52 protein-coding genes and 1 tRNA gene (1 of these 53 running past the window's edge) are annotated in these 57671 nt (G+C 69.4%); 38 read left to right on the top strand and 15 right to left on the bottom strand.

The genetic code is table 11. The features are described from left to right. The 4 genes from E3T19_RS19140 to E3T19_RS17155 all read left to right on the top strand — a co-directional run. Positions 1-766 (top strand): pilus assembly protein TadB (locus tag E3T19_RS19140; RefSeq protein WP_166788915.1); only part of this gene is annotated, 766 nt, incomplete at its 5' end. Positions 767-1084: 318 nt separating this feature from the next. Continuing rightward, positions 1085-1285: a DUF4244 domain-containing protein gene (locus tag E3T19_RS17145; protein WP_370291635.1), complete on the top strand. Its 201-nt coding sequence runs from the start codon at positions 1085-1087 to the stop codon at positions 1283-1285. A gap of 70 nt (positions 1286-1355) precedes the next feature. After that, a complete protein-coding gene (locus E3T19_RS19225; RefSeq protein WP_241980333.1) occupies positions 1356-1667 on the top strand; it encodes a TadE family type IV pilus minor pilin in 312 nt (103 codons plus the stop codon). Continuing rightward, positions 1664-2026 (top strand): Rv3654c family TadE-like protein, encoded by a 363-nt coding sequence (locus tag E3T19_RS17155; protein ID WP_240632365.1) that lies wholly within the window; start codon positions 1664-1666, stop codon positions 2024-2026. The genes E3T19_RS19225 and E3T19_RS17155 overlap by 4 nt, the downstream gene beginning before the upstream one ends. Before the next feature lie 59 nt (positions 2027-2085). Here E3T19_RS17155 and E3T19_RS17160 read toward each other — a convergent pair whose 3' ends face one another. After that, positions 2086-2346: a hypothetical protein gene (locus E3T19_RS17160; protein WP_088455186.1), complete on the bottom strand. Its 261-nt coding sequence runs from the start codon at positions 2344-2346 to the stop codon at positions 2086-2088. Positions 2347-2607: 261 nt separating this feature from the next. Between E3T19_RS17160 and topA the strand changes: the two genes are divergently transcribed. The 9 genes from topA (at position 2608) to E3T19_RS17205 (ending at position 13469) form a co-directional block, all read left to right on the top strand. After that, positions 2608-5646: a type I DNA topoisomerase gene (gene topA, locus E3T19_RS17165; RefSeq protein WP_134409427.1), complete on the top strand. Its 3039-nt coding sequence runs from the start codon at positions 2608-2610 to the stop codon at positions 5644-5646. Positions 5647-5654: 8 nt separating this feature from the next. After that, the gene (tmk, locus tag E3T19_RS17170) at positions 5655-6275 is read left to right on the top strand and encodes a dTMP kinase (protein WP_088455188.1); all 621 of its coding nucleotides are present in this window, start codon (positions 5655-5657) and stop codon (positions 6273-6275) included. Between the two features lie 350 nt (positions 6276-6625). Continuing rightward, complete coding sequence (locus E3T19_RS17175; protein ID WP_134409428.1) at positions 6626-7870, top strand: DNA polymerase III subunit delta'; 1245 nt, start codon at positions 6626-6628, stop codon at positions 7868-7870. Between the two features lie 47 nt (positions 7871-7917). After that, positions 7918-9450, top strand: coding sequence for an alpha/beta hydrolase (locus tag E3T19_RS17180; protein WP_370294279.1), 1533 nt, complete (start codon positions 7918-7920; stop codon positions 9448-9450). A gap of 3 nt (positions 9451-9453) precedes the next feature. After that, positions 9454-10086, top strand: coding sequence for a TetR/AcrR family transcriptional regulator (locus tag E3T19_RS17185; RefSeq protein ID WP_088455190.1), 633 nt, complete (start codon positions 9454-9456; stop codon positions 10084-10086). 52 nt (positions 10087-10138) lie between these two features. Then, a tRNA-Thr gene (locus tag E3T19_RS17190) sits at positions 10139-10211 on the top strand. Between the two features lie 394 nt (positions 10212-10605). Next, on the top strand, positions 10606-11898 hold the full coding sequence (locus tag E3T19_RS17195; protein ID WP_134409429.1) for an alpha-amylase family glycosyl hydrolase: 1293 nt from the start codon (positions 10606-10608) through the stop codon (positions 11896-11898). A gap of 155 nt (positions 11899-12053) precedes the next feature. Then, positions 12054-12539, top strand: coding sequence for an aminoacyl-tRNA deacylase (locus tag E3T19_RS17200; RefSeq protein WP_088455194.1), 486 nt, complete (start codon positions 12054-12056; stop codon positions 12537-12539). A 102-nt stretch (positions 12540-12641) separates the two neighbouring features. Continuing rightward, on the top strand, positions 12642-13469 hold the full coding sequence (locus E3T19_RS17205) for an SGNH/GDSL hydrolase family protein (protein WP_134409430.1): 828 nt from the start codon (positions 12642-12644) through the stop codon (positions 13467-13469). Between the two features lie 9 nt (positions 13470-13478). On the opposite strand, the gene E3T19_RS17210 is transcribed toward E3T19_RS17205, so the two are convergent. Both E3T19_RS17210 and E3T19_RS17215 read right to left on the bottom strand, forming a co-directional pair. Next, complete coding sequence (locus tag E3T19_RS17210; RefSeq protein ID WP_134409431.1) at positions 13479-13733, bottom strand: hypothetical protein; 255 nt, start codon at positions 13731-13733, stop codon at positions 13479-13481. A gap of 53 nt (positions 13734-13786) precedes the next feature. Next, complete coding sequence (locus E3T19_RS17215; protein ID WP_088455197.1) at positions 13787-13957, bottom strand: multidrug transporter; 171 nt, start codon at positions 13955-13957, stop codon at positions 13787-13789. 60 nt (positions 13958-14017) lie between these two features. On the opposite strand from E3T19_RS17215, the gene E3T19_RS17220 reads away from it, so the two are divergent. The 8 genes from E3T19_RS17220 to E3T19_RS17255 all read left to right on the top strand — a co-directional run bounded on the left by E3T19_RS17220 (position 14018) and on the right by E3T19_RS17255 (position 21896). Continuing rightward, the gene (locus E3T19_RS17220; RefSeq protein ID WP_134409432.1) at positions 14018-15004 is read left to right on the top strand and encodes a Gfo/Idh/MocA family protein; all 987 of its coding nucleotides are present in this window, start codon (positions 14018-14020) and stop codon (positions 15002-15004) included. A gap of 1064 nt (positions 15005-16068) precedes the next feature. Beyond that, entirely contained in the window at positions 16069-17238 is a 1170-nt protein-coding gene (locus E3T19_RS17225) for a D-alanyl-D-alanine carboxypeptidase/D-alanyl-D-alanine-endopeptidase (protein WP_241980334.1), read from the top strand. A 28-nt stretch (positions 17239-17266) separates the two neighbouring features. Beyond that, complete coding sequence (locus E3T19_RS17230) at positions 17267-17863, top strand: isochorismatase family protein (RefSeq protein WP_088455200.1); 597 nt, start codon at positions 17267-17269, stop codon at positions 17861-17863. Positions 17864-18067: 204 nt separating this feature from the next. Beyond that, on the top strand, positions 18068-18898 hold the full coding sequence (locus tag E3T19_RS17235; RefSeq protein ID WP_134409433.1) for a DUF4397 domain-containing protein: 831 nt from the start codon (positions 18068-18070) through the stop codon (positions 18896-18898). 28 nt (positions 18899-18926) lie between these two features. Further along, positions 18927-19763: a class F sortase gene (locus E3T19_RS17240; protein WP_088455202.1), complete on the top strand. Its 837-nt coding sequence runs from the start codon at positions 18927-18929 to the stop codon at positions 19761-19763. Positions 19764-19916: 153 nt separating this feature from the next. After that, entirely contained in the window at positions 19917-20492 is a 576-nt protein-coding gene (locus E3T19_RS17245; protein ID WP_240632366.1) for an RNA polymerase sigma factor, read from the top strand. Next, complete coding sequence (locus E3T19_RS17250) at positions 20479-21345, top strand: anti-sigma factor domain-containing protein (RefSeq protein WP_134409434.1); 867 nt, start codon at positions 20479-20481, stop codon at positions 21343-21345. Before E3T19_RS17245 ends, E3T19_RS17250 begins: the two co-directional genes overlap by 14 nt. Positions 21346-21419: 74 nt before the next feature. Continuing rightward, complete coding sequence (locus E3T19_RS17255; protein ID WP_134409435.1) at positions 21420-21896, top strand: hypothetical protein; 477 nt, start codon at positions 21420-21422, stop codon at positions 21894-21896. A 17-nt stretch (positions 21897-21913) separates the two neighbouring features. Here the strand turns inward: E3T19_RS17255 and E3T19_RS17260 are convergent, their stop codons facing one another. After that, positions 21914-23143, bottom strand: coding sequence for an amidohydrolase family protein (locus E3T19_RS17260; protein ID WP_134409436.1), 1230 nt, complete (start codon positions 23141-23143; stop codon positions 21914-21916). A gap of 105 nt (positions 23144-23248) precedes the next feature. Between E3T19_RS17260 and E3T19_RS17265 the strand changes: the two genes are divergently transcribed. The 10 genes from E3T19_RS17265 (at position 23249) to E3T19_RS17310 (ending at position 33980) form a co-directional block, all read left to right on the top strand. Then, on the top strand, positions 23249-23698 hold the full coding sequence (locus tag E3T19_RS17265; protein ID WP_198414929.1) for a MarR family winged helix-turn-helix transcriptional regulator: 450 nt from the start codon (positions 23249-23251) through the stop codon (positions 23696-23698). 73 nt (positions 23699-23771) lie between these two features. After that, positions 23772-25253 (top strand): NAD-dependent succinate-semialdehyde dehydrogenase, encoded by a 1482-nt coding sequence (locus E3T19_RS17270; protein ID WP_134409437.1) that lies wholly within the window; start codon positions 23772-23774, stop codon positions 25251-25253. Between the two features lie 108 nt (positions 25254-25361). Then, on the top strand, positions 25362-26159 hold the full coding sequence (locus tag E3T19_RS17275) for an RNA methyltransferase (RefSeq protein ID WP_088455207.1): 798 nt from the start codon (positions 25362-25364) through the stop codon (positions 26157-26159). Between the two features lie 158 nt (positions 26160-26317). Next, entirely contained in the window at positions 26318-27586 is a 1269-nt protein-coding gene (locus E3T19_RS17280) for an ammonium transporter (RefSeq protein ID WP_088455208.1), read from the top strand. Between the two features lie 111 nt (positions 27587-27697). Then, positions 27698-28315 (top strand): hypothetical protein, encoded by a 618-nt coding sequence (locus tag E3T19_RS17285; protein ID WP_134409438.1) that lies wholly within the window; start codon positions 27698-27700, stop codon positions 28313-28315. 9 nt (positions 28316-28324) lie between these two features. Beyond that, positions 28325-29581 carry a thiolase family protein gene (locus E3T19_RS17290; protein WP_088455210.1) on the top strand — a complete coding sequence of 419 codons (1257 nt, stop codon included), beginning with the start codon at positions 28325-28327 and terminating at the stop codon, positions 29579-29581. Then, complete coding sequence (locus E3T19_RS17295) at positions 29581-30393, top strand: SDR family NAD(P)-dependent oxidoreductase (RefSeq protein ID WP_134409439.1); 813 nt, start codon at positions 29581-29583, stop codon at positions 30391-30393. Before E3T19_RS17290 ends, E3T19_RS17295 begins: the two co-directional genes overlap by 1 nt. 215 nt (positions 30394-30608) lie before the next feature. Continuing rightward, entirely contained in the window at positions 30609-31580 is a 972-nt protein-coding gene (locus E3T19_RS17300; protein WP_198414931.1) for a nucleoside hydrolase, read from the top strand. Between the two features lie 159 nt (positions 31581-31739). Beyond that, the gene (locus E3T19_RS17305) at positions 31740-33074 is read left to right on the top strand and encodes an APC family permease (RefSeq protein WP_134409440.1); all 1335 of its coding nucleotides are present in this window, start codon (positions 31740-31742) and stop codon (positions 33072-33074) included. 63 nt (positions 33075-33137) lie between these two features. Next, the gene (locus E3T19_RS17310) at positions 33138-33980 is read left to right on the top strand and encodes an alpha/beta hydrolase (RefSeq protein WP_134409441.1); all 843 of its coding nucleotides are present in this window, start codon (positions 33138-33140) and stop codon (positions 33978-33980) included. A gap of 1 nt (position 33981) precedes the next feature. On the opposite strand, the gene E3T19_RS17315 is transcribed toward E3T19_RS17310, so the two are convergent. The 4 genes from E3T19_RS17315 to E3T19_RS17330 all read right to left on the bottom strand — a co-directional run bounded on the left by E3T19_RS17315 (position 33982) and on the right by E3T19_RS17330 (position 39479). Further along, complete coding sequence (locus E3T19_RS17315; protein WP_134409442.1) at positions 33982-35079, bottom strand: AI-2E family transporter; 1098 nt, start codon at positions 35077-35079, stop codon at positions 33982-33984. A gap of 57 nt (positions 35080-35136) precedes the next feature. Then, positions 35137-35604 (bottom strand): GNAT family N-acetyltransferase, encoded by a 468-nt coding sequence (locus tag E3T19_RS17320; protein WP_134409443.1) that lies wholly within the window; start codon positions 35602-35604, stop codon positions 35137-35139. Between the two features lie 10 nt (positions 35605-35614). Beyond that, a complete protein-coding gene (locus tag E3T19_RS17325; protein WP_166788917.1) occupies positions 35615-37852 on the bottom strand; it encodes a bifunctional diguanylate cyclase/phosphodiesterase in 2238 nt (745 codons plus the stop codon). Positions 37853-38036: 184 nt separating this feature from the next. Continuing rightward, positions 38037-39479, bottom strand: coding sequence for a helix-turn-helix domain-containing protein (locus E3T19_RS17330; protein ID WP_103459312.1), 1443 nt, complete (start codon positions 39477-39479; stop codon positions 38037-38039). 148 nt (positions 39480-39627) lie between these two features. Here E3T19_RS17330 and E3T19_RS17335 point away from each other — a divergent pair, with 148 nt between their 5' ends. From E3T19_RS17335 to E3T19_RS17360, 6 genes are all read left to right on the top strand, one after another. Next, on the top strand, positions 39628-41514 hold the full coding sequence (locus E3T19_RS17335; RefSeq protein ID WP_134409445.1) for a phosphoenolpyruvate carboxykinase (GTP): 1887 nt from the start codon (positions 39628-39630) through the stop codon (positions 41512-41514). A gap of 131 nt (positions 41515-41645) precedes the next feature. After that, complete coding sequence (locus E3T19_RS17340; RefSeq protein WP_134409446.1) at positions 41646-42845, top strand: ROK family protein; 1200 nt, start codon at positions 41646-41648, stop codon at positions 42843-42845. Between the two features lie 131 nt (positions 42846-42976). Further along, the gene (locus E3T19_RS17345; RefSeq protein WP_088455223.1) at positions 42977-44338 is read left to right on the top strand and encodes an extracellular solute-binding protein; all 1362 of its coding nucleotides are present in this window, start codon (positions 42977-42979) and stop codon (positions 44336-44338) included. Positions 44339-44341: 3 nt separating this feature from the next. Further along, a complete protein-coding gene (locus E3T19_RS17350; protein WP_134409447.1) occupies positions 44342-45292 on the top strand; it encodes a carbohydrate ABC transporter permease in 951 nt (316 codons plus the stop codon). A 4-nt stretch (positions 45293-45296) separates the two neighbouring features. After that, entirely contained in the window at positions 45297-46154 is an 858-nt protein-coding gene (locus E3T19_RS17355) for a carbohydrate ABC transporter permease (protein ID WP_134409448.1), read from the top strand. 14 nt (positions 46155-46168) lie between these two features. After that, positions 46169-49240 carry a glycoside hydrolase family 38 C-terminal domain-containing protein gene (locus tag E3T19_RS17360; protein WP_134409449.1) on the top strand — a complete coding sequence of 1024 codons (3072 nt, stop codon included), beginning with the start codon at positions 46169-46171 and terminating at the stop codon, positions 49238-49240. Positions 49241-49340: 100 nt separating this feature from the next. Here the strand turns inward: E3T19_RS17360 and E3T19_RS17365 are convergent, their stop codons facing one another. The 4 genes from E3T19_RS17365 to E3T19_RS17380 all read right to left on the bottom strand — a co-directional run bounded on the left by E3T19_RS17365 (position 49341) and on the right by E3T19_RS17380 (position 54897). Beyond that, on the bottom strand, positions 49341-51284 hold the full coding sequence (locus E3T19_RS17365; RefSeq protein WP_134409454.1) for an ABC transporter ATP-binding protein: 1944 nt from the start codon (positions 51282-51284) through the stop codon (positions 49341-49343). Positions 51285-51404: 120 nt separating this feature from the next. Continuing rightward, positions 51405-51620: a hypothetical protein gene (locus tag E3T19_RS17370; RefSeq protein ID WP_088455228.1), complete on the bottom strand. Its 216-nt coding sequence runs from the start codon at positions 51618-51620 to the stop codon at positions 51405-51407. Positions 51621-51770: 150 nt separating this feature from the next. Further along, the gene (locus tag E3T19_RS17375; RefSeq protein ID WP_088455229.1) at positions 51771-53126 is read right to left on the bottom strand and encodes an MFS transporter; all 1356 of its coding nucleotides are present in this window, start codon (positions 53124-53126) and stop codon (positions 51771-51773) included. Between the two features lie 127 nt (positions 53127-53253). Continuing rightward, positions 53254-54897: a HAMP domain-containing sensor histidine kinase gene (locus E3T19_RS17380; protein WP_134409450.1), complete on the bottom strand. Its 1644-nt coding sequence runs from the start codon at positions 54895-54897 to the stop codon at positions 53254-53256. A 139-nt stretch (positions 54898-55036) separates the two neighbouring features. Here E3T19_RS17380 and E3T19_RS17385 point away from each other — a divergent pair, with 139 nt between their 5' ends. Beyond that, on the top strand, positions 55037-55405 hold the full coding sequence (locus E3T19_RS17385; RefSeq protein WP_088455231.1) for a response regulator transcription factor: 369 nt from the start codon (positions 55037-55039) through the stop codon (positions 55403-55405). A gap of 3 nt (positions 55406-55408) precedes the next feature. Here the strand turns inward: E3T19_RS17385 and ribH are convergent, their stop codons facing one another. The 3 genes in view from ribH to E3T19_RS17400 are tightly spaced (each overlapping or abutting the next) and all read right to left on the bottom strand, a layout consistent with a single transcriptional unit that may run on beyond the window. Further along, the gene (ribH, locus tag E3T19_RS17390) at positions 55409-55882 is read right to left on the bottom strand and encodes a 6,7-dimethyl-8-ribityllumazine synthase (RefSeq protein WP_088455232.1); all 474 of its coding nucleotides are present in this window, start codon (positions 55880-55882) and stop codon (positions 55409-55411) included. Continuing rightward, positions 55879-57141 (bottom strand): GTP cyclohydrolase II, encoded by a 1263-nt coding sequence (gene ribA / locus E3T19_RS17395; RefSeq protein ID WP_088455233.1) that lies wholly within the window; start codon positions 57139-57141, stop codon positions 55879-55881. Before ribA ends, ribH begins: the two co-directional genes overlap by 4 nt. After that, positions 57138-57671 carry the 3' portion of a riboflavin synthase gene (locus E3T19_RS17400; RefSeq protein ID WP_134409451.1) on the bottom strand. It continues 135 nt past the right edge of the window, so only the last 534 of its 669 coding nucleotides appear in the window; its start codon lies off the right edge, out of view — the gene reads right to left on this strand; the stop codon is at positions 57138-57140. Before E3T19_RS17400 ends, ribA begins: the two co-directional genes overlap by 4 nt.

Here is a 57671-nt window from a genome sequence, read left to right on the forward strand (position 1 = left end):
GGCCGACGCCATCGCGGACGCGGCCGCCGGGCTCCCTGACCAGCTGGGCGACGCGTGGCGGGCCCTCGCCGCCGCGTGGGATGTCGCCACCCGGGCCGGTGCGCCCCTGTCCGGATGCCTGCGCGACCTGGCCGCCGCGTTCCGGGAGCTCGGCCAGCTGCACCGCGACCTGACCGTGGCCCTCACCGGCCCGCGCGCCACGGCCCGGCTGGTGATGGTGCTGCCCCTGGTGGCGCTGTTGTTCGGCAGCCTGATGGGCTTCGACACGCTGCGCACCCTGTTCCTCACCGGCCCAGGGCTGGCCTGTCTCGCCGCGGGGTGCCTACTGATGGTCGGCGCCGCTCGCTGGAACCGGCACCTGGTTGCCGCAGCCGGCCGCCAGGGGCCCGCGCCGGGACTGGAGCTCGACCTCACCGCCATCGGCATGGCCGGTGGCGGGTCACTCGACCGGGCCCGCGCCAGCGCGCGGCGCAGCGCCGAACGGTTCGGCCTGCGCGCGACCGGTGCGACCGACTCCGCCGACGTGGTCATCGACCGAGTGCTCGACCTCTCGGCCCGAGCCGGGGTGCCGGCCGGTGAGCTGTTGCGCAGCGAGGCCGCGCAGGCCCGGCGGGATGCGCGCACTGCGGGCCACCAACGCGCCGAAACCCTTGCCGTGACCCTGATGATCCCGCTAGGGGTGTGTGTGCTCCCGGCGTTCATGCTTGTCGGTGTCGCCCCGCTGCTGCTCAGCGTGCTCGCCGCCACCCTCGGCAGCGTCGAGTGACGGTGCTCGGGTGCTCCCGCCCTGGTGAACTCGGGCGCTCCTCCACAGGCTGCCGTTTCGAACTTTTGTGCACCGATGGGCTTCCGTCGTTGGTGCGCCGGGTGTCGCCGCGACAGGCTGGCTGCACTCGCGCCGCTTGCACCGCGTCTTGTACGCGAAAGGAGATCCATCATGACCACCCTCAGCAGCCCGCCCGCCCCGCCGACAGAGCACCACCCGCAAGCCGAGGAGAGCACCGGAAGCGCGGCGGCCGCCGACCGTGCCGCCGCTCCGCTACGGCACAATCCCAGCGCGGGTACCGGAATACGCAACGCACTCGTGCGCACCCGCGCGGTGCGGTCCAACAGCATGCGCGCCCTCCTGCGGTTGCGTGACGATCGCGGGGCGGCCACCGCCGAGTACATCGTGGCTACCATGGCGGCCGTCGGGTTTGCCGGCTTGCTCATCGTCATCCTGCGCGGTGACGAGGTGCGCGGCATCCTCACCGAGCTGGTGCGCAGTGCGCTCACGGTGGGGTGACCGAGCCGCGGCAGGGCTGGCACACCGACTCCATCGGGACCGGGGCAGCGTCACGGCCGAGTTCGCGGCCGTGCTGCCCGCAGTGCTGGTAGTGCTGGCCTGCTGCCTGGGTGCCGTGCAGGTGGTCGGGCAACAGGTACGCATGACGGATGCCGCAGCCGACGTGGCCCGGCTGCTGGCCCGCGGCGACGGCGCGGGTCCGGCATCCGGGCTGCTGGCCGCGGTGGCGCCCGGCACCGCGCTCGCCGAGGAACGCCAGGGGGAGTTCGTCTGCGCCCGGCTCAGCGCGCCGAGCGCCTTCGCGCCGTTCGCCGCCGCGGGCCTCACTCTCGCCGCCCGGTCCTGCGCTCTCGCCAGCGACACCGCGAGCGACGACCCGTGACGCGCCCACCCATCCGCCGGCCTACCTCTGCCAGCGAGCGGGGATCCGGTTCGGTGCTCGCGGTCGCGCTGCTCGGCGCGCTCGTCACGATGACCGCCGTGCTCGTGCCGCTGCTGGCCTTGCTGCCGGTCAGTCAGTCCGTGCAGGGTGCGGCGGATGCGGCGGCGCTCGCCGCGGCCGACGTCGCCTCCGGCCTCATGCCGGGCGTGCCCTGTGCCACGGCGGCGCGGGCGGCGGAGCTGAACGGCGCCCGCCTGGTCACCTGCTCGGTGGACGGCCTGATCGCCACCGTGGCGGTGTCCCGCACGGTGGGCGCGTTCCCGATCGGTTCCCGGGCGCGGGCCGGCCCGGCGCCCTAGCGATGGTCAGGCCGGTGTTCGAGCTCGCCGCCAGAAGTGCAGCATCCCCGATCGCCGGGCTAAGTGGTCGCTGGGGGAGTGTCGAAGAGCGCCTCGAGGTAGCGGTAGTCCACGGCGGAGGGCTTGTCGGGATGCTCGGCGGAATCGAACTCGAGACCGGCGGCGCGGGCATAGAGGTACCGCTTGCCGGCTGCGTCGGCGGGTATCTCGATCCGCGGCCGGGGATCCCCGGATTCGAGGAACTCGGTGGTGACGGTTTTTCCTTCGAGGGGGCCGTCCGTCAGTTTCGCGGTGTACGTGCCCTGCGCTGCAGTAACCATGTCTCTATTGTGCGGCTGTGCTCCGCGGAGGCAACCCCTAATCCGCAAACCGAGGCTCACCGGCCGCGTGTCGGGCGATGCCGCCGCGAATTCCGCGAACACATGTGCACACTCGTTTCAGCCTTGCCCTGCGCCGTGAGCGAGCTACCGTGGAGTCAATTCGGGGCACTCCCGCGCCGTCACCGTCGGCGCGCACTCGATTCCTGTGTGTATGGTGTGGCTTGGTCGTTTCACAGACCGTTACCTATAAAGAGGAGTCTGGTGCCAGGCACTAAGAAGCTGGTCATTGTCGAGTCGCCGACCAAGATGAAGTCGATCGCCGCCTATCTGGGCGACGGATACGAGGTTTTGTCGTCGGTCGGGCACATCCGAGACCTGATCGAGCCCAAGAATCTGCCGCCGGAACTCAAGAAGGGCCCGCTCGGCAAGTTCTCCGTCGACGTCGACAACGGCTTCGAACCGTATTACGTGGTCTCCGACGCGAAGAAGAAAACCGTCAGTGACCTCAAGCGGGCGCTGAAGAACGCCGACGAACTCCTCCTCGCAACTGATGAGGACCGCGAAGGCGAGGCCATCGCGTGGCACCTCCTGCAGGTCTTGCAGCCTAAGGTCCCGGTCAAGCGGATGGTGTTCCACGAGATCACCAAGGACGCCATCATCGCGGCCACCCAGAACACCCGCGACCTCGACACCGCCCTCGTCGACGCGCAGGAGACCCGGCGCATCCTGGACCGCATCTACGGCTACGAGATCTCGCCCGTGCTCTGGCGCAAGGTGGGCCCCGGCCTGTCCGCCGGCCGCGTGCAGTCCGCCGCCACCCGCCTCGTCGTCGACCGCGAACGTGAACGCCTCGCGTTCGTGTCCGCCGGCTACTGGGACCTCATCGCCCAGCTCGTTCCCGGCGCCTCCGCCGAGAACGGCTTCCAGGCCAAGCTCGTGCGCCTCGGCGGCGAACGCATCGCCACCGGCAGCGACTTCGACGACACCGGCAAGCTCAAGCCCAAGGTCGTCGCGGCCACCCTCGACGAGGCATCCGCCCTCGCCCTGGCCGACGCCCTCAAGGTGCCCGGCGTGCCGATCACCGTCACCAAGGTCGCCTCCAAGCCCTACCGCCGCAGCCCCGCCGCGCCATTCACCACCTCGACCCTGCAGCAGGAGGCCGCGCGCAAGCTGCGCTTCACCGCCCGGCAGACCATGAGCGTGGCCCAGTCGCTGTACGAAAACGGGTACATCACCTATATGCGTACCGACTCGCCTTCGCTGTCGCAGCAGGCGATCACCGCCGCCCGCAAGCAGGCCGCGTCGCTGTACGGCGCCGAGACCGTGCCCGCGAACCCGCGCCTGTACAAGGGCAAGAGCAAGAACGCGCAGGAAGCCCACGAGGCCATCCGCCCGTCCGGCGACACCTTCCGCACCCCGTCCTCGCTGTCCAGCTCGCTGCGCGGCAACGACTTCAAGCTCTACGACCTGATCTGGAAGCGCACCGTCGCCAGCCAGATGGCGGATGCGACCGGTTCGACCGCGTCGGTGACCATCGCCGCGGGCCCCACCGGCCAGGCCGCGCACCCCGCCGCCTCCGAGGCGCTCGCCGAATTCGCCGCCAGCGGCACCGTCATCACCTTCCGCGGTTTCATGCTCGCGTACGAGGAGTCCAGGGACGAGGAGCGGAACGCCTCCACCGACCCCACCGAGTCGAAGCTGCCGCCGCTGGAAGAGGGCCAGACGCTGACCCTCGTCGAGGTGGAGGCCAAGGGCCACGAAACCACTCCGGCCGCCCGGTACACCGAGGCCAGCCTGGTGAAGAAGCTCGAAGAGCTCGGCATCGGCCGCCCCTCCACGTACGCGTCGATCATCTCCACCATCACCGACCGTGGTTACGTCACCCCGCGCGGGCAGGCTCTGATCCCGAACTGGATCGCCTTCTCCGTGGTGCGGCTGCTCGAGGAGTTCTTCACCGACCTGGTGGAATACGACTTCACCGCCGAAATGGAAGACGACCTCGACCGCATCGCCGGCGGCACCGCCGACCGGGTGGACTGGCTGACCAGCTTCTACTTCGGTTCGGAGAAGCACCGCGGCTTGCGCCAGGTCGTCGACAACCTCGGCGAGATCGACGCCCGCTCGATCAACTCGATCCACATCGTCGATGACATCACCCTGCGCATCGGCAAGTACGGCCCCTACCTCGAAGTCGCCGACCCCACCGCCGACCCGGATGCCACCCCCCGCCGGGTGAACATCCCGCCGGACCTGGCACCCGACGAGCTCACCCCTGCCAAGGCCCGTGAACTCGTGGATGCCCCGGTCGTCACCGACCGCGTCATCGGCGTGAACCCGGACAACGGCAAGGAGATCGTCGCCAAGGACGGCCGCTTCGGCCCGTACGTGACCGAGCTCGAGCCGCCGGCGGACACCGACGGTCCCGGCGAGTCCATCGACCCGCTTACCGGCGAGGTCACCTCGCTGGCCGACGCCGGAGCCCCGGCCGCCGCACCCGCTGCCGCCGCCAAGCCCAAGCGCAAGACCCCGGCCAAGAAGGCCGCCGCCGCGGTGAAGCCGCGCACGGCGTCGCTGTTCAAATCCATGGACCTGGCCACCGTCGACCTCGACACCGCGCTGGCGCTGCTGAACCTGCCGCGCGTGGTGGGCCTGGACCCCGAGACGCAGACCGAGATCCTCGCCCAGAACGGCAAGTTCGGTCCGTACCTCAAGAAGGGCGTCGACACCCGGTCGCTCACCAGCGAGGACCAGATCTTCGAGATCGACCTGGCCGGCGCCATCGAGTTGTACGCGCAGCCCAAGTACGGCGCCCGCCGTGCCTCCAGCGCGCTCAAGGACTTCGAAGAGCCCGACCCGGAGAGCGGCAAGGCCATCAAGATCAAGGACGGCCGGTTCGGCGCCTACGTGACGGATGGCATCACCAACGCCACCATCCCCAAGGCCGAGAGTGTTGACGAGGTCGACTACGAGCGCGCCGTGCAACTGCTCGCCGACAAGCGGGCCAAGGGCCCGGCGGTGAAGAAGTCGCCGGCGAAGAAAGCTCCCGCCAAGAAGCCGGCGGCCAAGAAGCCCGCCGCGAAGAAGGCCCCGGCCAAAAAAGCCGGCGCAGTGAAGGCCGGTGCGGTGACCAAGACCGCCGCAAAGCGGGCCCCGGTCAAGAAGACCGGCACGTCTGCGGCCACCCCCGGCGTGCGCGCCGAGCGCACCCCGGAGCAGAAGGCCGCCACCGCCGCGAAAGCCGCAGCCACCCGGGCGGCCAACGCGGCCGCGAAGGCAGCACAGGCGGCCGCGCAGTCGTGACGGATGCTGTGAAGCCCGGCCTGTTCATCACCCTCGAGGGTGGCGACGGGTCGGGCAAGAGCACCCAGGCGCAGTTGCTCGGCGAGTGGTTGCAGGCCCAGGGTCGCACCGTGGTGCGCACCCGCGAGCCCGGCGGCACCGAGGTGGGCGTCGCCATCCGCGAGATCGTGCTGCACCACCGCGGTGAGGTCTCGCCCCGCGCGGAGGCCCTGCTGTACGCCGCCGACCGGGCCCAGCACATCGGCACCCTGGTGCGCCCGGCGCTGGCCCGCGGCGAAATCGTCATCCAGGACCGCTACCTCGACTCCTCCGTCGCCTACCAGGGCGCCGGCCGGGTACTCGGCGGCACCGAGGTGCGCGACCTCTCGCTCTGGGCGGTCGAGGGCCTGCTGCCGCACCTCACCCTGCTGCTCGACCTCGACGAGACCGCCGCCCGCGGCCGCCTCGACGCCGCCGACAAGGTCTTCGACCGGCTCGAAGCCGAGAAGGGCGAGTTCCACGCCCGGGTGCGCGCCGCGTTCCTCGACCTCGCCGCCGCCGAGCCCGACCGTTTTCTGGTGCTGGATGCGTCGCTGCCGGTCGACGAACTCGCCGCGCTCATCCGCGCCCGCGTTGCCGCCCTGCTCTAGGGCGTCCCGCCGCACCCGCCCCGACTTGCCGCAAAACCCCCTTTCGCCCGCCAGGAGGGGGCATCTTGCGGCAAGTCGAGAGATTCAGCATCCGTGACTTGCGTGAAAAGTCCCTTGTGGCGGCGGCCAGGGGGCGTTTTGCGGCAAGTGGGCGGATGTGCGGTGCCGCGAGATGCCCGTTGACGCCCGTTGGAAGGCATCCAGGGGGCCTCAACTGGCAACTCGATGCGCTGCGCGCGCGTGAGATGCCAGTTGGTGCCGCTTCACGGGAAGCCAACGGGCTTCAACTGGCAACTCGGCGGGGGAGGCACCCGCACCCGGCTGTCACCGGCTCCGGGTAGCCTTGACGAATGGCAGTGTGGGACGACCTGACGGGTCAAGCAGATGCGATCGCCATCTTCCGTGCCGCCGCAGAGCGCCCGGGAGCGGTCGCCACACTCGAGCGCCCCGACGCCGACATCCATGCCGCCCAGTCGAGCGCTACCGCTACGGATGCCGCTACCGCGACGAGCGCCGCCGCCCGCAGCACCTCCTCCTCAATGACCCACGCGTGGCTGATCACCGGCCCGCCCGGCTCCGGCCGCTCCAACCTCGCCTTCGCCTTCGCGACCGCGCTGCTGAGCCCCGGCACGCCGCAGGGCGACGAGTCCACCCAGAAGCTTGTCGACGCGCGCACCCACCCCGACCTCACCGTGCTCAGCACCGAGGGCGTCATCATCAAGATGGATTCCGTGAAGGAAGCCGTGGCCCGCTCGCAGTACTCCCCGTCGGTAGGTCGCTACCGCGTGGTGGTCGTCGAAGACGCCGACCGCATGGTCGAGCGCACCTCCAACGTGCTGCTCAAGGCGCTCGAGGAGCCGCCGGAACGCACGGTGTGGATCCTCTGCGCCCCCAGCGAGGCCGACCTGCTGCCCACCATCCGCTCCCGGGTGCGCACCGTGCGTCTGCGGGTGCCGAGCATCGACGCGGTGGCCGAGCTGCTCATCCGTCGCACCGGCGTGGAGCCGGCCGTCGCCGAACGGGCCGCCCGTGAGGCGCAGAGCCACATCGGCATGGCCCTGCGGCTCGCCACCAACGCCGAGGCCCGCGCCCGCCGTGAGGAGACCCTCCGCGCCGCCCTCGGCCTCACGGGGGTGTCCACCGCGGTCAACGCCGCTGCCCGACTGCTCGCCATCGCCGGCGATGACGCCAAGGCGATCACCATCGAGCGGGATGCGGTCGAACGCGAGGGTGTGCTGCGCTCGCTCGGCGTGGAACCCGGCCAGTCGGTGCCGCCCGCGCTCCGCAGCCAGATCAAGAACCTCGAAGACGACCAGAAGCGCCGCGCCACCCGCAGCCTGCGCGACGGCATCGACCGCATCCTGGTGGACCTCACCTCGCTGTACCGCGACGTGATGATGATGCAGCTGGGCCGGGACAGCACCATCATCAACCTCGAGCTGCTGCCCGAACTGCGCCGCGCCGCCGGGGCCTGCCCGCCGGCGACCACCGTCGCGACGATGGATGCGATTGCCCTGGCCCGGCAGAGAATTGAAGCCAACGTGGCACCGGCGCTGGCCCTCGAGGCCATGCTGGTGTCGATGATCCGACGGTGACGGCAGTCGCCGCACATGCACAGGATTCACCAGAGAAGAGGAACCCAGTGACCCAGCGCACTCGCGTATTCACGACCATGGCGGCCGCGGTGGCAGTGACGCTCGGCCTGACCGGCTGCGTGACGTGGTTCATGCCCCAGCCCGCACCGTCGACCTCCACGCCCACCGGCGAAAAGGTCGATGCGCCGCTGGATCCGTTCTACAGCCAGGTGCTGCAGTGGTCCGACTGCGACAACGGCATGCAGTGCAGCACCGTGTCGGCTCCGCTGGACTGGGAAGACCCGGCCGGCGGCTCGGTCGACCTCGCCCTGGTGCGCCAACCCGCCACCGGTGACCGGCTCGGGTCGCTGCTGCTCAACCCCGGCGGACCCGGCGGTTCCGGCTATGAATTCGTCAAGGCATCCGTCGACTACGCAACCGATGCTGCCCTGCAGGAACGCTACGACATCGTCGGGTTCGACCCGCGCGGGGTCGGCATGTCCTCGGCCGTGGCCTGTTACGAACCGGCGCAGATGGACGAATACCTCTACGGGATCGCCGACGCCGAGCGCGGCAGCGACGCGTGGGTGCAGGAGCTGGAGGCCAGCGCCACCGACTTCGCCGCATCCTGCAGCGATGAGACCGGGGCCCTGCTCGGCCAGGTCGACACCCGCAGCGCCGCCCGCGACCTCGACCTGATGCGCTCGGTGCTCGGCGACGCCCAGCTCAACTACCTGGGCTTCTCCTACGGCACCTTCCTCGGTGCCACCTACGCCGAGCTGTACCCCGACAAGGTCGGCCGGCTCGTGCTCGACGGCGCCCTCGACCCGTCCACCAGCAACTTCGAGGTGACCAGCACCCAGGCGCTGGGCTTCGAGAACGCCCTGCGCGCCTACCTCACCGACTGCCTGGCGGGCTCGGCCTGCCCGTTCGACGGCACCGTCGACGACGCCATGGCCACCATCTCGGCGCTGCTGGCGTCGGTGGATGCCAGCCCGATCACCGCCACCGACGGCCGCCAGCTCGGCGCGAACGCTTTGCTCACCGCGATCATCTACCCGCTCTACCAGGCGACGGCGTGGACCAACCTCAGCGACATGTTCGAGGGCGTGCTGCAGGGCAGTGCCGACGGGGCCATGCAGTTCGCCGACGGCTACAACGGCCGCAACCCCGACGGCAGCTACCGCGACAACTCCACCGAGGCCTTCACGGCCATCAACTGCCTGGACTACGCCTACAACGACGACCTCACCTCCATGCGCGCCGAGGCCGCCCAGATCGAGCAGATCGCCCCCACAATCGGCAAGTACATGGCCTACGGCGACATCTCCTGCTCCAGCTGGCCGCACGCCTTCGCCGGGGAGCGCCAGGCCATCCACGCCACCGGCGCGGCCCCGATCCTCGTCGTGGGCACCACGAACGACCCGGCCACCCCCTACGTGTGGGCACAGAACCTCGCCGAGCAGCTCGACAGCGGGCAGCTCGTCACCTACGAGGGTGAGGGTCACACCGCGTACAACAAGTCCAACGCCTGCGTCAACGACACCGTCGACAGCTACCTGATCGACGGCATCGTGCCCGCGGCCGACCCGATGTGTTGACAGATGGGCGCTGCTGACGAACCAGGCCTGCGGGAACGGAAACGCCTGGCCACCCGCCGGGAGATCCAGCGTGCCGTGCTCACCCTATGCGCCCAGCGGAGCATCGACAAGGTGACCGTCGAGGAGATCAGCCGGGTCGCTGCCATCTCGCCGCGCACGTTTTTCAACTACTTCGCCTCCAAGGATTCCGCCCTGGTCGGCGACGAGCTGGAGTTGGCCTGCGACGAGGACATCGAGCGGTTCGTCGCCGGCGGACCCTCCGACGTGATGACCGACCTGGCCGGGCTGATCAGCCGGAGCCTGCAGAACACCGACGGCGACCGGGAGATCCACGAGCTGCGCCGCGCGGTGATGAAAGAGAACAGCTACCTCTTCACGATGCGGATGGCCACCCTGCGCAACTTCGAAGCCGGCCTGCAGCACATCGTCGAGCGCCGGCTCACCGCCGACGCCCCGCACCTCGCCGAGGACCCGGGGGCCCTCGCCCAGCGGGCGCTGCTGGTGACCCTGATCGCCATGGCTGCCACCCGGCATGCCTGGCGGTGCTGGGCCGAAGCGGATGACTGCACCCCGTTGTCGGCCTGGGTCGCCAAGTCCTTCCGTGAGCTGTACACCGTGACCTCCCCGATCGACTAAGCTTGGATGCTGTGTCGCCGCGCGTCTTTCTTCGGGAAGTATTCGGTCTCACGCCGCCTTAGCTCAGTTGGTAGAGCGATTCACTCGTAATGAATAGGTCATCAGTTCGATTCTGATAGGCGGCCCTCTCTTTCTCCGCAGCTCCCTCCCATCCGTTGGTCGCGCTTGTCGAGACCCCGCGACCCGGTCTGCGGAACGTCGGCGCACCCGCGACCGCTCACGGCGCCTCCTGTGGCGCGTCGCGCCCGCTATAGCGGGCGCGAGAGGCGGCAGGAGGTGCGGTGACGAGGGCGAGTGCTGGGCCGGCGCCAATCCCGCAGGCTCTCAACGCCCATGCTGCAATCTGGGTCAGATTGCACGGTCCAGTTCGGGGCCCAAGACCGGGCAGAGCGCGAGCCGGATGCTGCAATCGTGCCGGAGTGTTCGCCTAGGGGGTCGTTGTCGCGACCTGCACCACGCGCATCCAGACGATGGCGACCGGCACCGACCACCACGGTTCAACCGCGATAGGGTCGAGGCGTGCCGAACTGGACCGAACACGTGATCTGGTGGCACGTGTATCCGCTGGGCTTTGTCGGTGCCGACACCACCGGGCAAGACCGCTCGCCCACGCACCGGTTGCGGCAGATCGAGTCCTGGCTGGACTACCTGCTCGATCTCGGCGCGAACGGCCTGGCCCTCGGCCCTGTCTTCGCCTCCCGCACCCACGGCTACGACACCACCGACTACTTCGAGGTCGACCCGCGGCTCGGCGACACCGCAGACCTCGACCACCTCATCGCCGAGTGCCAGCGGCGCGGCATCCGGGTGATGCTCGACGGTGTGTTCAACCACGTCGGCCGGGATTTCACGCCGCTGGTCACCGCTCTGGCCGACCCGGCCGCGCCCGAGAACGCCCTGTTCCGCCGCACATCGGCCGGTGAGCTCGTGGCCTTCGAGGGGCACGACGCCCTGGTGACGCTCAACCACGACAACCCGGCCGTGACCGAGCTCGTCACCGACGTGATGGCGCACTGGCTCGACCGGGGGATCGACGCCTGGCGCCTCGATGCCGCATACGCGATGCCCGCCGCGTTCTGGGCCGGCGTGCTGCCGCGGGTGCGCGAGCGGCACCCCGACGTGTACGTGATGGGCGAAGTGCTGCACGGCGATTACGCCGGCTTCGTCGCCGCATCCGGGGTGGACACCGTCACCCAGTACGAACTCTGGCAGGCGATCTGGCACGCGCTGAACGAGCGCAACTTCTTCGAACTGGACTGGGCGCTCACCCGGCACACCGCGTGCCTCGGCGCATTTGTGCCGTACACCTTCATCGGCAACCACGACGTGACTCGGCTGGCCAGTCAGATCCAAGACGAACGCCACCACCCGCACGCCCTGGTGCTGCTGCTCACCCTCGGCGGCACCCCGGCGATCTACTACGGCGACGAGCGTGGGCTGCGCGCCGTGAAGGAGCAGCGCGCCGGCGGCGATGACGCCATCCGTCCCGCCTACCCGGCGAGCCCCGCCGACCTGCCGTCCGCCGATCAGGATCCCGTCGCCGCGGACACCTTCGTGCTGCACCAGGAGCTGATCGGGCTGCGGCGCCGGCACCCCTGGCTGCACACGGCCACGAGCCGGCCGCTCGCCCTGACCAACACGGGGTACGTGATCGAGGTGACCGACGGCATCCAACGCTTGGTGGTGGCGCTCAACCTCGGCGACGAGGCCCTGACCGTCGTCACGGATGCGGCCGAGCGGCTGGCCGGCGCGGCGGACTCCAGCCCGGCCGGCCACACAGTGCCGCCGCACGGTTGGGCGATCTTCGGCTGACCCGGTCTGCGCGTTCGCGGCGCACCGTAGTCCTGGTGGCGCGCCCTATTCCTCGTGGCGCGGCTTCTAACCCGCGCCGCGAGGAACGAGCCGAGCCGCGAGCATCCGTGGGCCGGGCGGCCTCGGCACCCCCACCCGCGTGGTTGACTTTGGTCATGGCTGACACAGGGCGCGAACGGGTCGAAACGGATGCGCGGGCGCGCGGACTCGACATCGACATCGTCGAGCGCCCCGCCGCCGACAGCCTCGAGAGCGCTGCCCGGCTGCTGGGGCTGGAGCCGGCCGGCATCGTCAAGTCGCTCGTGGTGAAGCGCCACGACGGGGATTACCTCTTCGTGCTGGTGCCCGGTGACCGGCAGATCAGCTGGGCCAAACTGCGCGCCCTGGTGGGCGTGAACAAGCTGTCGCTGCCGCACGAAGACCTCGCCCTGGCCGCGACCGGGTATTCGCGCGGCACCATCACTCCGCTGGGCAGCAGTACCGCCTGGCCGGTGTTCGCCGACGAGCGGATGCGCGGCGCCCGGGTGGCGATGGGCGCAGGGGAGCACGGCTACTCCGCGTTCGTCGACGCCGACGCGCTCATCGCCGCCTACGGGGCCACGGTGGCCGACATCACCGACGAGATCAAGCCCCGCACCTAGGGCCGCCCCACTCGCGAACTGTCAGAAAAGCCCCGAAAAACCGCCTCGGCTGGTGCTTTTCTCACGGTTCGTGGGCTTGCGGCGGGCTCCTAAGCTGGGTGCATGGCAGAACAGCGCACCCCGACGAGCCCGCCCGCCGCAGGGCGCCGTCGGCGCCTGGTGCTGATGGCCGCACTTCTGGTGCTCGTGATTGGCGGCATCGCCGCGGTGGTGGCAGCCGTGGTCGGCGCGGGCGCCGCATCCACCGCGTCACTGGTGCCCACCTTGCCCCCGGCGGCGCCATCGCCCACCGCATCCGCCCCGCCCACCGCGTCAGCTGCACCCACGGACTCGCCGACGTCACCGACCGACCCCGCCGTCGCCGTGTTCCTCGGCGATTCGTACACCCAGGGCTGGGGCGCCTCGAATCCGACCATGAAGTGGACGACCGTCGTGGCCTACGCCGCCGGTTGGACCGAGGTCAACGAGGGCCAGGGCGGCACCGGGTACGTCACCATGGCAGGGGTCGCCAGCTGCGGCCAGGACGACTGCCCCGCCTACCCGGACCGGGTGGCCGACATCGCCGCCCCCGCCCCCGACGTCGTCGTGATCGCCGGTGGCCAGAACGACCGGTGGGCGCTCGCCACGGACCCGGAGTTGGTGCAGGCCGCCGTCGACAGGACGTTCAGCCTTCTCCGGGAGGGCCTGCCGAACGCCCGGCTCATCGCGGTGGGGCCGTCGACCGCCGAGCCGGCCACGGCCATGATCACCGATCTGGATGGCTGGGTGCGCGCCGCCGCGGACCGGGTCGACGCCGAGTACGTGAGTCTGCTCGACCCCGTGGTCATCCAGAACGACATGGTGGTGTCCGACGGGGTGCACGTCAATGACGCCGGCCACCGGGCGATCGCGGACCGCGTGCTGGACACGGTTCTGACCCGCGCCGACTGACGGTGCCGGTCAGCGCGGCAGTCGGCGGTCCTTGACCAGCAGCACCACGAAGACGTAGACGCCCACCAGCTGCCAGAGCGCTCGGAAGACCAGGTCGGTCGGGGAATTGCGCACCGCGAACTCGGGCCGGACGGCCGGCTGCGGCAGCTGGATCGGAAGCGGGGTGTCGAAGCGGGGCTCGGCCCGCCGTGGCGGGGTAAGCATGCGAGGCACGTCCCGCTGCTGCGGGGTCGTGCGCCGGGCCAGAAGCAGATTCTCGCTCACAGGCGTCAGCGTATGCGGCCGCGATGACCGCTCGGCAAACGTCAGGTGACGGGTTACTCCTCGGTCTTGCCGGGCCGCACCGCGGCGGTGTCGGCCACGTCGATGCGCTTCACACCATCGGCCTGTTCGTCCACGGTCACCCGCGGCGCCGCATCCGCTTCGCTGGCCTTGGGGGCGGTGGTGAGCTGGTCGTGGCGTTTTTCGTCGAAGGTCATTTCACTCATGACCGGCACAATAACATGCCGTTCTGGTGTGCGGCCGAGTGGGTTCGCTAGGCTCGCACCATGACTGATGCACTCCGCTGGGGAATCCTGGCCACGGGCGGAATCGCCCACCAATTCGCCGGGGACCTCGTGAAGAACGGCTTCACCGTGCAGGCCGTCGGCTCTCGCAGCCAGGCATCCGCGGATGCCTTCGCCGCCGAATTCGGCATCCCCACCGCGCACCCCAGCTACGAGGCACTCGTGGCCGACCCCGAGGTCGACATCATCTACGTGTCGACCCCGCACCCGTTCCACGCGGCCAACGCCACCCTGGCGCTGGAGGCCGGCAAGCACGTCCTGATCGAGAAGCCGATCACCCTCAACGCTGCCGAGGCGCGCGCCGTGGTGGCCCTGGCCGAGAGCAAGAACCTGCTCGTGCTCGAGGCCATGTGGACCCGCTTCCTGCCGCACATGGTGCGCATCCGCGAGATTCTCGCCGCCGGCAGCCTCGGCGACGTGCGCTCCCTGATCGCCGACCACACCCAGGACCTGCCCGACGACCCCGCCCACCGCATCAACTCGTTGGCACTGGGCGGCGGCGCGCTGCTCGACCTCGGAATCTACCCGGTGTCGTTCGCTTCGGCGCTGTTCGGCCCGCCCGAGACCATCCTCGCCTCTGCCACCTTCAAGGCCACCGGGGTGGATGCCCAGATCGCCACGATCTTCCACTACCCGGACGGCCAGATCGCGTCGCTGCTCTCCGCGAGCGACACCAAGGGGCACAACACCGCCAGCATCCTCGGCACCGAGGGTCGCATCGACATCGACGAGGTCTGGTACTCGCCCACCTCGTTCCGCGTGTACAACAGCGCCAACGAGGTCGTCGAGGCGTACGAGACGCCCGCCATCACCGGCCGGGGCATGCACTTCCAGGCCGCCGAGGCCGAACGGCTTGTGGCGGCGGGCCTGATCGCCAGCGACCTGTTGACCACGAGCGAATCCGTACAGATCATGGAGACCCTCGACGCGATCCGCGCCCAGATCGGCCTGGTCTACCTCGGCGACTAAGGCTGGGGCGCGCAACCGATCTGTCCGGTGCTGTCGCGGCACACCTTCTTCCTCGTGGCACGTCTTGTTCTCGGCGGCGCACCTTAGACCCCGTGCCGCCGGGAATAACGCGCGCCGCCGGGAATAACGCGTGCCGCCGGGACTAACGCGTGCCGCCGGGACTAACGCGTGCCGCGAGGAGTAACGCGTGCCGCGAGGAGTTGCGCGTGCCGCGAGGGCGGGCATGGCCCGGCGGAGGTACGGCGCGGTCGGCGGTCCCGAGTTGCTGTCGCGGCATGCTTTCTTCCTCATGGCTGGTCTTGTTCACGGCGGCACACCGTAGATCCCGTGCCGCCGGGACTAACGCGTGCCGCCGGGACTAACGCGTGCCGCGAGGAGTAACCCGTGCCGCGAGCACTAACGCTTGCCGCGAGGCGGGGCGTAGACCTACGGAGGTAACGTGCGGTCGGATGGTTCGCGCTGCTGTCCTGGCGCACTTGTCTTTTCCACGGGCGCGCACCCAACCGCGCGCAGCAACCCGCGCCGTGATCAGCAACCCGCGCCGCGACCACGAACCCGTGCCGCGACCACGAACCCGTGCCGCGACCACGAACCCGTGCCGCGACCACGAACCCGTGCCGTGACCACGAACCCGTGCCGCGACCAGCAACCCGTGCCGTGACCACGAACCCGCGCCGCCAGGCCGCAACCAGCCAGCGCGGATGCGCCAGCCCGGACCCGGCGCTCTTGCCGGGCTCCCACCCCGGCTCGGTAACCTTCGTTAGTGGATACCCCCGAACCGTCCGTGCCTGAGCAGACCACGCGCACACCCCTGCGCCTGATCGTCGCCGCGGCCGTGGCCCTCGTGCTGCTCGGCGGCGGCGCCGTGTGGGCGGGCACGGCCAGCGGCAACGCCAAGCCGGTCGCCGTGGCCGCACCCGACGCATCCGCCACGCCCACCCCGACCCCCGCCCCGATCACCCCGGAGCTGCGGCCCGCCCCGACCCTCGCCACCGTCACCGCCCCGCTGCGCACCTGCTCGGTGGCCGACCTCGCCGCGGACGAGCGGCTGGGCGAGTTCCNCGGTGGCCGACCTCGCCGCGGACGAGCGGCTGGGCGAGTTCCAGGCCCAGGTGGTCAACGCCGAGACCGGCGAGATCCTCTTCGACCGGGGCGGCAGCACCGCATCCCGTGCGGCCAGCGTGCTCAAGGTGCTCACCTCCGCTGCCGCGCTGAGCGTGCTCGGCCCGGACTACCGCGCCACCACCACCGTGGTCGCCGGCAGCAAACCCGGCCAGGTGGTGCTCGTCGGCGGCGGCGACCTCACCCTCTCGAGCACCCCCAGCGGCGACGAGTCCTTCTACGCCGGCGCCGCGCACCTCGACGATCTCGCCGAACAGACCCGGGCGGCGATGGACGGCACCGCGATCACCTCCGTGCTGCTGGACTCCAGCTACTTCGGCGACCCGGCCTGGGAGCCCAGCTGGGACCGCAAGGAACAGACCCAGGGGTACATGCCCGAGATCACGGCCCTGCAGGTGGACGGCGACCGGGACAACCCGTACAACAGCACCTCCGCCCGCGGCGACGACCCGGTGGCGCGGGCCGGCGCCGCGTTCGCCGACGAGCTTGGCGGCGACCCCACCGTGAGTGTCGGCACCGCCCCGGCCGGCGCCGGCCAGCTCGCCGCCGTGCAGTCCCAACCGGTGTCCACCCTGATCCAGCAGTCCCTGATCGTCTCCGACAACGCGCTCGCCGAGATGCTCGCCCGCCTGGTGGCCGTGGAGAGCGGCACCGGCAACACCTTCGGCGCCATCCAGCCCGCCGTGCTCGCGGGACTGGCCGAGTACGGCATCGACACCACCGGCATCCGCGTCAGTGACGGCTCCGGGCTCAGTGACAACAACGCTGTGCCACCCGGCTACCTCACCAAGCTGTTCCAGAAGATCAACGCCCGCGAGGGCAGCCTCGGCGTGATCTTCGACGGTCTGCCCGTCGCCGGCGGCAGCTCAGGCTCGCTCTCCTACAGCGACCGGTTCAGCGGCGGCAACGCGGATGCCGATGGCGCCGTGTTCGCCAAGACCGGCTGGATCGACACCGGTTACACCCTCGCCGGCATCATCAAGGCCGGCGACGGCAGCACCCTCACCTTCGCCGTATACGCGCTGGGTGATGTGGGTGATAATGCGAAGCAGGCGATCGATACCATCACGACAGGGTTTTTCCGCTGCGGAAACAACCTCTCGAACACCTAAGTGACTTTCAACCGACAGGAGTGCATCCGTGACCCGCGCACTGATCATCATCGACGTTCAGAACGACTTCACCGAGGGCGGCGCCCTCGCGGTTGACGGCGGGGCCGCCGTGGCCGGGGCGATCAGCGCCCTGCTGGCGGCGCATCCGAACACCTACGGGCACATCTTCGCCTCCCGTGACTGGCACGACGCCGAAGGCGGCAACAACGGCCACTTCGCGGTGGATGCCGAACCCGACTTCGTGGACACCTGGCCGGCGCACTGTGTCGCCGACACCACCGGCGCGGAGTACCACGCGGCGCTGACGCTGCCGGAGTCGACGGTGCACATCCTCAAGGGGCAGGGCCAGCCGGGCTATTCGATCTTCGAGGGCGTCGACGGGTCGGGCGAGAAGTTCGGCGAGCTGCTCATCGCCGCCGGCGTGACACACGTGGACCTGGTCGGCCTGGCCACCGACTTCTGTGTGCGCGCCTCGGGGCTGGATGCCCTCGAGCACGGCCAGCAGGTGCGGGTGTTCACCGACCTCATCGCCGGAGTGGCACCGGAGTCCAGCGAGAAGGCCTTGGCCGAACTCGCGCACGCCGGTGCGGTGCTGGCTACCTCGGAGGTCGTCGAGCAGGCCTGACACGCGCGTCCGCATCTGCCGGCGACGTGCCGGACCGTGCCCCTTCGCGAGCGTCGAAGGGGCACTTTGCTGCAACTGGATGCGAGGCCCACTGCTTGAGAAATTTTCTCGGCAGGGTGCATCCGAATGAGGGAGTCCTCCGGAAGTAACGGGTAACGGGAAACCGACAGGTTCCCGCTCTCGTTCCACTGACTGGAGGAAACCATGCGCAAGACCATCACCGTCGGCATCGCAGCCGGCGCCCTTGTCGCCCTGGCGGGAATCGCCCCGGCGAACGCCGCAACCGACGTCGCCCAGCTCTCCGTGCTGCACGGGGTACCCGGCCTCACCGTCGACGTGTACGTGAACGACGCACTCACCCTGGATAACTTCGAACCCGGCGACATCGCCGGCCCGCTCGAACTGCCCGCGGGCACCTACACCGTGGCGATCACGGCATCGGATGCCGCGGACGCGAGTTCGCCGGCCATCGGTCCGGTCGACCTTTCGTTGGAGGCGGGCAAGAACTACACCGCCGCCGCGCACCTCGACGCGGCCGGGGCACCCACGGCGACCCTGTTCGCCAACGACATCAGCACCGTCGGCGCCGGCGAAGGCCGACTCACGGTGCGTCACGTCGCCGCGGCCCCCGCCGTGGACGTGCTCGCCGGCGGCACCGCGGTGATCACCAACCTGAGCAACCCCGATGAGTCCATGCTGACCCTGCCGGCCGGCACGGTGTCGGCCTCCGTGGCCGCGACCGGAACCACCGACCCGGTGATCGGCCCGGCCGACGTGAACGTGGCCGAGGGCACCAACACCATCGTGTACGCCTGGGGCAGCCTGACCGACAGCAACCTGGCGCTCGCGGTGCAGACCATCGACGGGCTGCACTCCAACCCTGACGGCGTTCCCGCTGGCAGCGCGGGCCTGGTGGCAACTAACCAGCCCGGGAACAGCTCCGGCCTGTGGTTCGGCGGCGCGGCCATCGCCCTGGTGCTGATGATCAGCGCGGCGGCGGTTTACGGCACCCGGCGCGCCGAGGCGCGGCAGTAACGGGTCGTTGACAAGGAAGGTGCGGGTCATGGTGGTGAGCCTGTTCGGGTGGCCCACTGTGACCCGCGCCGTGGTCGGTCCGGTCCTGGTGGGTGGGCTGATAATGGGCCTGCTCAGCGGATGCGCGGCCCCGGCCTCCGGGATCGGCGGCACTGATCCTGCCGCCGGTGGATTCGCCGTAACGGGCGACGTCGATGGGGTCGGCGGGGCGGGACGCCCGGCGACCGGTGGGTTCACCGGTCTGGGCGGTCCAGCCTCCGCCGGGCTTCCGGGGGGACTGCCGTGGGCCGGCCGCACCGGGCAGGAACCGTCAATCTCGGCTCCGGCCCGGGTGCCGTCGCCGGCTCCGATTCCGCCGCCGGCGGTACCGGATGTGCCGCGCCGGTCCGCGGACCTGGCCGGGCTGGCCGGCCCGGTCAGCGCTCCGGTACGGGTGCGGGTGCCCGCGTTGGGCATCGACATGCCGATCGAGGCCGTCGGCCTGGCCGAGGACGCGGCCATGGCCCTGCCGGCGAACCCCGCCGTCGCCGCCTGGTACCGGTACGGCGCCGGCCCCGCCAGCCCGGCCGGCGCCACCGTCGTCGCCGCGCACGTGGATTCCCTCGTCTACGACATCGGCCCGTTCGCCCTGCTGGCCGACGCTCCGGCGGGCACCGAGATCGTGTTGGAGACTGCCGACGGCGGCGCGCACCGGTACACAGTGGCATCCGTCGACAGCGTGGAAAAGCCGGCGGTACCGTGGGCGAGCGTGTTTGACAGGTCCGGTCAGCCGCGGCTCACACTGGTGACCTGCGGCGGCGAGTTCGACTACGACGCCCGACGGTACCTGTCCAACGTGATCGTGACGGCGGTGCCGGCGCCATGAACGTGAGTCGGACCCTACCGCCCGAACGGGGCGTGCGTACAGAGGCCGGGGGTGGTTATGCTGGTCGCACTCGCGGGCCGGTTCGATCGGGTCGTGAGTGCTGAGATGGACACCCGCACCACACGGTACCGATCCCGGAGGCAGCACGTTGACGTGAGCACCCCCTTTGCGAACAGCACCGACGATGATCGTGACCAGGCCCACCTGATCGCGGGGTTTCGCGCGGGCGACGAACACGCCCTCGCCGAGGCCTACGCGCGCTGGTCGTCGCTGGTGTACACCCTGGCGGTGCGCTCGCTCGGCGACACCGGTGAGGCCGAAGACGTGACGCAGAAGGTGTTCATCGCCGCGTGGCGCGGCCGGCACGGGTTCGACGAGGGTCGGGCGGCGTTGCCCGCCTGGATCGTGGGCATCGCCCGGCATACCATCGCCGACGCGCACGACGCCCGCGCCCGGCGGCGGCGCCTCGAACAGTCCCTCGTGGACGAGGCCGACCTGTACACGGTTGATGAGTCCGCCGACGTGGCCGAGCGGCTGCTGATCGGCGAGGAGCTCAACCGCCTCGAACCGGTGCCGCAACGTGTGATGCGACTCGCGTTCTACGAGGACCTCACCCACGTGCAGATCGCCGATAGCCTCGGATTGCCGCTCGGCACCGTGAAAAGTCATATCCGCCGCAGCCTTACCCGCTTGCGCACTCGATTGGAGGCGAACGATGACGCATCTTGACCGCGACACGCTCGCCCTCGTCGCGCTCGCCGAGCTCGACCTCACTCCCGCCGAACGCGAGCACCTGGCCGCCTGCCCGGGCTGCGTCGGCGAGCTGGATGCGCTGCGCCGCACCGTCTTGATCGGCCGCAGCGCCGGCAGCGTCGAGCTGGTCGAACCCGCGGATGCCGTCTGGGGCCGCATCCACTCGGCCCTCGGCTTCTCCGCCGCGGTGGCTGCGCCGCCGCGGCTGGCGGAGGTCGACCTCGCGGCGGCCGGTCTGGCCGGCGGGGACCTGGCCGGCGGGGACCTGACAAAGCACACGACCCCTGGTGTCGGACCTGCCGCGGGCGCCGCGAGCGGGACAGAGCGCCCTGGCGCCGAACCGGCAGGAGAGCCGGCGCCCGTTGTGCAGCTGGACCAGCACCGGCGCCGTCGCGTCTGGCTGCCCGTGGCCGCGGCGGCCTGCACGGTCGGCATCGTCGGCGGCATCGTGGGCGGGGTCTGGTGGCAGTCGACCCGCGAACCGGCCGCGGAGACCGTACTCGCCCAGGCGCAACTGGACGCGCTGCCCGGCTGGACGGCCAGCGGCAGTGCCTCGGTGGAGGAGTCCGCGGACGGGCGCCGCGAGGTCGTGGTGGACCTGGCCGACGATACCGGCAACGAGGGGCTGCGCGAGGTGTGGCTGCTCACCGCCGACGCCACCGGGCTGGTCAGTGTGGGGCTGCTCGACGGCGCGACCGGCCGGTTCAGCCTCCCGGCGGACCTTGACCTGGCCGAGTTCCCGGTGGTGGACGTCTCGGCCGAACCCGCCGACGGCAACCCGGCCCACTCGGGTGACTCGATAGTGCGCGGCACCCTGACCGGCCTGTAGCCCGCACCGCGACTGATGTCGCGCCACCCGGGCGGGGGATTGTGACCCGCACGCCGGGGGATCAGGATGGCGATATGGCGTCCCATCCCGCATCCGTTCGCCCCGCCGTGCCCGGCACCGACCGGCCCCGGCCACGTCGCCTGTGGTGGCTGGCGCTGCTGGTCATGGGCTGGTTCAACCTGTTGTCAGCGCTGGGCGGCGGGCTCGGCCTGATCGTAGGCAACGGGATGGGGATGCCGATGAGCTGGCTCGTCGGCACCCCGTTCGACTCCTACGTGATCCCTGGGTTCATCCTGCTGGTGGTCATCGGCGGCACGCAGGCGCTCGCCGTGCTCGGGCAGCACGGGCGGCAGCCCTGGTACACCGGCGCGGCCGGGGTCGCCGGCTTCGGCATGATCATCTGGATCTACGTGGAGGTCGCACTGCTGCCGGTGTATTCATTCCTGCACACGCTCTATTTCGTGTCGGGGACGTTGCAGCTGATTGCCCTCCTGCTTTGCCTGGGCATCCTGCCCTCCGACCGTCGCGTCGCCGCCGAGCCCCTGGAGTGACGCACCCGCCGTCGTGATCAGACGGCGGCTGTTCCGTTCCGCCACACCGAACGGATGGAGAGCGTGTCGGAGATGTTGGTTGTCGGGTCCCCGTCGACGAGCAACAGGTCGGCCCGCAGACCCTCGGCAATCCGGCCGCGGTCGCTGAGCCCGAAGCGTCGGGCAGGGGTGGATGTCGCAGCAGTGAGGGCCTGGGCGGGGGTCAGCCCGGCCTGCACGAGGAGCTGGAGTTCGTGGTGCACGCTGGCTCCGTGGGCGAGTCCGCCCAGGAACGGCACGGCAACGGATGCGTCGGTTCCCACGATCAGGTCGACATCGGCCTCGTGCAGGGCCTTCACCGACGCGAGCACGTCACCGAGCCGGCCCTGCGGGTAGCGGTCGAAGCTGGCCTGGATGGTGGTGAGCCATTCGGGGCTCAGCTTCGTGTGCACCCGGGGGTCCGCAGCGAATTCCGCGCCGCTGATGCCCATCATGGATGCGTTCAGGACCACACAGGCGACCACGAAAGCACCCGATTCGGCGATAGCATCGATGATCTCCGGGGTATGCGGGCGGTCCATGAACAGGTGCGCCAGCCCGTCAATGCCGGCGTCGATGGCCATCCGGGTGGCGTCGACGGTGAGCGCATGCGCAACGGTGAGCGCTCCCAGGCGATGTGCTTCCGCGACACCGGCGTCGAGGGTGGCCTGATCCAGGATGGGCAGTCCGGGGTGGCCCTCGACGCTGCCGTCGTCGACCATGAACTTGATGTAGTCCGACCCGCCGGCCAGCAGCTGTGGGATGAACGCGACGGCCTCGGCCGGCGTCGTGGAGAACGGCATCACGAAGGCCGGGGCTCCGTCGGCCGGCTCCGGGTCGTCGTCGTCGGTGGGGCGGTCACCCTTGGGGAAGAGCTCGCTGGGGTGGCCACCGGGGGGAGTGATCCCGAAGCCGGCCGAGCGCACATCCGCCAGCGTGTCGTCGGCGGAGATGTGCGCGCGATTGAACCTGGTCGACGTGCCCTGCATCTCCAGCTCGGTGGTCACGCCGAAGGCCAGAGCGAGCCTGAGCGAGTCCGGCGAGGTGTGCACGTGAGCGTCGATCAGGCCGGGGAGCAGGGTCGCGCCCGTCGCATCGACGATCTGTGCCCCGGCCGGGACGGGCCCGCCGACGCCGACGATTGTGGACCTGTCGATGATGACGGTCTGATTCTCGGTGGTGTTCTCACCGTCGAAAACGCGTGCATGGATGATGGCGGTGACGGACACGAGGTCTCCTTTGATGTTCTGCGGCAGCTCAAATGGATGCGCACTCACAAGTATGTGCACAACAGCATGGATATGCAAACACGCATGCAAGGCTAGACTCGGGGTGTGGATCCGAACAAAACCCCAGACGCTCTCCTCGATGACGTCGGTGCCGCGTTCTCGCGCCTGCGCCGCCGCACGAATCAAGCGCTGACCGACCACGGTATGACCAAGCGCGACCTCACCCGCAACCTCATCATCAACGTGGTCGACGAAGCAGACGGGGAGATGACTGTCGGTGCCGTCGCCGACCAGCTGAACGTGGATCCGTCGGTCGCGAGCCGCATGGTCACCGACTGCATTGATTCCGGCTACCTCCAGCGCGCCGCATCCGCTGCCGACGGGCGCCGGACCGTGCTGAGACTGGCGCCGGCAGGTGTCGAGCTCCGCGATCGTTTCAGCCGCCTGCAACGCGAGACCTTCGAACAGATCACCTCGGCCTGGACCGACGCCGATCGTCTCGAGTTCGCGCGGCTCCTGACCCGGTACGCCGACGACAGTGGTCGGCACGCCTGACAATCGCCGTCGATTCGGGGTCCGGCCGGGGCACCCGAGTAGATTGAGGTCGACGACTTCACAGGAGGCATTTGTGGCGCACGTAACCGAAGCAGAACTACTCCAGCACGTTCCCAACGAGCTGTTCATCAACGGGCAGTGGGTGCCCGCCGCCGACGGGAACACCCTTTCCGTGCACGATCCGTCCACGGGCAAGGTGATCAAGACCATCGCCGACGCCGGCGTCGCCGACGGTCTGGCCGCCCTCGACGCCGCCGTCGAAGCCCAGGAGGCCTGGGCCGCCACCCCGCCGCGGGTGCGCGGCGAGGTGCTGCGCCGCAGCTTCGAACTGCTGCAGGAACGCAAGCACGAGTTCGCGCTGCTGATGACCTTGGAGATGGGCAAGCCCCTCGCCGAGGCCTACGGAGAGGTCGGCTACGGCGGCGAGTTCCTGCGCTGGTTCAGCGAGGAAGCCGTGCGCATCACCGGCCGCTACGGCACCAACCCCGAGGGCACCGGGCGCATGATCGTGTCGCAGCACCCGGTCGGACCCAGTTTCCTGATCACCCCGTGGAACTTCCCGCTGGCTATGGCGACCCGCAAGATCGCGCCAGCGCTCGCGGCCGGCTGCACCGTCGTGATCAAGCCCGCCGAGCTCACCCCGCTCACCACGCTGTACCTGGTCAAGCTGTTCGAGGAGGTGGGCCTGCCCGCCGGTGTGGTGAACGTGCTCACCACCTCTACGTCGGCGGCCGTGTCCGCGCCCATCATCGCCGACCCCAGATTGCGGAAGCTGAGCTTCACCGGCTCCACGGGCGTCGGCCAGAAGCTCATCCAGCAGTCCGCGCAGAACGTGCTGCGCACCTCGATGGAGCTCGGCGGCAACGCCCCGTTCCTGGTCTTCGAGGACGCCGACATGGACCGCGCCGTCGAGGGCGCCCTGGCCGCGAAGTTCCGCAACGTGGGCCAGGCCTGCACCGCCGCCAACCGGTTCATCGTGCAGGCATCCGTCGCCGACGAGTTCGCCCGCCGGGTCACCGAGGCCGTCACCGACTTCACCGTGGGCCGCGGCACCGAGACCGGCGTCAAGATCGGCCCGCTGATCAACGCGGATGCCGTGGCCAAGGCCGACACCCTCGTGCAGGACGCCCTCGGCCGCGGCGCGACCCTACTCACCGGCGGGCGCGCCCTGGACCGGGCCGGCACCTTCTATGAGCCCACCGTGATCAGCGGGGTGAAGCCGGGCAGCGCCATCCTGCGCGAAGAGATCTTCGGACCGGTGCTCTCGATCGTGCCCTTCGACGACGAAGACGATGCCGTGCGCATCGCCAACGACACCGAATTCGGGTTGGTCAGCTACGTGTACACCCAGGATCTCGCCCGCGGGCAGCGCATGATCGAGCGGCTGCAGACGGGCATGATGGGGCTGAACATGGGCGTGGTCTCCAACGCGGCCGCCCCGTTCGGCGGGGTCAAGCAGTCCGGCCTCGGCCGGGAGGGCGGTTCGGAGGGCATCCACGAGTACCTCTCCACCAAATACACCCTCACCCCCGACCCCTTCGCCGACTACGACTAGACAAGATCTCGCGAAAGCGGTCACACGGTCACCTCAGCGGGCTGACGCAACCAGGTGACCGCTTTCGCGCACGGTTTTGGGAGGGGTGGGCGTCGGTAGGCTTTTGGGGTGCCGATAATCGAGATTCATGAGCTGAGCGACCCACGGTTGGCCGACTACACCCAGTCCACGGATGTGGCGCTCAAGAAGGCGCGCGGCACCGAACACGGCCTGTACATCGCCGAGTCCGCGCTGGTGCTCGAGCGGGCGCTGCGGGCGGGGCACCGGCCGCGGTCGGTGCTCACCCTGGCGAACACCCTCGACGAGGCCCGGGCTCTCGTCGGCGACGACGTGCCGGTGTTCGTGGGCGCGGGGGAGCTGCTCACGGAGCTCACCGGTTACGTGCTGCACCGTGGCCTGATCGCCGCGATGCACCGGCCCGTGTTGCCGGACCCGGCGGCGCTGCTGTCGGATGCCCGGCGCATCCTGATTCTGGAGAACGTCACCGACCCCACCAACGTCGGTGCCATCTTCCGCTCCGCCGGCGCGATCGGCGCCGACGCGATCCTGGTCACCCCGCGCTGCTCCGACCCGTTCTACCGTCGGGCCATCCGGGTGTCGATGGGTACCGTGCTGCAGGTGCCGTGGACCCGGGTGGGTGACTGGCCCAGCACCCGGCGGCTGCTCACCGAGCACGGCTTCCACGTCGCCGCCCTGGCGCTCACCCCGGATGCGGTGAGCCTGCGCGACTTCCACGGCGACCAGCACGCCAGGCTGGCGTTGCTGCTCGGCGCGGAGGGGGAGGGGCTCACCGACGAGGCGCTCGCCGCGGCGGACGCCGTGGTGCAGATCCCGATGAAACACGGCATCGACTCCCTTAACGTGGCGGCGGCCAGCGCCGTCGCGATGTGGGCACTTTCCAGCTGACTCTCGTCGACCTCTGAGCCTCACGTCATCTGTTGTTTACACAGGGGCGCTCTCTGCAACGTGTTCGAAACAGAGCTTTGCCGAGGGTGTAACACAGCCCTGTCAGGGTATGTCTTACCCGACGCGAGCCGCTGCGTCCGTGCAGAGAGGTTTTTCCAATGGATCAAGGCAATACAGCTTTCTTGCTGATTTCCGCAGCGTTCGTCCTGCTCATGACCCCAGGACTCGCGTTCTTCTACGGGGGGCTGGTCAAGGCCAAGAGCGTCATCAGCATGATGATGATGAGCTTCGGTGCCCTCGGGCTGATCGGCGTGCTCTGGGTCATCTACGGCTACGCGATCGCGTTCCCGGCATCCGAAGGCACCGTCGCGCCGTGGGCGATCGACTGGTCCAACATCGGCCTGACCGCCGCGCTGGAAACCCCTGAGGGCGCGATGTACCCGCCGCTGGCCTTCGTCGCGTTCCAGGCCACCTTCGCCATCATCACGGTCGCGCTGATCTCCGGCGCCATCGCCGACCGCGCCAAGTTCGGTTCCTGGATGATCTTCGCCGCGATCTGGGCGACGGTCGTCTACTTCCCGGTCGCCAGCTGGGTCTTCAACTTCGGCCTGGCCGAGGACGGCAGCTTCTCCTACGGCGGCTGGATCACCCACGGCCTGCAGTCGGTCTTCGGCCTCGGCGCGATCGACTTCGCCGGTGGTACCGCGGTGCACATCAACGCCGGTGCCGCAGCCCTCGCCCTCGCCCTGGTGCTCGGCAAGCGGGTCGGCTTCCAGAAGGGCGTGCACGTTCCGCACAACCCGCCCTTCGTGCTCCTCGGCGCCGGTCTGCTCTGGTTCGGGTGGTTCGGTTTCAACGCCGGTTCCGAGCTGGCCGCCGACGGAACCGCGGCCCTCGCGTTCGTCAACACCATCGCTGCGCCCTCTGCCGCCCTGCTCGCCTGGCTCGTGGTCGAAAAGATCCGCGACGGCAAGCCCACGTCGGTCGGTGCCGCATCCGGCGCCGTCGCCGGACTCGTCGCAATCACCCCGGCCTGTGCCTCCCTGCAGCCGATCTGGGCCATTGTGCTCGGTGTCCTGGCCGGTGCGGTTTGCGCCATCGCTGTGGACCTCAAGTTCAAGCTGGGCTTCGATGACTCGCTCGACGTCGTGGGCATCCACCTCGTCGGCGGCCTGATCGGCACGCTCTACCTCGGCTTCTTCGCCAACGGCACCGGCCTGTTCTTGGGCGGCGACGGCACCCAGCTGCTCGTCCAGGCCATCGCGGCCTTCTCCGTTCTCGCCTACTCGTTCGTCCTCGCCTTCGGCATCGCCTTCGCGATCGAGAAGACGATCGGCTTCCGCGTGAAGAACGAAGACGAGATCGCCGGCATCGACTCCGTGATGCACGGTGAAGAGGGCTACGTCCTCGTCGACAGCAAGGCCTGAGTAACCGGTCCTTCGTAATACCGAGATGTGCTGGATGGTTGAAATGCGAACCATCCAGCACATCTTTGTGTCGGCTCCCGGCGGGCCGGGCCGGCCCGACCGTGACGACCGATGAGCATCCCGGCAGAAGAGGATGACGGCGTGGAGGCGGACCAGTCTCCGCCCCGCGTCATCCGGTTCGCCGACCTGCCCCGCCAGCCCCTGGACCAGGGGAGGGGCAGCGCCCGCGAGATCTGGGCCGATCTTGACCACGACCTGACGCTGCGCTGGCAGCTCCGCGTGGTCGAGATCAAAGACTCCGCTGGCCTGCTGGTCGGACCCATTGGCACCCACCACTATGTGGTCGGCCTCGCCGGCCCGCAGGTTGCGGTGCGCAATAGCGAATCGAACCGGGTCCTGCGCCGCGCGCACGTCATGCCGGTGCGCTCCGCCACGGTGTGTTTCGAACGGCCCAAACTCAGGCCGCCAGGGGCGAGTTCCCTCGTCGTCCTGACCTTCGCCGTCGCCGCCGAACCGCCGGAGTTCAGCATCCGCACGCTAACGCCCCAGGCCGAACTGCCTGCCGGGGCGCAGTTGCTGCTCGCGTTGCGCGGCACCGTGCGGGTGAACGGGGCCGAGGCCGCGCCCGGGTCGGCGCTGCTGCTGGATGCGACCCGGAGCCATCGTCCGCAGGGCGTGTCTGCGCACGTGCTCACCGTGCATCGGCCGGGATCTCACCAGGACCCATAGGCTGGAGCCATGAGCAATGATGCTGTCATCGTCGATGTTGTCCGCACCCCGTCCGGCCGGGGTAAGCCCGGCGGTGCGCTCTCCGGGGTGCACCCGGCCGACCTGCTCGCCGGGGTGCTGAAGGACCTGGTCAACCGCAATAACCTTGACCCGGCCCTGGTCGATGACGTGATCGGCGGATGCCTCACCCAGGTGGGTGAGCAGAGCACCAACATCACCCGCACCGCGCTGCTCAGCGCCGGGTTTCCCGAATCGGTGCCCGGCACCACCATCGACCGGCAGTGCGGCTCCAGCCAGCAGGCCGCCACCTTCGCCGCGCAGGGTGTGCTCGCCGGCAGCTATGACATCGTCATCGCCTGCGGGGTCGAATCGATGAGCCGCATCCCGCTGGGTTCCGCGGGCGGACCCACCCCGGCCGGCGGCTCCGACGCGGCCGGCCGCTCCGAGGGCTGGGGCTCGCCCGCATCCGCGATCATCAGCCAGGACCCGCACGGCCGCCTGATGCACGCCCGCTACCCGCAGGGCCTGGTCGGTCAGGGCGTCTCCGCCGAGCTGATCAGCGCCAAATGGGGTCTCACCCGCACCGAACTCGACACGTACGCCGCCCGCTCACACCGGCTCGCCGCCGAGGCCGCCGCGCGAGGCGACTTCAATGCGACGCTGCTGCCGGTCACCCTGCCCGACGGCCGCCAGGTCATCGGCGACGAGACCATCCGGCGGCGCAGCACCGTCGAGACCCTCGCCGAGCTGCCGCTGGCATTCCGCACCGACGAGCTCGCCGCCCGGTTCCCCGAGGTGGACTGGCAGATCACCGCCGGCAACTCCTCGCCCCTCACCGACGGCGCCTCCGCCGCCCTGATCATGAGCGCCAGCCGCGCCGCCGCGCTCGGCCTCACCCCCCGGGCTCGGTTCCACAGCTTCGCGGTCACCGGCAGTGACCCGCTGCTGATGCTCACCGGCGTGATCCCCGCCACCCGGCGCATCCTGGCCCGCACCGGCCTCGGCATCGACGACCTCGCCGCCTACGAGGTCAACGAGGCCTTCGCCTGCGTGCCGCTGGTCTGGCAGCGCGAACTGCGCGCCGACCTCGAGAAGCTCAACGCCAGCGGCGGCGCGATCGCCCTCGGTCACGCTTTGGGGTCCTCGGGCACCCGGCTGCTGGGCACCCTGCTCGGCACCCTCGAGTCCGGCGGCGGTCGCTACGGCCTGCAGACCATGTGCGAGGGCGGCGGCATGGCCAACGCCACCATCATCGAACGACTCTGATGCGCATAAACGGATGCTCCGCACTCGTCACCGGCGCCGCCTCCGGCCTCGGACTGGCCACCGCGCGGGCCCTGCACGAGGCCGGCGCGCACGTCGTGCTGTTCGACCTCGCGAGTTCGGCGGGCCCAGAGCGGGCGGCCGAGCTGACTGCGGCGCCAGGTTCTGCACCGCGGTCGCCGATATTCCTGCCGGGGGATGTCACCGTGGAGACCGATGTGCAGGCCGCGGTCGAGGCCGCCGGAGCCGTGGCCCCACTGCGGATCGTGGTCAACTGTGCAGGCATCGCGCCCGCGGCGCGCACCGTCGGCCGGCAGGGCCCGATGGCCTTGGCCGACTTCGAACGGGTGCTGCGGGTGAACCTCCTCGGCACTTTCAACGTGGTGCGCCTGGCTGCCGCGGCCATGCAGGCCACCGAGCCGGTGGACGCTGTGGGAGCAACCGCGGCGGGTGGCACCCCGGAGCGGGGCGTCATCGTGAATACGGCATCCGTCGCCGCGTTCGACGGCCAGATCGGTCAGGCGGCCTATGCCGCATCGAAGGGCGGGGTCTCGGCGATGACCTTGCCGTTGGCTCGGGAGTTCGCGCGCTCGCTCATCCGGGTCGTGACCATCGCGCCCGGACTGTTCGACACCCCGTTGCTGCAGGGCCTGCCCGCCGAAGCCCGGGCGTCGCTCGGCGCCCAGGTGCCGCATCCGGCCCGGCTTGGCGACCCCGCCGAGTACGCCGCCCTGGTGCGCCACATCGTGGAGAACCCGATGCTCAACGGCGAGACCATCCGCCTGGACGGCGGCATCCGGATGGCGCCGCAGTAGCCGCACCGGTTCTCGTGGCACGCCGTTGTCCCGGCGGCACGACGCGAGTGCGGTGGCACGTGGCATTTCCGGTGGCAGGTGTTCTCCCACCTGCCGCGATCCTCAACACGTGCCGCGGGATCGACCCCGTGCCGCGACCCCGAACACGTGCCGCGAGCCGCACCGCCGCGACCACTACACTCGTCAGAAAAACCCCTTCAGGGAAGGTGCCGGCGTTGACCTCATTCGAGACCGAGCTGCGCCGGGTCGTGCAACCGCGCGCCCGAGTGATCATCGACAACGACTTCTCCGGCGATCCCGACGGCCTGGTGCAGCTGGCCCACCACGTCCTGTCGCCCTCCGTGGAGATCCGCGCGATCATCGGGTCGCACCTCAGGCCCGGCGACCCGTTCGACCCGTCCGAGCAGACCGCCGACAACGCCGCAGAGGCCGCCCGCACCGTGCTCGAGCTGCTCGGCCGCGCCGGCACGATCCCCGTGCTGGCCGGGTCCAACCTGGGCATGACCGACCCGCTCTCGCCGGTTCGCTCCGCGGCTACGGATGCGATCATCGCCGAGGCCATGCGCACCGACACCGATCTGCCGCTGTTCGTGGCCTGCGGGGCCGGGCTCACCGAGATCGCCAGCGCGTACCTGTTCGAGCCGCGCATCGCGACCCGGCTCACCCTGGTCTGGATCGGCGGGCCGGAGCACGACGGCCTGGCCGTGCCGCCGCCCGGAACGCACGGCCCGGAATACAACCTGGCCATCGACATCTCCGCCGCCCGGGTGATCTTCGACTCCTTCATGCCGATCTGGCAGGTGCCCCGGGATGCGTACCGGCAGGCGCTTTTCTCCTGGGCCGAGCTGCTCACGGATGTTCGACCGCACGGCGCCATCGGATCGCACCTCTACGACGCCCTCGCGGGGGTTGCCGCGATAGTCGGCGCCGACGGCCCGCCGCTCGGCGAGACGTACATCCTGGGCGACAGCCCGCTCGTGCTGCTGACTGCGCTGCAGTCCTCGTTCGCGGCGGACCCCTCGTCGAGTGCGTACGTCACCCGCACGGTGCCGCGCATCCGCGCCGACGGGTCGTACGACTTCATCCCGCGGCAGGGTCCCCGGCCGATGCGGGTGTACACCCGGCTCGACCTGCGGCTGTTGTTCTCCGACTTCACCGCCAAGCTCGCCGCCCACGCCGCGGGCTGACGGACCCGCGTCGCCGCCAACTGTTCCCCGTGCGGACAATTGTGGCCGGCACACCGGCCACAATTGTCCGGTGCGGTAACAGTTGCCCGCAAAGCTGGGTCGATTTCGTTCGGTCTTTTCGGTAGCCACGGGATGGGCGGCGCGGGTTAAAGTATCGGAATGACACAGCAAAACGCCAGCACCGACCCGCGAGAAGGCGCAACCCAGCCGGCACTCAAGCGCAACATCTCCGGCAAGATGTTGTACCTGTTCATCCTGGGCGATGTGCTGGGGGCGGGCATCTACGCGCTGGTGGGCCAGATCTCCGGCGAGGTCGGCGGCGTGACCTGGGTGCCGATGCTTGTCGCCCTGGGCCTCGCCCTGCTCACCGCGGCGTCCTATGCCGAGCTCGTCACGAAGTACCCCCGGGCGGGAGGCTCCGCGGTGTTCGCGGAACGCGCCTACAAGAAGCCGCTCATCGCGTTCCTCGTCGGCTTCTGCATGCTCGCGGCCGGCGTGGTCAGCGCCGCCGGCCTCGCTCTCGCGTTCGCGGGAGACTACCTCGGCACGTTCATCGACATTCCGCCGGTGCTCGGCGCGGTGCTCTTCCTCGCCGCCGCCGGGTTGCTCAACGCCCGGGGCATCAAGGAATCGGTGCGGGCGAACCTGGTGATGACAGTCATCGAGACCACCGGCCTGGTGCTCGTCGTCGTCGCGGTCGCCGTGATGTTCTCCGGCGGCGGGGGAGACCTCAGCCGGGCGGTCACCTTCGAATCCACCGCGAACCCGGTGATTGCGGTCTTCGGTGCCGCGCTGCTGGCGTACTACTCCTTTGTGGGGTTTGAGACCAGCGCCAACGTGATCGAAGAGGTCAAGAACCCATCGCGGGTGTACCCGAAGGCGTTGTTCGGCGCGTTGGCGACGGCCGGCATCCTGTACCTGCTGGTGGGTACGGCGGCATCGGTGGCCGTGCCGGCCGCCGACCTGAAGGAATCCACCGGTCCGCTGCTCACCGTCATCCAGGCAACGGGCGTGGGCATCCCGGCCTGGCTGTTCAGCCTGATCGCGTTGGTGGCGGTTGCGAATGGTGCGCTGCTCACCATGATCATGTCCAGCCGACTGGCCTACGGGATGGGTGTGCAGGGCCTACTGCCGTCGGTGTTCGCCAAGGTGCTGCCGGGCCGGGGCACACCGTGGGTGGCGATCGTGATCACCACGGCCCTCGCGATGGTGCTCACCGCCACCGGGAGTATCGCGACGCTGGCAGAGACCGTGGTGTTGCTGTTGCTGCTGGTGTTCCTCAGCACGAACATCGCCGTTCTTGTCCTCCGCCGGGAGAAGGTCGAACACGAGCACTTCCGGGCCTGGAGCGTGCTGCCAATTCTGGGCGCGCTTTCCTGCCTCGTTCTGCTCACGCAGCAGAGCGGTGAAGTCTGGCTGCGCAGCGGCATCATCGTCGCGGTCGGCTGCCTGCTCTACGCCGCAACGAAGCTCGGCCGCCGCGCCCGGTCCTGACCCCGCGGGTCGCGAGCGTGTCGAGTGGCCGCCGGTACGGCAGCAGCTGGGAGGATCAGAGCCATGGATTCCCTGACGATTACCGGCCCGTACGGTGCCATCCCGATTCGTGTCTATCGCGCCGCCGCCGGGTCGGAACAGAGCCCGGCACTGGTCTGGGCGCACGGGGGTGGCTTCGCGTGGGGCGACCTGGAGATGCCCGAGGCGCACTGGGTGTCCCAACAGCTCGCGGCGCGCGGCATCACCGTGATCAGCGTCGGATATCGGCTGGCACCGGTGTCGGCGGCCCTGACTGACAGCGAACCGGCCCGCGACGGGGTGCTCTTCCCGGTGGCGTCCGAGGAGGTCGCCGCGGCCTTCTGCTGGGCCGCCGATCAGGCGACCGCGTACGGCATCGACGCCGACCGGCTGTCGTTGGGCGGGGCGAGTGCGGGAGGCGCCCTCGCCGCGGGGGTGGCGCTGCGGCTGCGGGACGCCGGCGGCGCACAGCCGGCGTCGCTGCTGCTGGCCTACCCGCTCGTGCACAGCGTCCTGCCGGAACCCAGCACCGAACTCGCGCAGAAGATCGCGGTGCTGCCCGCTGACGCACGGTTCGAGCTCGACGATGTGCGGGCGATGAACCTCAACTACGTGGGCGACCCAGCCGGGCTCGACAATCCCTATGCGTTCCCCGGCGGTCACGATCTGGCCGGCCTGCCGCCCACGCTCGTCCTGAATTCCGAGCACGACAGCCTGCGCGCGTCGGGGCAGGCCTTTGCGGCGGAACTCGCGCTGGCTGGCGTCGATGTCACGGTCTGCCAAGAGCCGGGAACCCGGCACGGCCACCTGAACGAGCCGGAGAACCCGGGCGCCCAGTCCAGCCTCCGGCGCATGACTGCCTGGCTCGACGGCTCCAACAGGGGGTGAGTCAGCTGAGCGCCTTGGCGGGGATGACCACTTCCTTGAGGACCAGCAGAATGCCGGCCGCGACGGGGATGGCGACGAGCGCCCCGGGCAGGCCGGCGAGCGTGCCGCCGGCGAGGGCGGCGATGAGCACGATGGAGCCGGGAACATTGACCGCCTTGCTCATGACCCTCGGGGTGAGAATGTACGCCTCGATCTGCATATAAATGAGCATGGCGATCAGCACGACAAGCGCCGCGGTCGGCGAAACGAACAGCGTGAGGATCGTCATGAACGCCGTCGTCAACACCGTGCCGATCAGGGGGATCAGGGTGATGAAAAACGCGGAGACCGAGATGACCAGCGCGAACGGGTTGCCGACCAGGGTCAACAGGATGAGGCTGAAGGTGGCGTTGAGGAACGCCAACACCACCATGCCGCTGAGGTACCGGCCGATGTTCTGCATGATTCGCTCGGCCAGCCCCACCACCCGTTCGCGGTGCGACGCGGAGACCAGGGTGTAGATCGCCGCTTTGGAGGAGTCCAGCGTGGCTGTGAAGTAGATGGTCAGGATGAAGATGAACGTTGTCGTCGAGATCGCACTGATCACCGCGACGCCGACTTGCAGGAGCCCGCCGCCGATCCCGGTCCAGGTGGCCGGGTTCGTGAGGAAGTCGACCACGCCGGAGTAGATATTCGTGAGCAGTCCGCCGCTGCCCGACGACGCCTGCTGGAACCAGTCTTCGGCGCGCAAATCGGCCAGCATCGCCGGCAGGCCGTTCACGAAGGCGACGGCCTGGCCGATGACGAGCGGCAGGACCAGCGAGAGCATGCCGACGATGACCAGCACAAAAAGCAGGTTCACAGTGAGGATCGCACCTCCGCGCTTCATGCCGCGACGTTCGAACCACCGCACCAACGGATCCAGGCCGAGGGTGATGAACGCGGCAGCGAACACCGAGAAGACCACGGTCCCGATGCCGGCGACGGCGGCGGCGATTACCAGAGCCGCCAGCACGCCGAGAGTGGCGACGAAGGCCCATCGAAATGGATGGTTGGCGAAGGCGTTCGCACCGGTTCCGAGGCGTTCGTGGAGCCGGTCCTTCCGTTGCAGTGTGGTCACGGCGTCAACCTACTCCCGTGCCCGTGCCCGTGCCCGTGCCCGGGCACCGGTCGGCGTTCAGCCGCCGGCGAGATCGAGACGCATGAAGGTGCTGTGCGGGTCGAGAACGTAGTCCGCGAACGGGGCGCACTCGGTGAAGCCGTGCCGGTCGTAGAGCCGCCTGGCCGGCGCGAAAAAGTCCTGGCTGCCGGTCTCGAGGTAGAGCCGCTCGTACCGGCGGTGCCGGGCCGCGTTCACGATCTCGCCGAGGAGGGCCGCGGCGATGCCCCGTCCGCGCGCGGCCGGGGCGGTGCGCATCGACTTGATCTCACCCTCGGTGGGGGTCAGCTGTTTCAGGGCCCCGCAGCCGAGAAGGCCGCCGTCCTCCCGGGCCGTCCAGAACGAGACCTCCGGCGCCGACAGTGCCGAGTGGTCCAGGGCGTGCACGCTCTCGGCCGGTGAGGTGGCGAACATGTCGGCCAGGTGCTCGTCCAGCAACAGCAGCACGTCCGTCCGGGTCGGGGTCTCACGCGCGATCTGAATCATGGCCAATAACCTACCGGCCCTCACGAGGGGTGAACAGCGTGGCCGTGAGGCCGGTCACAACGGCCACCTCGCGGCTGGCAAGCCAGGAATCCAGTTCGGCTACCGGCACGGGCGGGGAAATGAAGAAGCCCTGCGCGACGTCGCACCCGTGGCCGGCGAGGTCTGCGTAGGCGACGCTGCTCTCGACACCTTCGGCCACCATCCGCAGGCCGAGGCTGTGCGCCAGATCGATGGTCGAGGCCACGAGCGCGGCCGCGCGCGGATCGTCGGCCATCGGCATCACGAAGGACTTGTCCAGCTTCAGCTCGTCGATGGGCAGATCACGGAGATACGCCAGGGAGCTGTAGCCGGTGCCGAAATCGTCCACGGCGATCCGCACCCCGAGGTCACGCAGCCGGGTGAGGATGGCGTGTGCCCGTTCCCGGTCTCCCATCAGGAAGTCTTCGGTGATCTCGAGCACCAGAACTGAGGGAACCAGCCCGCGCGCGGCGACCATGTCAGCGATCCGATCGGGCAGTTCAACGTCGACGAGTGAGCTTGCCGAGAGATTGACCGCCACAGACAGCGTGCGCCCTTGCTCCTGCCAGCGAGCAGTCTGATCCAGGGCCTTCTCGAACACGATCTGCGTCATCGCCGGCATCAGCCCGGCCTCCTCGACGAGTGCGAGGAAGGCATCCGGATAGAGCAGCCCGCGCACCGGGTGATCCCAGCGCACGAGGGCCTCAACGCCCCGGACGGTGCCGACAGCGAGATCGACCTTGGGCTGGTAGTGGAGCAGCAGCTGGTCTTCGAGCAGCGCCGTGCGCAGCTCCGCCAGGGTGCGTAACCGCTCGTCGCCCTGGCCGTCGTCGTCGCGGTAGACGTGGTGCCCGCCCCGCGTGGACTTCGCCCGGTACATGGCCATGTCGGCCTTGCGCAGCAGCAGGGTGAGGTCCTGGCCCTGCTCGGGGTGGAGGGCAATTCCGATGCTGGCGTGGGCCTGCAGGGTGATGCCGGCCAGGGTGAACGGTTCGGCCAGTGCCGTGCGCAGCTTCACGGCGACGCTCTCGGCCGCGGCGACATCGCATCCGTCGAGGTGGATGGCGAATTCGTCCCCACCCAGTCGGGCCAGCAGATCGGCCTCGCGCAGCTGCGCCGACAGTCGCCCGGCCACCACCCGGAGCAGACCGTCGCCAACGTCGTGTCCGAGGCTGTCGTTGACCTCCTTGAATTTGTCGAGATCAAGCAGCAGGAGCGCACTGCGGCGTTGCCGATCGGCGGCCAGCCGAGCGGGCACCTCGGCGTACAGTGCGCGCCGGTTGGGCAGGCCGGTGAGCTCGTCCGTCATGGCTTGGCGGTGCATGTCCGCGAGCCGGATCCGCTGCCTGAACACCAGGGGAACCGCGGCCAGCACCAGGGTCAGGCTGGCGAGCGCCACCGCGAGCGGCGGGACCTCCACCTCGCTTGCCAGGATCAGGACACCCAGCCCGGTGGCCGTGGCCAACGCCGGCACGGCCTGCGCGGGAATCGACCACGCCGGGACGGGTCGCGTCCTGTCGGCGCGGGCGGATACGTCGATCCAGCACGCGATAAAGGCGAGGCCGATGGCCCAGCCCATGTCGAGTGGGGTGCCCACGACGTACAGGTCGGTGAGTTCCAGCAGGGCGTAGGTGACGTCGGTGGCGGCAAACGTCATCAGGCCCAACACGAGCAGGATCCATCGGGGACCCGCGTTCCGCCCCTGGGAGGCCCCGACCCCGACGAAGACGGCCACGAGCAGCAGGTCGGCCAGGGGATACGACACCGCGACCGCAGTGGCCAGCGAGGCCGGTCTGTCTGCGACGGGGCCCAGGATGGGATTCAGCAGCACCGCCAGCACGGCTGCCGCGGCGACGCTGCCCAGGGCGCCGTCCAGCGCAACGGACCAGGCCATGTCCCGCGCTTTCCGGCGCACCAACACCACCAGCGCAGCCATCATCAGGGGGCAGAAGGCCAGGAACCCGATGTCGGCGAGCGACGGGTACGGCAGCGTCACGCCGAAGCCTGCCGAGAGCACAAAATAGATGTTCCCGACCGCCCAGGAGGTCACCGCTGCCGCAGCGAGCACCAGCTCCAGCTGGCCGAACCGGGTGCGGTGGAGGGCCCGCACGCAGACGAAGATGGGAACCACCATTGCGAGCAGCCCCAGCCACCCGTCGACGAGCGGGCTGAACTCGGTGTCACGTCGGAGCAGGATGGCGACGGAGAACGTCGCCAGCAGGAGCGCCATGATCCAGATCGGCCACGAGGCGAACCGCCCACCTGACCGTGTCTGTTCACCCTGCGCCGCAGATGTAGTCGCCGCCATCGCCGCCCCCAGACTTCGTCTACTCACGTTAGCCGTCACATGGTGCTTCCAGGGACACTCTCGCCAAACCCGACGACGATGGGGGGCATCCGGGGCGCGCCGGGCGCTATTGGTCGGCGTGCTCCTCGAGGAACCTGTACACCTCGGTGTCGTCGACGCCGGGGAAGGTACCGCTGGGCAGCGGCGAGAGCACGTGCGCGTGCAGCCGGGCGCTCGGCCAGGCCTGGCCGTCCCAGCGGGCGGCGACCGCGCCCGACGGGCGCCGGCAACAGGACTCGTCGGGGCAGCGGGACACCGCCCGCTGCGTGGTCTCCCGGCCGCGGAACCACTTGGCCTGCGCGAACGGGGCGCCGACGCTGATCGAGAACTCGCCATCCGATGTGCTGCCGGTCTGGGTGGCGCACCAGAAGGTGCCGGCCGGGGTGTCGGTGTACTGGTAGAACTCGGTGGTGCGGTTGGTGTGCGTGAACGCGCTGCGGGCGCTCCACTGCTTGCAGACCAGCTGGCCTTCGATCGACCCGGTCACGTCCGCGGGCAACGGCAGGCCGTCGTTCTCGTAGCCCTTCTGCAGCGCGCCGTCGCCGGTGACCCGCAGGAAGTGCACGGTCATGTCCAGGTGGGTGGTGGCCAGGTTGGTCAGCCGCAGCGCCGCAGCCTCGTGGGTGACTCCGAACGCGTCGCGCAGGTCTTCCACCGAGAGCACCCGCTCCCGCTTGGCGTTCTGCAGGAACGTGCGAGTGGCCTCCAACGGCATCAGGCAGCAGGCGGCGAAGTAATTGATCTCCAACCGCTGCCAGAGAAATTCGGCGTAGCTGGCCGGGCGCTCGTGACCGAGCAGCCGGTGCCCCATCGCCTGCAGCGCCATCGACCGCAGCCCGTGCCCGCCCGGGATCGACGCCGGCGGCAGGTAGATGCGGTGGTTGGCCAGGTCGGTCACCGACCGGGTGGAGTGCGGCAGGTCGTTCACGTAAATCAGGGTGAAGCCCAGCTGCTCGGCCATCACGCTGACCTCGCGGTGGGTGAGCGCGCCGGAGACGTGCCCGGAGGCGCGCACCCGCTCCTCGGCGAGCTTTTCGATGTCGGGCATGTAGTTGCCGCGTTCCCGCATCCGTTCGCGCAGTTCGGTGTTGGCCCGGCGGGCCTCCTCCGGGGTGGCGATGGCCTCACTGGCCCGACGGGCGAGTTCGCGGTGCAGGCCCACGAGAGACTCGATCGCCGGCAGCGGCATGCCCTTGGTCACCTTCACCTGGGGCAGGCCGAGCGCACCGTAGAGCGGGTTCTTCTGCGCCCGGGCCAGCTCGATCTCCAGGGCCGCCCGGGTGTTGGGCGCCTCACCGCTGAGCAGATCGGCCAGCGGCACCCCGAGGGCCTGCGCTAACTGCTGCAGGACGGAGAGCTTGGGCTCGCGCCGGCCGTTCTCGATCAGGGAGAGCTGACTGGCCGCCAGACCTACCTGCTCACCGAGCTGGTCCAGGGTGAGCGCGCGCTCGCTCCGAAAGTGACGGATGCGATGACCCAGGGTGACGAGGTCGGAGGCCGGCGTTGGCATTCCTTAAGCATACGTAAAGAACCGAGATTCTTAACGACTGTTTTCCGGTTCCTGACCGCGATTCGGTCGCATTCTTAATGCACAGGACGAAATTAGCGCTCCTGCCCCACTCTTCCCGACCCGTCCGCATCCTGAGGAAGGCCAGACAATGACCGTCACCCACCCCGTGCGCAGCGACATCCGCGCCCACACCGCACACGCGACCCAGACCTCGGCCGCCACCGTCTCCGGTGTACCCACGGGTACCACCGACCCCGCCCTGCGGGCCTGGGTCGACGAGATTGCCCGCCTCACCCGGCCCGACGCCATCGTCTGGTGCACCGGCACCGCGCAGGAGGCCGACGGCCTGTCCAAACAGCTCGTCGACGAGGGCAAGCTCATCAGGCTCAACCCGGAGTGGCGGCCGAACAGCTTCCTCGCCCGCACCAGCCCGACCGACGTGGCCCGGGTGGAGGACCGCACCTTCATCTGCTCCACCGACCCTGATGACGCCGGCCCCACCAACAACTGGGCGGAACCGAAGGCAATGCGCGCCGAACTGAACGGCGTCTTCGCCGGCAGCATGCGCGGCCGCACGATGTACGTCGTGCCGTTCTCGATGGGACCGCTCGGCGGCCCCATCTCGCAACTCGGCGTGGAGATCACCGACTCGCCCTACGTGGTGCTGCACATGGGCATCATGACGCGGATGGGCGCTGCCGTGCTGCGCCTGATCGAGGCGGGCGCCCCGTGGGTGCACACCGTGCACAGCGTAGGCTTCCCGCTCGTGGACGGTGCCGGCATCCGCCGGGCCGACGTCACCTGGCCCAGTAACGACACCAAGTACATCGTGCAGTTCCCCGAGGACCGCGAGGTCTGGTCGTTCGGCTCCGGCTACGGCGGCAACGCCCTGCTGTCGAAGAAGTCGTTCGCGCTGCGGATCGCGTCGGTGATGGCCCGTGATGAGGGCTGGCTGGCCGAGCACATGCTGCTGATCAAGGTCACCTCACCCGAGGGCGGCACCTACCATGTGGCCGCCGCGTTCCCCTCGGCCTGCGGCAAGACCAACCTGTCGATGCTCAAGCCCACCGTTCCGGGCTGGACCGTGGAGACCATCGGCGACGACATCGCGTGGCTGCGCCCCGGCGACGACGGCCGGCTCTGGGCGATCAACCCCGAGGCCGGGTTCTTCGGCGTGGCCCCCGGCACCGGTGAGACCACCAACCCCACCGCCGTGCAGACGGTGTGGGGCAACACCATCTTCACCAACGTCGCCCTCCGCGACGACGGCGACGTGTGGTGGGAGGGCCTGACCGACACCCCGCCCGCGCACCTCACCGACTGGGAGGGCAACTCCTGGACGCCCGACAGCGGCCGGCCGGCCGCGCACCCCAACTCCCGATTCACCGTGCCGGCGGCGCAGTGCCCGTCGATCGCCGACAGCTGGGAATCCAGTGGGGGAGTGCCCATCGACGCCATCCTGTTCGGCGGCCGGCGCGCCACCAACGTGCCGCTGGTCGCGGAGGCCCGCAGCTGGAAGCACGGCGTGTTCATGGGCGCCACCATCTCCTCGGAGAAGACCGCCGCCGCCGAAGGCACCGTGGGAGAGCTGCGCCGAGACCCCTTCGCAATGCTGCCGTTCTGCGGCTACAACATGGCCGACTACTGGGCGCACTGGCTGCGGGTCGGCCGCGGACTGGGCGTCAAGGCGCCCGCGATCTTCCAGGTCAACTGGTTCCGCAAGGGCGAGGACGGCAGCTTCCTCTGGCCCGGCTTCGGCGAGAACTCCCGGGTGCTCGAGTGGATCATCCGCCGGGTCGAGGGCAGCGTCGACGCCGTCGATACCCCGATCGGGCGGATGCCGGAGCCCGGCGCCATCAACGTCGACGGCCTCGACGTGACACCGGATGCCCTCGAGCAGCTGTTCCGCATCGACCCGGCCTCCTGGCTGGCCGAGTGCGACCTCACCGAGGAGTTCTTCGGCCGATTCGGCGGCCGGGTGCCGGCCGCGCTGCGGTCCGAGCTCGCCAGCCTGCGCTACCACCTCGCCACGTAGGCGCGGCGGCTCTGCGCTCATTGTGCGCCGGGTGACCGAATAGGATTCAGTCATCCCGAGGTAAGCAATGAGGTGAATCCGTGGTTCCAAATGGCGATCTGCGGGCGCGGCGTGGCACGAATCTGCCCCGGATGGGCGACTTCAATGCCGCCGTCGTGCTCGACGCGATCCGCCGCTCGGTCAACGGCCTCAGCCGGGTGGAGCTCGGGCACTCCACCGGGCTGTCCGCGCAGACCGTCTCAAACATCTGTCGTCGGCTGATCGACCGGGACATGGTGCTCGAAGCCGGCAAGGCCAGCAGTGGTCCCGGCAAGCCGCGCACGATCCTGAAGCTGAACCCCGGCGGCGTATACGCCGTAGGCGTGCATCTGGACCCGGCGGTGATGACCTTCGCCATCCTCGACCTCACCGGCGCCGTCGTGCACCGATCCCGCAGCGCCACGCCCGCGGCCAGCGACCCGGACCACGTCGTCCGTCACATCGCGGAGGAGATCGAACGGCTGATCCGCGAGGCCGGGGTGGACCGCGCGAAGATCGCCGGGCTCGGCGTCGCGACGCCCGGGCCGATCGATCCCGAGCGCGGAACGGTCGTCGATCCGCCACACCTGCTCGGCTGGCACCTGGTGCCGCTCCGCGATGCCCTCGCGCAGGCGACCGGCTTCGAGGTGATCGTAGACAAGGACGTCACCGCAGCCGCCGTGGCCGAGATGTGGGCGGGCGGGCCCAGCGGGGTCGGCAGCTTCGTGTTCTTCTACCTCGGCACCGGCATTGGGGCGGGTTTGGTGCTGCGGGACGAGGTCGTGCGCGGCAGCTCGCACAATTCCGGAGAAATCGGCCACATCATTGTCGATCCGGACGGTCCGCCGTGCGGCTGTGGGCTTCGGGGCTGTGTCGCGGTCACCTGCACCCCGCAGAGCCTGGTGCGGGCGGCCGTGCGGCTCGGCGTGCTGACCGCCTCGAAGCCGAACGCGGATGCCCGAGAGACCGATGTGCAGTTCTCGGCCCTGTGCGAGCTTGCCGAGGGCGGGTCGGATGCGGCGTTGGCCGTCCTGGAGCAGTCCGCCGGCCGGGTCGCGAAAGCGGTGTCGGTGCTCACGAACCTGCTCGACGTCGACCGGGTGGTGTTCGGCGGGCCCTACTGGTCGCGGCTGAGCCGGGTGTACCTGCGCCGGATACCCGGCCTGTTGGACGAGCTGACGGTCGCCAGGAGCATCCACCGAATCGAGGTGGCGGGCACGGGAGTCGGCGAGGACGTCGGCGCTGTCGGCGCCGCCTGCCTGGTGCTGGACCACACGCTCGCACCGCGTGCGGCCCGTCTGATCCTCGGTTAGTCACAGCTCGGTAAAGGTGCCGTCAGGCTCTTGTGCGAGTTTATCCATTCGATTTAGTATTTCCGTATGCCGCCTGCCGGTAACTGGGCCGGTCAGCGTTTGGGGGGCACGAGCTGGAGCAAAGGAGCACCATGCATCGCAACGCAAAACTCGCCCTGTCCGTGTTGGCGGCAACCTCGATGGTTGCGCTGGCGGGCTGTACGGCTGCCGGAGGCGACGCCGACGGCGACAGCCAATCACTGAAGATCGTGTACCAGAAGACCGATTCCTTCACGGCTCTGGACGAGCTGTTCACTAAGATCAAGCCGGAGTTCGAGGCCGCGAACCCCGGGGTCACCGTCGAACTCGAGCCGATCCAGGCCAACGACGACGATTACTCCACCAAGCTCGCGCTCTCGCAGAAGTCCGCCGAGACCGCACCCGACGTGTTCTACGAAGACACCTTCCGGCTGCGCTCCGACATCGACGCGGGCTACCTGCTCAACATCGACGACCAGCTCGCCGACTGGGACGAGTGGGCGCAGTTCAACGAGGGAGCCAAGGCCGCCGGGATGGGGGATGACGGCAGCGTTTACGCCGTCCCGCTGGGCACCGACACCCGGGGCATCTGGTACAGCAAACCGGTCTTCGCCGCCGCCGGCATCGAGCTGCCGTGGCAGCCGGAAACCTGGGACGACATCCTGACGGCCGCCCGCGCCATCCAGGACACCCAGCCCGACGTGGTGCCGTTCAACATGTACGCAGGTAAGGGCACCGGCGAGGGCACCGTGATGCAGAGCTTCTACGAGTTGCTCTACGGCACCGGAGACACCCTCTACAACGAGGACGACCAGAAATGGGTGGTCGAATCCCAGGGGTTCAAGGACTCCCTCGAGTTCCTGGAGACCCTCTACGCGGAGAAGCTCGCCCTCGATCCGTCCGAGGCGCTGGACCCGAACGTGTGGAAGAAGGTCTTCGGCGAGTTGTTCCCGCAGGGCAAGCTCGGCGGCACCGTCGAAGGTTCCTACACCCCGTCGTTCTGGCAGACCGGCGGCTCCTACGAGTGGCCGGCGTACACCGAGGACATGGCCGTCGCGACGTTCCCCACCCAGAACGGTGAGGAACCCGGAGGTGTGAGCATGTCGGGTGGCTGGACCCTCGCGGTGGGGGCGAAGACCGCGAACGCGGACCTCGCGTTCGATTTCCTCGCCCTGGCCGTCAGCCAGGAGAACGCCCTCTGGTACGCGATCAACAATTCCCAGATTGCCGTGCGCACGGATGTCGCCAGCGAACCGACCTACCTCGCCGCGAACCCGTTCGTGGCCGACGTGACCGAGCTGGTGGACGTGACCCACTACCGCCCGGCAACGAGCGACTACTCCAAGATCTCCGCCGAAGTGCAGGCGGCCACCGAGGCCGTCATCACCGGGCAGATGAGCGTGGATGAAGCGGCGGCCGCGTACGACACCGCCGTGGAGGGCATCGTGGGCGCCGACAAAGTCACCACGAAGTAGTCCATGTCAGCCGACACCGTTTCCCACTGTCCCGGTGAGACCGTGACCGGGTCGGGACCCTCGGGTCCCGGCCCGCGCCGGCGGCCACGGGGACGCACCCTGACCCGGGTGCTGCCCCTGGCGCCGGCCGTCGTGCTCCTCGCGATCTTCCTGCTCGGGCCGGTCATCTGGTCGTTCTACGGGTCCTTCACCGACGCGGCCCTCACCGGCGCGAGCGCACAGGACCCGCAGTGGGTGGGCCTGGACAACTACCTCACCCTGTTCACGGACCCGGTCTTTCCGCTGTCGCTGTGGCTGACCTTCGTGTTCGTGGTCGCCTCCGCCATCGTCGGCCAGAACTTCCTCGGGCTGGGCATCGCCCTGCTGATGAACCGGGCAAGCAAGGTGGTCAGCGCCGTGGTCGGCACGGCCGTCGTCGCGGCCTGGGTGCTGCCCGAGATCGTCGCCGCCTTCGTCGCCTACGCCTACTTCAGCGAGGACGGCACCCTGAACCAGGTGCTCGCCGCGGCGGGGATGAGCGGACCGAACTGGCTGTACAGCTTTCCCATGCTCTCGATCATCCTGGCCAACGCCTGGCGGGGCACCGCGTTCTCGATGATGGTCTACCGGGCGGCGTTGAACGATGTGCCGGTAGAGGTGACGGAGGCCGCCATGATTGACGGCGCCGACGGCATCAAGCGCCTCACCTGGATCACCATCCCGATGATCAAGAACAGCATCGCCACCAACCTGATGCTGATCACCCTACAGACGCTGTCGGTGTTCACCCTGATCTGGGTGATGACCGCGGGCGGACCCGGAAACGAAAGCACCACCCTGCCGATCATGGCGTTCCAGGAGGCATTCAAGTTCGGTGACATCGGCTACGGCACCGCCATCGCGACGGTCATGCTGCTCATCGGTGCCGCTTTCTCGCTTGTCTACATTCGGGCGCTTCGCCCAGAAAAGGTCTGAGCCGATGACCGTCAGCACCCTCGCCACCTCGGTGGCCTCGCCGCGCAAGGCCACCGCCGCGATCCTGGCCAATGCCGTTCTCATCGTCATCGCACTGTGCTTCCTGCTGCCGCTGGCCTGGCTGGTCCTGGCCTCCCTCGACGTGAAGGCCACCTACCAGACCCAGATTCCCGAGCAACTGTCCGTGGACAACTTTGCCGCGGTGTTCAACCCCGAGCTGACGTTCCTGCCGCTCTGGAACAGCCTGCTGCTCTCCGGCGGCGCCGCCGTCGTCACTGTGCTGGCGTCGGTGCTGGCTGCCTACCCGCTCTCCAGGTACACCATGCGCTTCAACAAGCCGTTCATGTACGGGGTCCTGTTCGGCACCTGCCTACCCATCACCGCAATCATGGTTCCGGTGTACAGCCTGTTCGTTCGCCTTAATCTGCTGGACTCGATTCCTGCCACGATCTTCTTCATGGCGGCGACCTCGCTGCCGATGGCCATTTGGATGACCAAGAACTTCATGGACTCGGTTCCGGTCAGCCTGGAGGAAGCCGCCTGGGTCGACGGGGCGTCAGCGATGAACGCCCTCCGGCGCATCGTTGTGCCCCTCATGCGCCCCGGACTGAGCGTGGTGTTCATCTTCGTGTTCATCCAGGCCTGGGGCAATTTCTTCGTGCCGTTCGTGTTGCTGCTCTCGCCGAGCAAGCAGCCGGCCGCTGTGAGCATCTACAGCTTTTTCGGCCAGTACGGTGCCATCGCGTACGGTCAGCTCGCCGCGTTCTCCGTGCTGTATTCAGTCCCGGTGATTCTGCTCTACGTCCTCGTTTCCCGCGGCATGGGCGGGTCATTCACCATGTCAGGCGCGATCAAGGGTTAGGAACGGTACCAGTCATGCATGATGACAGCACGCTCGTGGAATTGCGGATCAGCCGGTTCGTCCGGGAACGGCTCCGACCAGCCCTCAACCGGGCCGCCGTGCCCCTCGCCATCGAATCGTGGGATGCTCCGGGTGAGCCCGTACCCTTCATGGACGCCATCCGCCAGGACTACAGCCCGTTCGGTACCGGCCGAACCTGGGGGCGGCCGTGGGGAACGACCTGGTTGCACGTCACCGGCAGCGTTCCGGCCCAGTGGCCGGTCGACGACTCCCTGCGGGTCGAACTCCTGGTCGATCTCGGCTTCAGCAAGGCGACGCCGGGGTTCCAGGCCGAAGGCCTGGTCTGGTCCCCGGACGGTGTCATCCTCAAGGCGGTCGAGCCCCGCAACCGCTCCGTCCCTCTGACGGTGGGACCCGGTGGGCGCATCGACCTTTACATCGAGGCGGCCGCCAACCCGGATGTCACCTCCGGCTTCACCTTCGTCGCCACCGATAAGGGCGACCCCGCCACGGCCGGAGCCACCCCGATCTACCGGCTTCGGCAGGTGGACGTGGTGCTCAAGGACCAGACCGTGTGGGAGCTCCTGCAGGATTTCTGGACCCTGACCGGTCTCATGCGTGAGCTTCCCACGGGTCTCGCCCGGCGGGCGGAGATCCTACGGGCGCTGGAACGCAGCATCGACGTCGTGGACCCTGACGACGTCGCGGGCACGGCGTCCCGTGGACGCGCTGCGCTTGCCGAAGTGCTCGCCCGACCGGCGAACGCGAGCGCCCACCATCTGCACGCCGTGGGCCACGCCCACATCGACAGCGCCTGGCTCTGGCCGGTGCGGGAGACTGTGCGCAAGGTGGCACGCACCTTCTCCAATGTGCTGGCCCTGATCGAGGCGAACCCGGACTTCACCTTCGCCGCGTCATCCGCCCAGCAGTATGCCTGGCTCAAGGAGCACTACCCGGAGCTGTTCGCCAGGGTCAAGGCGCAGGTCGCGGCCGGCACGTTTGTGCCGGTGGGTGGGATGTGGGTGGAGTCGGACACCAACATGCCCGGTGGTGAGGCGCTGGCTCGCCAATTCGTCGCCGGGAAGCGTTTTTTCATGGAGGAATTCGGCGTCGAGCCGCTGGAGGTGTGGCTGCCCGACTCGTTCGGCTATTCGGCGGCGTTGCCGCAGATCGTGGCGGCGGCAGGGTCGCGGTGGTTCCTGACCCAAAAGACCTCCTGGAACGAGACCAACCTGATGCCGCACCACACCTTCCGGTGGGAAGGCATCGATGGCACCCAGATTTTCACCCACTTCCCTCCCGTCGACACGTATAACGCGGAGTTGTCGGGGGAGGAGCTGGCGCGAGCGGAGCACCAATATGCCGAAAAGGGGTCGGCCAACACGTCGCTCGTGCCATTCGGATGGGGGGACGGCGGCGGCGGACCGACCACGGAGATGATCGCCGCCGCCCGCCGAACCGAGTCGCTGGAAGGCTCGCCGACGGTGGAGCTGTCCAGCCCGCGACGCTTTTTCGAGGCGGCCGAGGCCGAGTACCCCGAGCCGCCGGTCTGGCTCGGCGAGTTGTACCTCGAGTTCCACCGGGGCACCTACACCTCCCAGGCTCGCACCAAACGCGGCAACCGCCGCAGCGAGCACCTGCTGCGCGAGGCCGAACTGTGGGCGGCCACGGCATCCGTGCGCTCGGGGGTCGCCTACCCCTACGATCTGCTCGAGCAGACCTGGCACACCGTGCTGCTGCAACAGTTCCACGACATCCTGCCCGGCTCCTCCATCGCCTGGGTGCACCAGGAAGCCGAACGCAACTACGCCGCCGTCGCCGACACCCTGACCGACCTGATCGAGACCACTGTGCGGCAGCTGTGCTCCACCGGCGACAGCACAGTTCTCCTGAACGCGGGCCCGTACGCCCTTGACGGCGTGGCGGGGCTGGCGGGCGCGGATGCCGCCCACCCCGATCCGGCGGCGCCGGCGGCTGACGTCACCCTGACCCGCACGGCGGCCGGCCTCGTGCTCGACAACGGACTCGTGGCCGTCACCATCGACGCCGACGGGCTCTTCAGCTCGGTGTGGGACGTGATCGCGCACCGCGAGCTGGTGCCGGCGGGTTCCCGGGGCAACCTGCTGCAGCTGCACCGGGACACCCCCACCCAGTGGGACGCCTGGGACATCGACGAACACTACAAACGCAACACCGTGGACCTGACCACGGCGGAGTCCGTCGAGGTGATCCTGGACACGCCCGGCCGGGCCCGCGTGCGGGTGACCCGTGCCTTCGGGACCTCCCGCGTGGTCGAGGACATCACCCTGTCGGCGGGGTCGCCGGCGGTGGATCTGCACTTCGATCTGGACTGGCACGAACGGCAGAAGCTGCTCAAGCTGGCCTTCCCGCTCGACGTGAACGCCGACCGGGCCGCCTCGGAGATCCAGTTCGGCCACGTCTTCCGGGCCACGCACACCAACACCTCCTGGGATGCCGCCCGGTTCGAGACGGTGGCGCATCGGTGGGTGCACGCGGGCGAGCCCGGCTACGGGGTGGCCGTGGCCAACGATTCCACCTACGGACATGACATCAGCCGGTCCCCGGACGGCGCCGGCCGGTCCGCGACCACGGTGCGGCTTTCGCTGCTGCGCGCGGCGGTGTTCCCCGACCCCGCCGCCGACCAGGGCCGGCATGAGCTGCGGGTCTCCCTGCGGGTGGGCTCCGGCATCCCCGAGGCCGTGGCCGAGGGCTACCGGCTGAACCTGCCGCTGCGCACCGTGACCGGGGTGGCCGACGCTGTCGTCGAGCCCCTGCTCCGGGTCGACAACCCGGCCGTGGTGATCGAGGCGGTCAAGCTCGCCGAAGACCGGAGCGGGGATGTGATCGTGCGGCTGTACGAGGCGCACGGCAATCGGTCGACGGCGCGTCTCATCCGGCATTTCGAGGCGACGGATGTGGTGGAGACCGACCTGCTCGAGCGCCCGCTGGCCGAGCCCCGCGTCGAGCTCGCCGCCGGGGCGCCGCTCCCGGTGGAGTCGCACGCCCTCACCCTCACCCTGCGCCCGTTCGAGATCGTCACGCTGCGCTTCATCCGCCGCCGGTAACTCGCGAAAGCGGCCACGTGGTCGTGTCGCGGGTGCGGAGGCAGCCACGTGCCCGCTCTCGCGGGGAGAGCGGACCTCGCGGAAGACCTCGCGAGTGCTGTTAGACCAGCAGCTGGTGCTTGGCCAGGTCGCGGTACAGCGGGGTGGAGAGCACCAGCTCGGAGTGGGTCCCGGTGCCGACGACCTCCCCATGGTCCAGGACCACGATCTGGTCAGAGTCGACCACGGTGGAGAGCCGGTGCGCGATCACGATCAGGGTGCGGTCCACCGCCACGGCGTCGATGGCGTCGCGCATCAGCTGTTCGTTCATGCCGTCCAGGCTCGAGGTGGACTCGTCCAGCAGCAGGATCGGCGGGGCGGCGAGCAGCGCCCGGGCGATGGCGAGGCGCTGGCGTTCGCCGCCGGAGAGTTTGACGCCGTCTTCGCCGACCGCGGCACCGAGGCCGGCCGGGTCGCGGTCGAGCACCTCGCCGAGGTTCACGGCGTGCAGCACGGCCACGCACTGCTCGTCGGTGGCGTCCGGCGTGGCGAGGGTGAGGTTGTCGCGCAGCGAGCCGGCCAGCACGGGGGCGTCCTGCTCCACGTAGCCGATCTGACCGCGCAGGTCGGTGCGGTCCAGGCTGCGGATGTCGAGGCCGCCGAGCCGCACCACGCCGGAGTCGGCGTCGTAGAACCGCTCGATCAGCGCGAGGATGGTGCTCTTGCCGGCACCGGACGGGCCCACCAGAGCGGTGCGCAGACCGCGGGGGGCACTGAACGAGACGCCGCGCAGCACCGGTGTCGGGGTGGCCGGGCCGACAGCAGGGGCCGTCGTGTCGGGGCCGGTGAACTCGGTGGTGGCGTCGGGGGTGCTGCCGTCCTCGGCGGCGAGGACCGCCTGGGCGACCGGGCCGGGGCGCACGGCAGCCAGCTCCTCGCCGGTGGCGGCATCCGTCGTGGCGAGCACGGTGGGGGCGTAGTGGAAGCGCACGTCCTCGAACGAGATCGCCGGCGCCTCCGGGTTGACCTTGGCGTTCGCGGCGCCCACCACGATGGCCAGCGGCGCGATGTCGCGGTCGAACTGGTCTTCGCTGGGCAGGTCGATGATCTCCTGGATGCGGCCGAGGGCGCCGAGCGCCGAGTTGACCGAGGTGATCGCGCCGAAGAACTGGCCCAGCGGCATGATCATCATGAACAGGAACAGGATGAACGACACCAGGTCGGCGATGGTGATGCTGCCGTCCGCCACCCGGAAGCCCCCGACGCCGAGCACCACGAGCAGCGACACCTGCAGCGCGATGCCGGCGATCGGCACGACCAGGGCCGAGACCTTGGCGACCTTGATGCCCATCTGCCAGGCACCCTCGGCGTCCTTTTCGACCACCGCGATCTCGCGGGCGGTGGCGTTGGCGGCGCGCACCGTGCGTACGGCGCTGATGGCCCGTTCAACGCTGGCGGCCAGGTCGCCGACCTTGGTCTGGGCGGCCAGGCTGGCGGTGCGGATGCGCGCCGACAGCAGCACCACGGTAACCACTGACACGGCGATCACGAGCACCGTCAGGCCCAGCAGCACCGGGTCGATGATGAGCATCGCGATGATGGCGCCGATGAAGGTGAGCGACCCGCCGATGGCCTCCACGGCGCCCTGGGTGAGCACGGCGCGGAGCAGGGTGGTGTCCGAGCTGACCCTGGAGACCAGGTCGCCGGTGCGGCGGGCGTCGAACTGGCTGATCGGCAGGTTCAGCATCCGCCCGATCAGGCGGCGGCGGCTGGAGAGCACCACGCCCTCGCCGGTGCGCTGCAGAAGGTAGTGCTGGTATCCGCTGATCAGGGCGGAGACCACGACGAGCGCGACGAGCCCCGTGACGATGTTGTCCAGCGGGTCGCCGGCCTCGACGAGGGTGATCACCTGGCTCACCAGCAGCGGCTGGGCCAGGCTCGCGGCGGCGCCGAGCACGCTGAGCACCACGACAACGCTGAGCACGGCCCGGTGTTCGGACAGGTAGGGCAGCAACTGGCTGAAGGAGGCCCGCGGCCCTTCGGTCGGGGCGCCGCGGCGGCCCATCCGGGAACGTGTCCTGGGTGCGGGGGTGTCGGACGCGGGGGTGCTGGTGCCGGGGGGTGTCGTACTCACCAGTCGAGCTTAACCGGCGCCCGCGCGGATGCGGGCCTCGCCGGGTGCAGGCTAGCCACGGCCGTACTTCTTGTGCACGGCCTGCCGGGAGACCTCGAGGGCCAGGGCGATCAGCTGCCAGGGCGCATTGGCGTTGCGTGCCCGCCGCACGGCCAGGGCCTCGGCGCGGTCGAGTTCGCCGCGCATCCGCTTGATTGCCCGCAGTGTCTCGATCGGGTCGCCTGAGCCGGCGTCGCCCACCAGTGTTCGTCCCGTGTCATCCAACATGTGTCAACCGTAATTGACATATCCCATTCGTGTCAACTCAAATTGACATCCGATTGCGCGAAAGCGGCCATGTGGCTACCTCAGAGAACTGAGACAGCCACACGACCGCTTTCGCGAGCTGTAGCGCCAGCGTGGGTCGAGCCGCGCGGGTCAGCGCTCGAGGTCGAGGTCGCGGGTCTCGCGGCTGAGGTAGAGCGCCACCAGGGTGATCAGGCCCATCACCGAAAGGTAGATGCCCACCCAGAACGGGCTGCCCTCGCCGAGGGTCCACAGCCACACGGCGATGAACGGGGCCACGGCCGCACCGAGGATCGAGCTCATGTTGTACGCGAACGCGGAGCCCGTGTAGCGCACGTGGGTGGGGAACAGCTCGGGCAGCAGCGCGCCCATCGGGCCGAACGTCATGCCCATCAGGGTGAAGCCGAGGATCAGGAAGATCATCACGCCGAGGAACCCGGCGCCCAGCAGCGGCACGAACAGGAACCCGAACACGACGATTCCCGCGGTCACCCAGAGCAGCGTGCGGCGGCGGCCGAACCTGTCCGCCCACGGCCCGGAGGCAAGGGTGAAGATGCCGAAGAACACGACGCCGCCGATCATCATCAGCACGAACGTGGTGTAGCTGTAGCCGAGGCCCGCCACCGGCGCATCCGTGGCGGCACGGCCGTAGCTGAGGCTGAACGTGGTCATCAGGTAGAACAGCACGTAGGTGGCCAGCATGATGAAGGTGCCCAGGATGAGTTCACGCCAGTTGGACTTGAACACCGCGGCGAGCGGCAGCTTGGCGACCTTCTTGGTGGTGACGATCTTGGTGAACGCGTCGCTCTCCACCAGGCGCAGACGCACCCAGAGGCCCACGATCACCATGACGGCGCTGAACAGGAACGGCACCCGCCATGCCCACTCGAGGAACGCATCCGACGGCCGGGTCGGGTCGTCGGAGGGCAGCAGCAGCGCGATGAGCAGGAACAGGCCGTTCGCGATGATGAAGCCGAGCGGGGCGCCGACCTGCGGGAAGGTGCCGTACCAGGCGCGCTTGCCCTTGGGGGCGTTCTCGGTGGCCACCAGGGCCGCGCCGCTCCACTCGCCGCCGAGGGCGAAGCCCTGGGCGAGGCGCAGGATCACCAGCATCGCCGGGGCGAGCCAGCCGACCATGGCGTAGGTGGGCAGCAGCCCGATCAGGAACGTGGCGATCCCCATCGTGAGCAGCGCTCCGACCAGGGTGGCCTTGCGGCCTTTCTTGTCGCCGAAGTGGCCGAAGAACAGGGCGCCGAGCGGCCGGGCCACCATGGCGGCGCCGAACACCGCGAAGGAGGCGAGCAGGGCGGCGGTCTCGTTGCCGGACGGGAAGAACAGGTGCGGGAAGACCAGCACAGCGGCGGTGGCGTAGACGTAGAAGTCGTAGAACTCGATGGTGGTGCCGATGAGGCTGGCCAGGATGACGCGGCTGCGAGGATTCGTGGGCGCGGGGGCGACGGATGTGGCCGCCGCGGTGGATGCTGACATGAGTGTGGGCGCTCCGAATGAAGGAAATGGCGTGGCTGAGTCTGGGCGCGAGACGGCGGTCAGTCGTCTGGGGCGGACGGGTTGACGCTCAGAAAGACGGCGGCCGCTTGTGGCGGCCTGATTCACCCTACATTCGGGTGGTCGTGCTGGGCGAATCCGTTTCGGTCGTGGTGCCCGACCGGAGCGGCGAGACGCGGGGGAGGGCCACGGTGACGTGGGTGCCGGTGTGGCCGTCCGACTGCAGGTCGATGGTACCGCCGAGCCTGTCGACGAGTCCCTTGGTGAGGGGGAGCCCGAGCCCGGTGCCCGCCAGCAACTCGGCGCTCGCCGATCTGAAAAACCTGTCGAAGACCCGCTCGATGTCCTGCGGCGGGATGCCCACCCCGTTGTCGCTGACGGTGAGCAACATGCCGTCGGTGTCGGTCGTGCAGCCGACCCAGACCTGCCCGTGCGGAGGAGTGAACTTGACGGCGTTCGAGACCAGGTTCGTGAGCACCCGACGCAGGTCGGACGCCGAACTGCGCACATCGAACGGTCCGGCGCCGAACTCGGCGGTCAGGCTCACCCCGGCGGCGTGCGCCTGCGGGGCCTGCTCCTCGACACATTCGGCCACCAGCGCCGCCAGGTCAACGGCCTCGTCCTGGCCGGTGTCGGTGTGGGTGCTCATTTTGGAGAGGTCCAACAGGTCCTCCACCAGCTGCGCCAACCGATGCGAGTTGCGCACGATCACCCGGGTGAAGCGGGCCTGATCGGCGTCGAGAGTGGTGTCCTCGAGCTCCTCGGCAAAGCCCAGGATGCTCGTGATCGGGGTGCGCAGCTCGTGGCTGACCGACGAGACGAAGTCATCCTTCTGCCGGTTGAGTTCGCGCAGGGCCTGCACCACCTCCCGTTCCCGGCTGAGGACGTCGTCGCGCTGGGCCAGCTCGGCGGCCAGCAACAGCATCGAACTCGCGAAGGTGACCAGGAAGATTTGCACGTACGGTCCGCTCGTGCCGGTGGCGCCGCTCTGCGCCGCGCTGAAGTAGCCGATCCCGAGCGAGGTGAGCCCCGACGCGACCATTGCCGTGCCGCAGACTTCCCAGGCCACGATCCGGATCCCGAACCTGAAGGCCGCCCAGGTGAGCAGCGGCAGGATGAGGAAGGAGATCGGCAGTGACCGGCCCGGCCCGTACACCACTCCGAGCACCAGCATCATGGCGCCCACCTGGATGAGCAACTCCAGGCGACGCTCCGCCCGCGCCTGGCTACGGCGCACCAGGGCAAGAGGGACGAGCACAAAAACGGCGAACGCGTGCGAGGGGATGGCGGCAAGCAGCACCTGGCCGAACGAGGCGCCCTCGAACAGCGTCACCGTGCTCGCGGCGACGAGCCCGATCGCGACGGCGCCACACAGAACGGCGACGGTGAACCGCAGCACGTCCCGCACGGTGTCCAGGCGGGCCGGTTCATCCCGGCGAGCGACGATGGCGCTGAACACCCAGGCCTCGAGGGCGTTGGCAAGACCGAAGCCGAGGGCAACCGGCAGGGGACGGCCGCCGCCGAGGTTCGCGGCCACGGTGACCACGGTGACCAGTATCGCCACCACGGCGCGTTCCCGGCCCCTGGCCACACACATCGCGAGCACGGCGGCGGCCGCGGCGGGCCACCACTGGGCGACACCGGTCGGCGAGGGCGGCGCCGCGAGGGAGGCCCTGCCGAGGCCATAGGCCACCAACAGAAGCACGAGGATGGCCGCGTAACGCCAGCGGCGCGGCGCGGCCCACAGCGACACGACAAGATTGTTCACTCGCGTGGTGCCTTCCCCGTGAAGCCGACCGCGGCGCGATTGGATATTGTCAACTTAGTGTGTCGTGTGCCCAGTGCGGGTGACACGCGCTGAAGATAGACCGCCGAACCAGGGGACACGCCGTATGTCACGCATTTTGATCGTCGAGGACGACGAAGACGTCAGGGCCCTGATCGGCCACAAACTGCGCCGGGCCGGGCACGAGGTGTCCGAGGCTGGCGACGGTGAGGAGGGCCTCGCGGCCGCCCGCGCCGGCTCGCCCGATCTGATCGTGCTGGACTGGATGATGCCCAAGCTCACGGGCATCGAGGTGTGCGCGCAGGTGCGGGCCGACACCGCGCTGACCCAGCCGCGCATCCTGTTGCTCACCGCCAAGTCGCAGGACAGCGACATCGCGCTGGCCCTGGCGACGGGCGCGGATGGCTACCTGATCAAGCCGTTCCGCGCCAACGACCTGCTCGAACGGGTCACCGCGCTCCTCGAATCCCGCTAGGGCCTAACGCTCGCGGAGGGCCTTGAGCACCAGGGCCGTGGCCAGCGCCGCGGTGGCGGCCTCCTCGCCCTTGTCCTCCTTCGAGCCGGGCAGTCCGGCCCGGTCCAGGCCCTGCTGCTCGTCGTCGAGGGTGAGCACGCCGAAGCCCACCGGCTTGCCGGTGTCCAGCGCCACCCGGGTGAGGCCGTCCGTTGCCGCCGCCGACACGTACTCGAAGTGCGGGGTGCCGCCGCGGATGATGACCCCCAGTGCCACCACAGCGTCGGCGCCGTTCTCCAGCGCCACCTTGCTCGCCACGGGCAGCTCGAAGCTGCCGGGCACCCGCACGAGCGAGAACGTCGCCCCGGATGCCTCGAGCACCCGGGTGGCTCCGGCGATGAGACCGTCGGTGATCACGTCGTGCCAGCGGCCGGCGACGATCACCACCTCCAGTCCGGTGCCGTCGACGTCGATGGCGGGGGATCCTGCTCCACTCATAGTGCGAGTCCTTTCACGATCTGGTGTGCTGAGATTTCGTGACCCATCCGGTCACGCTTGGCGGCGAGGTAGTCCTCGTTGTGGCTGCCAACGCCCACGACCAGCGGCACCCGTTCGGTGACTGTCACGCCGTAGGCCTGCAGCTGGCGCACCTTCTCCGGGTTGTTGGTGAGCAGCCGCACCGAGCCCAGGCCCAGTTCGTCGAGGATGGCGGTGGCCGCGCCGTAGTCGCGGGAATCGGCCGGCAGGCCCAGCGCGAGGTTCGCGTCGAGGGTGTCCAGGCCGTCCTCCTGCAGCTTGTATGCGCGCAGCTTGTTGATCAGGCCGATGCCGCGACCCTCCTGGCCGCGGAGGTACACCACCACGCCGCCCTCGCGTTCGATGGTGTCCAGCGCGGCCTGCAGCTGCGGCCCGCACTCGCATTTGAGCGAGCCGAAGGCCTCGCCGGTGAGGCATTCGGAGTGCACCCGCACGAGGGCTCCGTCCTGCGGGCTGCCCGAGACGATGGCGACATGGTCGGCCCCGGTCATCCGGTCGCGGTACGCGCGAATCTGGAACGAGCCGTGTTCGGTGGGCACCGTGGTCTCCACCTCGAAGTCCACCCGCGGCGATTCGCGGATCGGGCTGACCGAGGCGAGGTCGTCGTCGCAGTGGAACTCCTGCAGGTGCGCGATGAGGTCGGCGATGGTGATCACCGGCACGCCCTCCCGCTCCCCGAGGAGGAGCAGTCCGGGCAGGCGCATCATCTCGCCGTCTTCTGCGACGATCTCGGCGATCCCGGCGACGGGAGTGAGCCCGGCCAGCTTCATCAGGTCGACCGCGGCTTCGGTGTGGCCGTCGCGTTCCCGCACTCCGCCGTCCATGGCCCGCAACGGCAGGATGTGGCCGGGCCGGTTCAGGCTGGCCGGCGTCGAGCTGGGTTCGGCGAGCACCCGCAGGGTGTGCGCCCGGTCGGCCGCGCTGATGCCGGTGCTCAACCGGTCGGCAGCGTCGACGGTGACGGTGTAGTTGGTGCCGCGCGGGTCCTCGTTGTTGAGCACCATGACGGGCAGGTCGAGGGTGTCGGCGATGTCGTTGGTCATCGGCGCGCAGATGAAGCCGCTCGAGTGCCGCACGGTCCAGGCGATCCACTCCTGGGTGGCCAGTTGGGCGGAGATGATCACGTCGCCCTCGTTCTCGCGGCCCTCGTCGTCGGCGACGATGACGGGCTTGCCGAGCCGGAGTGCCGCCAGTGCGGTGGGGATGTCGGCGAGGCTCATGGGGTGCTCCTTAGAACTGCGGATGGTGCGGATGTTTCGGTCGAGGGGGCTGCGGCGCTCGCCGCGAGGGCGAGCATGCGTTGCACGTGCCGGGCGAGGATGTCGGTCTCCAGGTTGACCCTGTCGCCCACCGTCAGGCCGCCCAGAGTGGTGGCGGCGAGGGTCTCGGGGATCAGCGACACCTCGAACCACTGGTCGGGCTGGGCGGCGGCGGAGATGCTGCTCACCGTGAGGGAGACCCCGTCGATGGCGATGGAGCCCTTGTCCACCACCAGCGGCGCCAACGCCGGATCGAGGCTGAACCGCACGACCCGCCAGGCATCGCCGGGCACGACGGCCAGCACCGTGCCGGTGCCGTCGATGTGGCCCTGCACAATGTGGCCGCCGAGCCGGCCGCCCACCAGAGCGGCGCGTTCGAGGTTCACCGGGGTGCCCGCGGTGACGCCGGCGAGGGTGGACATCGACAGGGTCTGCGCCATCACGTCGGCGGTGAAGGTCGAATCGGTCTGCTCCACCACGGTGAGGCAGAC

This window comes from Cryobacterium sp. TMT4-31 (assembly GCF_004403385.1).
GTDB lineage: Bacteria > Actinomycetota > Actinomycetes > Actinomycetales > Microbacteriaceae > Cryobacterium > Cryobacterium zongtaii.

What these genes read in the sequence shown, in the direction of transcription:
- E3T19_RS17160 (WP_088455186.1), bottom strand. Translation starts at nt 2,346, where the DNA reads ATGGTTACTGCAGCGCAGGGCACGTACACCGCGAAACTGACGGACGGC.
- E3T19_RS17175 (WP_134409428.1), top strand. Translation starts at nt 6,626, where the DNA reads ATGGCAGTGTGGGACGACCTGACGGGTCAAGCAGATGCGATCGCCATC.
- E3T19_RS17185 (WP_088455190.1), top strand. Translation starts at nt 9,454, where the DNA reads ATGGGCGCTGCTGACGAACCAGGCCTGCGGGAACGGAAACGCCTGGCC.
- E3T19_RS17200 (WP_088455194.1), top strand. Translation starts at nt 12,054, where the DNA reads ATGGCTGACACAGGGCGCGAACGGGTCGAAACGGATGCGCGGGCGCGC.
- E3T19_RS17205 (WP_134409430.1), top strand. Translation starts at nt 12,642, where the DNA reads ATGGCAGAACAGCGCACCCCGACGAGCCCGCCCGCCGCAGGGCGCCGT.
- E3T19_RS17215 (WP_088455197.1), bottom strand. Translation starts at nt 13,957, where the DNA reads ATGAGTGAAATGACCTTCGACGAAAAACGCCACGACCAGCTCACCACC.
- E3T19_RS17220 (WP_134409432.1), top strand. Translation starts at nt 14,018, where the DNA reads ATGACTGATGCACTCCGCTGGGGAATCCTGGCCACGGGCGGAATCGCC.
- E3T19_RS17235 (WP_134409433.1), top strand. Translation starts at nt 18,068, where the DNA reads ATGCGCAAGACCATCACCGTCGGCATCGCAGCCGGCGCCCTTGTCGCC.
- E3T19_RS17240 (WP_088455202.1), top strand. Translation starts at nt 18,927, where the DNA reads ATGGTGGTGAGCCTGTTCGGGTGGCCCACTGTGACCCGCGCCGTGGTC.
- E3T19_RS17250 (WP_134409434.1), top strand. Translation starts at nt 20,479, where the DNA reads ATGACGCATCTTGACCGCGACACGCTCGCCCTCGTCGCGCTCGCCGAG.
- E3T19_RS17255 (WP_134409435.1), top strand. Translation starts at nt 21,420, where the DNA reads ATGGCGTCCCATCCCGCATCCGTTCGCCCCGCCGTGCCCGGCACCGAC.
- E3T19_RS17280 (WP_088455208.1), top strand. Translation starts at nt 26,318, where the DNA reads ATGGATCAAGGCAATACAGCTTTCTTGCTGATTTCCGCAGCGTTCGTC.
- E3T19_RS17285 (WP_134409438.1), top strand. Translation starts at nt 27,698, where the DNA reads ATGAGCATCCCGGCAGAAGAGGATGACGGCGTGGAGGCGGACCAGTCT.
- E3T19_RS17290 (WP_088455210.1), top strand. Translation starts at nt 28,325, where the DNA reads ATGAGCAATGATGCTGTCATCGTCGATGTTGTCCGCACCCCGTCCGGC.
- E3T19_RS17295 (WP_134409439.1), top strand. Translation starts at nt 29,581, where the DNA reads ATGCGCATAAACGGATGCTCCGCACTCGTCACCGGCGCCGCCTCCGGC.
- E3T19_RS17305 (WP_134409440.1), top strand. Translation starts at nt 31,740, where the DNA reads ATGACACAGCAAAACGCCAGCACCGACCCGCGAGAAGGCGCAACCCAG.
- E3T19_RS17310 (WP_134409441.1), top strand. Translation starts at nt 33,138, where the DNA reads ATGGATTCCCTGACGATTACCGGCCCGTACGGTGCCATCCCGATTCGT.
- E3T19_RS17320 (WP_134409443.1), bottom strand. Translation starts at nt 35,604, where the DNA reads ATGATTCAGATCGCGCGTGAGACCCCGACCCGGACGGACGTGCTGCTG.
- E3T19_RS17325 (WP_166788917.1), bottom strand. Translation starts at nt 37,852, where the DNA reads ATGGCGCTCCTGCTGGCGACGTTCTCCGTCGCCATCCTGCTCCGACGT.
- E3T19_RS17330 (WP_103459312.1), bottom strand. Translation starts at nt 39,479, where the DNA reads ATGCCAACGCCGGCCTCCGACCTCGTCACCCTGGGTCATCGCATCCGT.
- E3T19_RS17335 (WP_134409445.1), top strand. Translation starts at nt 39,628, where the DNA reads ATGACCGTCACCCACCCCGTGCGCAGCGACATCCGCGCCCACACCGCA.
- E3T19_RS17340 (WP_134409446.1), top strand. Translation starts at nt 41,646, where the DNA reads ATGGGCGACTTCAATGCCGCCGTCGTGCTCGACGCGATCCGCCGCTCG.
- E3T19_RS17345 (WP_088455223.1), top strand. Translation starts at nt 42,977, where the DNA reads ATGCATCGCAACGCAAAACTCGCCCTGTCCGTGTTGGCGGCAACCTCG.
- E3T19_RS17350 (WP_134409447.1), top strand. Translation starts at nt 44,342, where the DNA reads ATGTCAGCCGACACCGTTTCCCACTGTCCCGGTGAGACCGTGACCGGG.
- E3T19_RS17355 (WP_134409448.1), top strand. Translation starts at nt 45,297, where the DNA reads ATGACCGTCAGCACCCTCGCCACCTCGGTGGCCTCGCCGCGCAAGGCC.
- E3T19_RS17360 (WP_134409449.1), top strand. Translation starts at nt 46,169, where the DNA reads ATGCATGATGACAGCACGCTCGTGGAATTGCGGATCAGCCGGTTCGTC.
- E3T19_RS17365 (WP_134409454.1), bottom strand. Translation starts at nt 51,284, where the DNA reads ATGGGCCGCCGCGGCGCCCCGACCGAAGGGCCGCGGGCCTCCTTCAGC.
- E3T19_RS17370 (WP_088455228.1), bottom strand. Translation starts at nt 51,620, where the DNA reads ATGTTGGATGACACGGGACGAACACTGGTGGGCGACGCCGGCTCAGGC.
- E3T19_RS17375 (WP_088455229.1), bottom strand. Translation starts at nt 53,126, where the DNA reads ATGTCAGCATCCACCGCGGCGGCCACATCCGTCGCCCCCGCGCCCACG.
- E3T19_RS17385 (WP_088455231.1), top strand. Translation starts at nt 55,037, where the DNA reads ATGTCACGCATTTTGATCGTCGAGGACGACGAAGACGTCAGGGCCCTG.
- ribH (WP_088455232.1), bottom strand. Translation starts at nt 55,882, where the DNA reads ATGAGTGGAGCAGGATCCCCCGCCATCGACGTCGACGGCACCGGACTG.
- ribA (WP_088455233.1), bottom strand. Translation starts at nt 57,141, where the DNA reads ATGAGCCTCGCCGACATCCCCACCGCACTGGCGGCACTCCGGCTCGGC.